The sequence below is a fragment of the Gracilibacillus alcaliphilus genome, from assembly GCF_016909015.1.
Taxonomy (GTDB): domain Bacteria; phylum Bacillota; class Bacilli; order Bacillales; family Amphibacillaceae; genus Gracilibacillus; species Gracilibacillus alcaliphilus.
Map to the genome: position 1 here is coordinate 1 of NZ_JAFBFA010000008.1, position 57,671 is coordinate 57,671.

Consider the following 57,671-nt stretch of genomic DNA (forward strand, 5'->3'; position numbering starts at 1 on the left):
AAAATTAATAAAAAATCAAGTACAGCAATGGGTGGCAGGTTTACCTAACTATATCAAGGGTTACTTGTCTATTTCAGTGTGCGAAAGTTGAGTTAGTATGGTTTGTTATATTTACAATCATATTATTTTCATTTGGTTCCATAGAATGCTGTGTACAAGCCGATAAAAACATAACGATCAAACATGAAATGAATAAAAGTAACGATTTCTTCATACGTTCTCATCTCCTTATTGAAATGAAATATTTAACTGATTTATTCTAGGGTATCTTTGTCTTTTCGATATTCAAGGATATCTCCGGGTTGACATTCTAATACCTCACAAATAGCTTCTAACGTTGATAATCGGATTGCTTTTGCTTTTCCATTTTTCAAAATAGAGATGTTAGCCATAGTGACTCCGACTCTTTCGGATAGTTCTGTTACACTCATTTTTCTCTTTGCTAACATCACATCAATATGGATGATAATGGTCACTTTCTTCACCTCAGATCGTCAAATCATTTTCCGATTTTATTTCTAAAGCATTTTTTAATAACTTTTGAAGAACTTCAGTAAAAACCGCAATAACAATGGCAGTAAACGTAATGGTAAACCCGATAATTGCTAATCCTGGGTGAAAGGCATTTTGTGATATAAGAAACATAATCCCTATCACATATAAAATACTGATGACAACTGCACAGTATTTGATATGTTTTAAACTCTTGACAGATAAGTCGGAAAAGGCATTGTTATGATCTATGTAATGTAAAAGTTTTAGAGCCTGATATAAAGCAATGAAAAATGGACCCGCTGTGATATACATGCCAATTAAAACAGGATATTGCAAATAAGCAAACTCTGGAAACATTTCTGCGGTGTAATTTGCTAACCGTGGCAGCAAAAATACACACAAAATAAGTATTGTTATTCCAATAAGATAAACAGCAACCTTTAAAAAGAGTGTTGTTCTTCGTGTCATACAAAGCACCTCACTTATTTATTGTTAGTATTAGCTTACTATATTGTTTATCGTTTTACAATAAATTTTTATTATAATTTAATTGATTATTATTGTTTTACTAATGTGTTTCATTATTTGGAAAAATAAAAAAGCATCCCACTTGAAACAGAGATACTTTAAAAATATGTCGCTGATCTTTCTTTATAGTACCGTTTACAACCAAGCTCTGCTGATGACACATAAATATGTTAGATACTATTGAATCGGAAAAGCAGTGTCATCTTATTTAATTCCCATTAAATCAAATGGTGCAATCATTCTTGTTTTCTGGATAAACAGCGCAATATCTTCATATGTTGCATCCGTGTCATTTTCAAGCCAATATAAGATGGTGTTAACAATGCCGGAGATAATAAATTGGTCGGTGTACTCTTTATCGATAAAATCCAGTGCATAGCTGAATTCCATTTTTTTTAAACCGTTTTGTAAAAATAAGTGTAGACAGCCATTATTTTTTTGTAGAAGGAGGCATCGCCATTTTTGTCTAATAGTATTTTGAAGTAATCGGCATGTAAATCGATGTATTTTAAGGTTTCTGTTAAAATTAAGCTGAGTCCTGTAGTTTCCCATTTTTGACGGTGGGAATGTACTGTTGGATGTTTGAAAGAATTTCATCAAATTTTAAAGTTAATTGGTCGATAAGTTCTGCCTCCACCTTTTCCAATAAATCATATTTATCCAAAAAATGCAGGTAGAAGGTACCGCGATTTATGTTGGCTTGTTAGGCAATTTCCATAACGGTTACAGCCTCTATTCCTTTTTCATCAACTAACTTCATAAAAGTATCGATAATATTTGATCTTGTTTGATTAGTGATTCCCAATTTCTATGTCACTCTTTGGCATCGTGCCTTTTTATAATGAGTGCAGCATTGCTTAAGCAGTTACGAGCAATTCATCCTATACAATAATCAGCAGTAATATAGTTTGATCCTAATGTAATCGGCTGTCAAAACATTTCTTCCATGCCAGCCAGTATTTCTTCCAATTGATCCACAAGAGGGGAATGACCGCAATTCTTTAACACTCGTAATCTGGCATTTGGCAAGGCTTCCACGGTATCTTTGGTATCCTGTAAGGTAACGATCTGATCTTGCTCTCCCCAATAACTTAACACATGGGTTTGTATTTGTGTTATTTTCCCATTGCCTTGGCTATAACCATTATACTGATCGGAAATATTAAAATGGGCAAGAATCCAATACATATCTTCCAGATTTCTTTGTTTCATGGTTTCTTTAATCAATAACTGTGACATAGAATCAGCGGGCTTTTTATTTGTATAAATACCTGAGTGCCACATGTCATGTAAAGTATTAAAATCGTGATGTCGAATGGCTGTTGCAGGTATTGCTATTTCGGGATCGTATGACATCTCTGTTTTACTTGCATAATAATCTCTGGTATTTCTACCTGAAGCATCTTTCTTTTGTAATGGATCACCTCTATGACTGACCGAGTTCAAGAGAATCAGCCCTTCTACTAAATCGGGGTAATCAATAGCAAATTGCATGCAAACTGGACCTCCGGCAGACCAACCGACAAGGGAGATCTTTTAGATATGCATGGCCTCCATAAATAAACGAATATCATCTGAAAGATCGCGAACAGTTTCAATTGGAGAATGGTAAGTACTGTCGCCAAAACCTCTTAAGTCAAGTGCATACACGGTATACGCAGTTGAATCCGTTCGGTTTAGTAATGTGTAATAATGTGCACTGGAACACATATTACCATGAATCAAGATCACCACTTTTTCTCCATGACCTTTTACTTGATAAGCAATAATCTCGTTATTATTTAGTTTTACTTTGTTCTTCAGCATGTATGGCTACCTCCTAATCCTAAGAGTTTTTACATCTCGTTGCAATCATCTGTCATTCCTATTTTATAACAAAGTGTAAGGTGAGTTTATCGATAAATCAAATATTTACAATGTAATAAGAGAATAAATGGAATAAGGTTGCATCTCTTATTTAAAAAGAAGCAAAAACATCAATTAATTGACATTTCAAATTATTCATTATATATGGAGGTGATTATTATATTTGAAGTTAATCAATCTTGGGGATATCTTCTAAGTAAAATAGGGCAAGAAATGGGGGAAAGTTTTGCACAAAAATTATTAGATTACGAGATTACAGCAAGAGATTTTGGGATATTATCTACTATTTATAATAATGAGCACGTAACGCAAAAAGATATTGGCTTATTATTGACTTTTATTAGAAATGGATTCAATGTGAAAGAACTGCTGGGCGGAATTGCTGCTTGGAACATACTGAAACTTCCTGTAGAAGCCTTATAAATAATGAAAGCAGCGGATCAGATGATAAGATTCGCTGCTTTCCATTTGAGTCATAGAAACAATTGTCATTATTTTTGTACTCAATAAAAGGAAATATACTCATAGTTCATTTCAGCAATCAGCTGTCCGATAGTTTGGAGCCGTTGATTGTCTAATTTTTGCATAAATTCAATATAACACAATTCCCATTCATGCTCTGTTTCCATATCATCAGCCACCATGTCAGCGAACTGACGATTTCCTTCTCGTAAGTTCTCGTAGAATACAATTTTAGCTAAAATAGCTAGTTCAATATTTCCGAAAGTATCAAAAAGTGCATGATATTCACTGCCAAACAGACAGCCTGTATGCAGCAAATCTAAGTAATCAGGCAGTGAATCGACAGATTTTTTGAGGAGTTGTATTTTCTCTTCGATATCGTCACTTTCTAGAAGGCGATCTACTAATTTGCGCATTTGTAAATCACTCATTCGATCATTCTCATGTAACTTGAACTCGAGTGTTTGTTCATTTGCTTGTATGTCTCGGATGATAAGTGTTTCAAAGCTGCCGATTTTTGCAGTGTTGTTCACCCTTTCGATCAACTCAGGCCTGTACAAATCGATATAACTAGTTAGTGCTTGCTCTGTTTGCAGGCTTTCTTGCAATTGATCGATTGCTTTATCCACCCATTTAGTCCTTTGATCAGCAGAACAAGCCATTAATTTTCGATTCAAATGCTTAAATTGAATGTCGGAAATTCGTACATTGTTGGCTGTTTTTCCAGACAGGATGGAAAAAACAGTATTGTTCAACATTAATTCAAATATATTAAACAGGTCAATTTGATAATTACAGCGGTTGATCTTGCCGAAATTTGTTAAAACATACATTAAATCCTGATGGCTAAAAAAGTGACAGAACCTTGTTTCCATTTGTAATCGTTCTACATATTGTTTCATGTAAAAAACACCTTGCAGCTGCATATCGTCAATGGCTAAAGGATAATCAATACTTGCCATCGTATTTTGAGCTTCAAATATAATATTATAATGTTTGATAAACAAAGGCAGTGATTCATCAATCGTCATATTATAGGCATCAACTGGTACATCTAGCTTCATTTTTTTAACTTCTTGATATAAACGTTTAGTGTCTTCCATATAATGACGCAGTAATTCAACACCTTCAGCATGGATACCTTGAATACTTTCTTTATTTAAATACATAATAGCTTTTTCGGGATTGCTAAATTGAAGGGTACAGGCATCGACAGCATACATCAGAGAGGTCATAATCCCTTCCGCTGTGTCCGATGTGACCGATGTACTCTCTCCTTGGGTATGCCGCTGTATTAATTGCTGGAGCACTTGGATAAGTTCTACCTGTATTTGGTAAACTTTTTGCTGGCTAATCAAACCTAGCCTCTGACCTTCTTGCAGAAGCGACAGTGTATATTGACTTCGTTTCAAGTGTGAAGGATCGATCATACGATTAGAAAGCGAACCTTGTTTGTCTAGTTCCATACACTATTCATCCCTTTCCCATAAAGAATTATGTTGCACTATATTGCTTCTGGAAGTCTCCGCAAGTTCTTCCATTTTACTTCTTAATAGTTCTAAAGATCCTGCACAAGGTCCATTATAAAAATCACTCATCTGTTGGATTAGCTTGCTGTCACCAATAGTATCTTCTGTTTCATTTTTTAGATAATAAAATATCTCTTGGAGTTCATTTAAAATCTCTATATAATGATCTTGATCGATATAAGGGGAGGCAGAAAATACTAGGATTAGCTCTTTTAACACACCAGTGCTCAGTTCTATCCTTGCATGATCACGCAATACTTTTTTTCTGAACGCTAACAATGATTTAGCTTCATTGGAGGTTAGGATCAAGCCTTGCTCTTTCGTTGTTTCATTTAAACGAACCAATTCCATCACTATTTCGGAATTATTTGATAGTTGGATAGAATGTAGCACATCGGATAAATTCATCCTATTTCTCCTTTCTGGAATCCGTCATCTGTCGCAGAGATTATGACTTGGAATCAAATAATCATTTTTAGACAAGGTTGTTTCGAATAACTCATCAGACCAATGATTAAACAGAAGTATCATTCCTCCTTTTTGGACTGTTAAGGTGTTTCACATGAAAGAACAAAAGCGCCTGTTTAGCAACGTACGGATCTAGACACAGCTACTCTTGTACGTCTACGTTATCTATATGGGCTTTTCAAACCATAAAAAAATAGGATTCCCCTGCCCATGAGAATCCTATTTTATACTTAAATTTCATAATTGTAAATTATAGCATAAAATAAAAATTTTGTCAAATATTTAGCTCTTTTTATTGTATAATATTTACAAATGAAGGTAGGCTTCTCACATCATAAAAACATATCGGTTGTTAGGAAAGGGGAGGTTCCCTTTAAAGGTCTAATTAGCCTCCTTGGTTCATCAAACGAGATCACTTTTAGTAACCTCGTTTGATCACCATCGAGTTAACGGATTAACACTCACTTGCTTCCGCAATAAGGGAAAATGCTTCTTATTCAGGAAATGCTGGAGGAAGGCTTTACTTTAGATGCAGCGATAAAGAAAGTGGAAAAACGGATGGTTACCTTGAACGAAGCCTTTCGTAAGTTGGCAGATACGGTGCCGGAGAAAGAGGGAGACAGAGGTTAATAAGATATTTATGGCAGAACTGCTTTTGTTATTGCCAAAAAGATAAAACAGCGCATAGGAGATTATGAAGGAGCTGTTGTAGAGGATGTTTAGCATGTTTTTCTACTCGCAATTTAATCTCCTCATAATCGTCACAATAACTATGCTGGGTAAAAAGACTGACAGATGCTGTTTGAGGACCTGTCAGTCTCTCACCTCAGCTGTTAGCCATTTTAATCACGTGTAATGGGTACCCATAATTCTACCTCGGCGTTTGCTGGGTCTCCATTTACAAGTACCTCCAGAATTTCTTTTCCATTATACGATGCAGCCTGTTCTTTATCTGAAAAAAAGCGATCTTCCAGCTGATCAAATAGATGTCTGGATAATCCCTCTTGTGCAGCAAATACGGTATAATCCTGTGACGCTATTTCCAATTGCTCATATCCATCCAGGTTATTATCAGATAGAACACCAGCAAAATATCTAATCCCTTTTTCAATAGGAATAATAACGGCGTAGCCCTTCTTATCTTTGGATAGCGGCATCAGTTCTTTCATCATTCCGATTTGAAATAATTTCTTATAGAAGGCGGTTTTTTCTTGTGAATAACCTGGATCATGCACCCCTTTTCCTTCGATTTCTATACTTCTTCCAATAAATTCACATGCTTGTCTATGCTTTATCTGCATATGTATAACCTCCTTATCTTTTATGCTATAATACTATCAAACATAATATGGCATCTGTCTGTCATATTAAAAATAAAAAGGGCGTGTTTATCGTGAAAATAGATAGACATATGGGAATTGTTGCTTATTTGATAGACCATCGAAAAACGACTGCCAAAGAACTCTCGGAAACATTTCAAGTAAATAGAAGAACGATTATGCGTGACATAGATGATCTGACACTGGCCGGTATTCCTCTGTATTGTAAGAAAGGTAAGAATGGCGGCATTTATTTAATGGATTCCGTCAAAATGAATAAACCCCCTTTAACCAAAACAGAATTAATCTCAATTGAAAACAGTTTAAAGAGCCGACTCCAAGTACTCAATGACGATGCTGCTTTTCACGCCATCCTTAAGCTGAATAGAGTGGAAGGAATATCTGATTTTGACATCGATTTGTCACTTTCAAAAGGCAATACCGAATTAAGAAAACGGGTGTTGGATTTACTTTTGGCTGTGCGAAATACCCAGCTTATTTGTTTTGACTATATCAATTCACAAGGGGAAGAATCACAGAAAACAGTGGAGCCTTACCGCATTGTATTTAAGGATAAAAGCTGGTATATGGATGCTTATTGTTATACAACGGAACGTTTCAATGTCTATAAGCTGGCCAGGATGTCCAGTTTAGCTATAAAAGGAACATTTTCTAAACGAAATTATCAACCTATTATTTATAATGGGGGAGAGTGGATGGAAAAAGATAAAATTTCCGTCGAACTGCTTGTAAACAAGATTGTCGTAGATAAATTTCTGGAGTTGCTAGGAAAAGACAATGTGAAAAAAGTAGATGATTCCTGGTATACGGTTGTTTACCCATTAAAGGATAATGTATTTGGGTATAATAAGCTGCTGAGTTACGGGAAATTTGTAAAAGTAGTTTCTCCAGAAGTTTTTCGTAACCATTTTATGGAGTATATTGATGAAGTCAAGCATTTATATCGTTTAAGCTAACTAGTGTAGTGACTTATACAATAGGAGCCTTTGCGAAATAATCTATCCATCGCTATTGACACACTACACTATCAGAGATTGTTCAAAAAGATCAAAAAAATAATGTATCGAATGTTGAAGTTAACAATAGGGGAACTTTTGCTAGGCTGACTCACATTGTATAGATAACAAAGAAGTTAACTCATCCTATGGTCCGCTACTCACGAATGAAAAGCATATACTCCATTCCTTGGAAAGAGCCTGCTTTGTTTACGTGCAAGCTCGTCTCCTTGAAAAAGAAAACCCACTTTTTCTGCGCCCAAGCCTGTCTGCTTAAAGCGGAGCCACCGTGAACTTTCAACGACGAACAGGATGTGCTAGCTCGAGGTTGTAATGCGATGTTACGAACTTAACCGATGACGGCCTTTTATTTCTCTAACTTCATATAGATACGTTCTTTAAAATTTTTTAAAAAAGAAAATCTTTCTTTCTTCCTTTCCATATCAATAAATCCTAGTTTGGCATACATATGATAGGCTATTTTATTCGTATCGATCACTTCTAAAATAAAACGCTGATAAGAGGTATGGTGTAAAACATGTTGAAATAGAGCTGTAGAAACTCCTTTTCCACGAGCTTGTACAGAGGTGGCAACACATTCAATATATCCTGTATCATCTTCATACGGAAGCCTTTTATTAAAATCATCTTTCATGAAGTGATATCCCAATTTGCCCTTTACAAATCCAAAGTGTTTTTTCAATGTATGTCGATCAATGCTGAGTCCACGTGCTTTATTGTTAGAGCAAGCAAGTATCCCTACGATTTCTCCATTTAGCATAGCAAGATAGAAAACTTCTGGATTTAGCATTTTTTGAAAAGCATCCACTACATTTTCACGGTCATGGGAGAAAAAGCCTAATTCTTCCTTATAACCATCAACAAATACTTCAGCGGCTTTTCTGCTTACATCACTGTCAAAATCCCTCATTTGCTTGACTTCTATTTTATTTTGCATCCTATTCCACTCCTTCTCTTAGAGCAACTCTAAGTCTATAGTTTTCAATCATTGTAATTAGAAACTATTTTAGTTTTAATAGTTTTCGTAAAAAAAGAGGAAGGCCATAAACCTCTTTTTATGCTTCTTTAGAAATCAATCCATATAAGAGGACATCTGCAATTTGTGATAAAGCTTCCGTAATCGAAATGTCGTTTACGATATAAAAATGCTGATCTTGAGCTGTTTCAACTGCTCCTCTTATCATCTTTACAATCAAGCTTGCATTTTTATTGACAATAATACCTTCACGAATACCTTGTGTAATTAAAGCATCCATTTCATCCCAGTCTTTTGTATAGAGTTCAGATAATTTTTCCCATTGTTTTGGATAAGAACGTTTGATTTGTTCTAATGTTGGCCGATCGTAAAGTTCCATATGAGTTGGCAAAGTGATAATCAGTTCTTTTATTTTCTCGATCAATGGCATCTCATCATCGTGTAAAATGCGCTTATGTTTTTCATCGACTTCAGAAAAAGAATCATCGATTAATGCCTCCAAAATATCAGCTTTAGATGAAAAATGTTCATACAGTGTACGTTTACTAATCCCCAGTCTGCGTACAAGATCATCCATTGTAAATTTAATACCATTGTGTTTTAATTCTTCTGCGAACCCTCGAGTGATGCGATGTTTCACAAGTAGCACCTCCTTATAAAACTAAATAAACCATTAAAGTTTTATTGTTTCTGTCATTAGTATACAGGATATGTGATTTTGTTGCAAATCGTTATTTTTAATCTGTTTATAACGTTTAGAAAAACATGCAGCTTATAGATATAACCTATTGCATATTTAATATTGACTAACTGGTCACTCAATAATAGAATGAATCTAAAATCATGCATAGGAGGAGATTTCAATGGATTTGCATTATACAATAGACGGTAATGGACATCCCATTGTTCTTATTCACAGCGGTGGAGCTGACTTGCGAGACTGGACATTTGTTGCGCCTCTTTTAGCAAATCATTACATGGTTGTTCGTTATGATGGACGAGGAGCTGGAAAATCACCAGATCCAACAGGAGATGTAAATTGCGTAGAAGATTTGAGGAAACTTCTTGACCACTTAAATATTGCTAAAGCTACCTTGATCGGACATTCGATGGGTGGTCAGGTGGCTACAGATTTTTCATTGGAGTACCCTGAATACGTCTCAGAATTAATTGTCATCGCTCCAGCATTGACTGGTTTTAACTATTCATCTGATTTTGTAGACTATATGAATAAAGTAAATGCGGCTGCTCCAGATATAGAAAAAATGATTGAAGTTTCACAAAGCGCCCCATCATATCGTGTCGTTCAAGCAAGTCCTCATAAAGAGCTTGCTGATGAAATGCTGCGACACCATATTAAGCGGAGCTTTGATTGGCCAGTTTTTGAAATGATTTGGCCACATCCTCCTGCAATGGAGAGACTGGATGATTTAACTGTTAAAACATTGTTTATCATTGGAACGGAAGAATTACCTGATAACCTGCGTGTTGCTGATTATTTTCGAAAAGAGGCAGGTGTACAAATTATAGAAATTTCCGATGCAGATCATATGGTTACGTTAACACATCCTGAATATTTGTATCATCATATTATAGAATTTTTGGAGGATTGATGTTTACATGCCAAGAACACCACAGGAAAACGAGCGCATTCGGCAGTTAGCTAAAGAAGGTATTTTAGCAGCTGCGATGGATTTATTTATTACACAGGGATATCACTCGACTTCGATCAGCAGTATTGCTAAGCAGGCTGATGTATCAAAGGGGCTTCTTTACAATTACTTTAAAGGGAAAGAAGAACTTCTGGCGACTATGGTGGATAGGAGAGTTGGCGAAATAGTTGACGTGATGAATCAAGCACAGACTTTAGAAACGCCAATAGAGCAGCTTAAACATATTATTGAAGGAGCGATCGATAATGTTTATAAGAATCCAGAAGTATTCCGTTTCTATCTTCACCTGCAAACACAGCCTGAAGCAGATCATGAACTGATCCAATACAGTCGTCTTCTTATAGAAGAGAATGCCAGACAGTTTGAGTTTCAATGTGAGATATTTGAAAAGCTGGGAGTCAAAGAAGCCCGAAAACGGTCGCTGTACTTTTCATCTACACTTCAAGGAATTATGTTGATGATATCTACGTATCCGCAACAGTTTCCCATCGAAGAAATAAAACAACAGATCATGCAAGAGTTTTGTAACTAGCTTTCTTTTAAGTAAGTTTATTATTTATTGAAATAAGGTGGAGGTTAATTGATGAAAATAGCATTATGTATGAGCACATGCCTCATCTTTTTAAATGAGGGGTGGCTCATATTGCCTAAATACCAGTAACATACGGGGCTTTAACACCTGAGGCACTTTGGTTTGCAGGCTCTGGTCTGGCTTTAATTATGCTGTCAAGCCTTACATATATGTTGGTATCAGCTGAAAAGCGAACAAGCTTCTACATGATCGGCCATGGCGCCAACTTGTCTGGTATCATTTTGATTGCCCTGTCAGTGCACCGCATATCTTTTTTTATTTATATTGTTACTTACATAAACGATTTGTTCTTTGGTATTTCATATGAAAAGACAGAAGCAATAGTGTCCAAAAAGGTTATCGGGACAAAGCTTTATTACTTTTGAGAAAGGAGAACAATACATCATACTTCACTCAGACACCCTAGTGACAAGTTTGTTTGTGTGAATCAACTTTTAGCAATCGACAAGAAGTCCATAGCTATTGTATGTGATAAGCTTAAGAAAACAAATGAGGGGAGAATATCAGATGAATAAAGCGAAAAATTATCCGCAACTACCAAACATCGTATCACAGGATGAATGGCTTGTGGATCGTAAAGAATTGCTGGTTAAAGAGAAGGAGTTCACAAAAGCACGGGATGAACTGAATGCGGAACGACGCCGACTTCCTATGGTAGAGATTGAAAAGAACTATGTTTTTGATGGTCCGTATGGTAAACAAAGCCTGTTGGATTTGTTTGAAGGACGTCCGCAGCTTATTGTACAGCATTTTATGTTTGATCCTGATTGGGAAGCAGGCTGTCCAGCTTGTTCGCTCGCGACGGACAACATGGGTCATCTCGCCCATCTTCATGCACGAAACACGTCATTGGCTATGATATCCCGTGCTCCATTTTCTAAGCTTCAACGTTATAAAGAACGTATGGGATGGGATATTCCTTGGTATTCGTCCTTCGATAGTGACTTTAACTATGATTTTCACGTTACATTGGACGAATCCGTTGCCCCGATTGAATATAACTACCAAACCAAGGATGAGCTAACTCAAAAAGGTGTACCTGTTGATTCAGGAGGGTCAATGGAGGTGCCTGGGTTTAGTACCTTTCTTCGAGATGGTGAAAGAATTTTTCACACGTATACGACTTACGCCCGTGGAACTGATTTGCTAATCGGCACCTTTAACTATCTTGACTTAACAGCACTCGGCAGACAAGAGGACTGGGAACAGCCTTCTGGACGCAGTGATGGACAGGGACAGACATGGCTTCGCCGTCATGACGAATATGATGATACCATAGAGTCTGATTCCTGCTGCCATTCAAAACAGGGGGATTTATAAGCAATCGTTTTTATGAAGAAACAGGCACACAAATGGGGTAGAAAGTGTGCCTGTTTTGCGTAAAAGGCAAGGAAAAGCAGGGGAATGCAGCACTTGTTGGTGAAATACAAAACGATATACATACTTATAAATAATATTGTATTCGTAGAATCAGATAGATTGCTTTGAGAGTGTTGGAAGCTGCTGAACAAACTATCGCTGAATTTAATCAATTAGGTGTTCCAATGCATCAGGCACGTGTTTTTCTCCCTTTCCTGATTGAAATTTCATTTTTATCAAACAATATTTTATTTTTAGCTTGACTGTCACGTAACGTGATGCTGTAGGTTAAAAGAAAGTATGAAAAGGTGTGATAAAATGAATATCAAAATGTTACGATCAGATAAGATTTATCAGAAAGTGATCGCTGCGCCACCAAGCGAAAAAAAAGAACTATATCGTCAGGAAATGCTAGGTCCCTATAAAGGAAAGTGGGAGATACAACAAATTCCATTCCGGGCAGATGATGAGCATGGATTTGATGTATTGACGATAAATAATATGGCTCATCTGTCACCAGAAATGATAACGCCTGAAATAGAACCGGAGCTGAAACTGATTTCCTCTGATACATTATGGGATGAGTTAAAGCAGACGATGGAACTCTGCTTCAACCAATTTAGCCAACAGGGAATTACCTTACCTGTATCTGACTATTTATTCACCATTTTATTAGGGAATCCAAATAGTCAAATATTAAACCTGAGTGAAGGATATAGTGGAGAGGGAGGCATTCCCGGTTATATGATTTGCAGTTTAATTCCAAATGATTATACACTGAAGCGGTTAAAACCGGCTTTGGCACACGAATGTAATCATAATGTCCGTTACCAATTTATCGAATGGAATGAGAAAATTAATCTAGGAGAATTGATTGTCAGTGAAGGACTTGCCGAAAATTTTGCGACCTCTTTGTATGGCGAGAATTTAATTGGACCTTGGGTCAGCAAAACAGATGCCAATACATTGAATAATATTATTAAACCGATATTAGGGGAACATTTAGAAATAACCGGATTACAGCAAATCATGGCATATCTTTATGGAGATGAAGTGGCTAAATTACAGGGGTTACCAGTTGTAGGAGGAGTACCGTATAGTGCTGGATATGCGTGTGGTTATCATTTAATCAAGTATTATCTGCAAAAAACAGGAAAATCGATTGTGGAAGCAACGACACTTCCAGCTAATGATATCTTAAGCGAGGTGGAAGAATTTTGGGATGAAGAAACCGTACTACACCGTTAAAGACGTGATTACTATGACAGGAATAACGAAAAGAACCCTGCATTATTATGATGAAATTCATTTGTTAAAGCCGGGAAGCTATTCCAATAAAGGATATCGTCTTTATAATCAAGAGGATGTACAGAAATTGCGGATGATTTTGCTGTTAAAAGAGCTCGATTTATCTTTGAAAGAAATAGCAGTTATTATCCAAATGCCAAAGCAAGAACAAAAGGATGTTTTGAAAGGGCATTATGAGGCAATGCAACTAAAAAAACAAAGATTAGACCGGACACTCACTAATTTAGAAGAGTTTATTGCTGGAAAAGATATCTACAATTTAGATGTGTTTCAGGACGGTGACATATTGCCATTGAAGGAACAGTATCACATGGAAGCGAAATATGTCTATGGAAATACGGAGAAGTTTCAAGAAATGGAGAAAAATATGCAACACATTCCTGACGAAGAAAAGGCTGCAATCTTTGAATCATTTGATCAGAATATGCAGGATGTATTCAAGCAATTTGCCAATCTCTCGAAAGAATCTCCTGCCTCTGAAAACGTACAGCAAGTGGTTCAGGAGTGGAAAAGCAGTTTAGAACAGTTTATGACTTGTGATAACGAAATCCTTCACTGTATTGCTTACACATATAAGAAAGACAAAGCCTTTCAAGCGTATATCAATCAATTTGGAGATGACACGTTAAATGAATTTGTCTATCAAGCTATTATGCAGTATTGCGGGGATGAAAAACAAAAACCAAGTCCATATAGGATTAATTCCCCTAATTGAACTACCCCCACTTAATTTTCCAATGAAAATTTGAAGTGGGAGATTCCTGCGAACACCGTGCATCTACCAGTTTTTTAGCAGGCTAACCCCGTCATCCCGACGGTTCGTGCAGACATATATAGTTATACCCAAACTTCGAAAAAGCAGTTGGGTTTCTTTTTTTATACAAAAGAGTAGCACCTGTTTGATTGGTAACTTGCAAGATTAAAAAATACATAGCAGGGGGGAGTGCTTTACATGTGAGTAGAAGTTAATTTTTTATAGTGTTTCCTGAACCTTATCTAACTAATATCAAATAATAGCGTTTTATTTTTTTAGAAGTTATTGAAATAGGATGTCTTTTACAGTAATAAAGACATTTATTAGAATGTAATTGTAAATGGTATCATTTATAGGTTGGGTATTCGGAAGAATCTGGATTAACATAATTAATATATTGAGAGGGGGTATTACAATCGAATTAACGGAACGTCAAATAAGCCTAATCAAATTGTTAATGCCTGCCTGAACATCATAAATTTCTTAAGTTAAATACGACGAGTATCTCGGAAGATAAGATTGATGAAGGAGTGCAATTCATTCAAGCAGCAATTGAGGCAAGTAAACTATTATAAAAGGTTATTCAAGGAGATGGGACAGAAACAAGTAAAAAAGAGTAAGTGACTTTCTACATGTTGCAGCAGGAAGTCATTTTTTCACAGTATCTGAATCACGACATCTTCTGCCAAAGTTAATCTATCACTGTCACAACAAAATAAGGGATATCTTTTTATGCTGCAAAGAGCATTACAAGTCATTATTGAGTGGAACAAGAGTTTTGAACCTGATAAATATGTGTGCTAATATAAGTTCAAATGTAAGGAGGAATTCTAATGGGTTTATACTCTATTTTTGTAATTGATATTCTTCATTATTAATTTCAACTATACCAAATAATGAAGGGGAATGTATATGTGTATTTTTTGTATTTTTGTAATAGATACAGTTCATTATCAACCAAATGAAAAATAAAAGGTTATGATGAATTGTTGAAATAAATTCATTGTAACCTTATTGGAGAGGTTATAATGAACAAAAAAAATATAAAAGTCAGTCAGAATTTTATTACTTCCAAATATTGTATAGGAAAAATATTAAATCAGATAAGTTTAAACGTTAAAGATCATGTGTTTGAGATAGGAGCAGGTAAGGGCCACTTTACTTTAGAACTGGTAAAAAGATGTAATTACGTAACAGCAATAGAAATGGATCCTAGATTATATGATATAATAAATAATAAGCTTTTAAACTATTCTAATTATCAAATTGTCAATGCTGATATATTGCAGTTTAAGTTTCCTAGCCAAAAACCATATAAAATATACGGTAATATACCTTATAATATAAGTACAAGTATAGTCAGAAAAATTGTATTAGAAAGTACGGCTGCAGTAAGTTATTTAATTGTAGAAGATGGATTTGCTAAAAGATTATTAAATACAAACAGATCACTAGCATTACACTTAATGACAGAGGTGGACATTTCTATTCTAGCAAAAATTCCAAGAGGTCATTTTCATCCGAAACCTAAAGTGGACAGTGTGTTAATCATGTTAAAAAGAAAATCAACAAAAATGTCATCCAAAGAGAGAAAATTATATGAATACTTTGTGATGAAATGGGTTAATAAAGAATATAAAAAATTGTTCACAAAAAATCAATTTAATAAAGCACTAAAACATGCAGGAATAAATGATATAAAAAATGTTGAATTCGACCAATTTTTATCCCTTTTTAATAGCTATAAACTATTTAATTGTTCAAAGTGATATATAAACTTGATGAGAAATAGAGAACTTAGAATAAGGCGCTTATTATTAAGGGAGAATTAATCTTTAATCATTAACAGGATAGCAAACCATTAGCTGCTATCCTGTTGCTTTTTGGTATTAGAAACTATATTTTAACTTAATAGATTCTGTACTTTTTAGAGGTTCAATTAAAATGAACGTCTTTTTGTAATGCTACAGAAAATCTCGACAGGAAACTAAGAGATCAATCTTTTTCCACTGTATTTCTTCATCAATGGTGTTTCCTTCTTCAACAGAAGCGAAACCACATTGTGGAGAGAGGGCGATGTTATCACCCACCACCGCTTTGGCTTCCAAGTATCTTTTCTTAATATCGTCATGTGTTTCCAGCGCTGGGTTTTTGGTGGAGATAAGCCCTGCTACAAATGTCGCATTTGTTTCTTTCAACAATGCCCAAGGCGCAAAGGAACCGGAGCGATCATCATCATATTCAACAAAGAAACCATCATAAGGAATCGTGCTTATGATTTCTGCGACTGAGTCATAAAATTCTGAGAAGAGTGGATTTCCCTTGAAGTTTCCTTTACAGAAGTGATTAGCAATAATCATTCCTTCTGGTTTATGCTCCAATGCCTTTGTAGAAACTCTTCTAAACCATTCGAGAATTTCCTCTTTTTGATAGCCAAGTGCTGTCACTTTTTCGTTGAATCTATCATCAATCATATATGTCCATGAGGTATCATCAATCTGTAGATAACGGCAGCCGTGATCATATAACTCTTGAATTGCTGCTTGAAATGCTGTTCCAGTATCCTCAATAACCAGATCAATATCATTTCCATAATAAGGTGTATCCTTGATACCCAGTTGAAGAAAATGATCAACCAGAATCATATTCGGTCCAGAGATGGCTTTCTTTGCTTCTACTCCATCATATTTCTCAGCAAGACTATGTAAATAATCCCATGCTTCTATTTCTGGATGATGCTTGTTCTTATCATAAGCAATTTTGCCTTAATGCAGCCTAACTCAATGTGTTTAATTACCCCATTCATTTCCTTTTTAAAATGCTTGGTGGTAAAGCCGTCAAATTCCTTCAGCCAGTCAAGATGCCACTATCTTCGTCTGAATTCCCCGTCTGTAACGAATTTAAGACCGTGTGCCACTTGCTTTTCTACCAAATCTGCAATGGCTTGATCTTCCACTTCTCTTAACGCTTTTAAATCGATTTCACCATTAAAATATTTTGCCTGGGCATTTTTGATTTCCTCAGGTCTTAAAAATGAACCGACTATATCATATTTTATATTTAACATTATTACATCACCTCATATCAGAAATGAATTAATTATATGTTAACGGATCAAAGTTTGTGAAATATTTAACATATTGTTCCCTATTAGCACTTTAAAAAGTGTAAAAAATGAAATATTCAACACATCTAACACATGTTCTGAAAGGCGGCATTTTGTCAACAGTTGCCACTTTATAGTTTTTTAGAAACGAGATCTGTATAAGATAAATCAATTGGACAACATTCTAATCTAATTCTCATAATTATAATCCCTAAAAGTTATTTACTCTCCTATTCAAATATACACTTGAATGAATAAGGGAGATAAGATACTATATAATCAAATGCATATTTGAATGAAAATGGAGTGATAAAATTGACTAAAAAAGATATGTGTGAAGTTTATTGTTATGACGAGGAAAAAGTCAATCGCATACAAGAAGAATTACAAAATGAAGATTTATCTCATGTTTCTCAATTATTCAAAGTACTCGCAGATGAAAATAGAACAAAAATATCTTATGCATTATGTCTTGATGAGGAATTATGTGTATGTGATATTGCGAATATCATTGGCTCAACTGTAGCAACTGCTTCCCATCATTTACGTACGCTTCATAAACAAAAAATTGTGAAGTACCGGAAAGAGGGAAAACTTGCTTTTTACTCATTGAATAATGAACATATTAAGCAATTAATTTCGATTACGTTAGTCTATCAGAAAGAAGAGAAAATAAATGTCTGAACTATTTGCGAAAGAAGAAATGAAAGCTTATCGTGTGCAAGGATTCAGTTGTGCAGGCTGTGCAAAAACTTTTGAAAATAACGTCAAGAAATTACAAGGTGTAGAAGACGCCGAAGTTAATTTTGGAGCAGCAAAGGTTTATGTTAAAGGACAAACAACGATTGAAGAACTAGAAAAAGCAGGATCGTTTGAAAATTTAAAGGTTCGAGATGAAAAAGAACAAAAAATAGAGCATAAACCTTTTTGGAAACAAAAAGAAACTATAAAAGTCTATATTTCAGCCATATTACTTTTAGTTAGTTGGTTTGTAGGAAAACAATTAGGAGAGGAACATTTCCTGCCGACTATCGGGTATGCAGCGTCTATTTTAATTGGCGGCTACACGCTCTTTATTAAAGGTCTTAGAAATCTAAGCAAATTACAATTCGATATGAACACACTTATGACTATAGCGATTATTGGTGCAGCTATCATCGGTGAGTGGTTGGAAGGAGCAACAGTTGTTATTCTTTTTGCTATTAGTGAAGCGTTAGAGCGTTACTCTATGGATAAAGCTCGTCAATCGATAGAATCGTTAATGGATATTGCACCAAAAGAAGCATTGATTCGTCGAGGCAATCAAGTAATGAGTATCCATGTAGATGATATTCAAATTGGCGATATTATGCTTGTAAAGCCTGGTCAGAAATTAGCAATGGATGGTACCGTTTTGAAAGGAACATCTACCTTAAATCAAGCTGCCATTACAGGTGAAAGTGTTCCAGTTACGAAAACAGCAGGGGATGAAGTATTTGCTGGAACATTAAATGAAGAAGGCTTGCTTGAGGTAAGCGTAACTAAACGAGTGGAAGATACTACACTTTCAAAAATTATTCATCTTGTTGAAGAAGCACAAGCAGAACGTGCACCTTCTCAAGCGTTCGTCGATAAATTTGCTAAATATTATACACCAGCTATTGTGATTTTAGCTATGTTGATTGCTGTTATGCCACCATTAGTTTTTGCTGGAGATTGGAGTGCGTGGATTTATCAAGGATTAGCTGTACTTGTAGTTGGTTGTCCTTGTGCTCTCGTTGTTTCTACGCCAGTAGCCGTAGTGACTGCCATAGGGAACGCTGCAAAAAATGGGGTTTTAATTAAGGGCGGTGTCTATTTAGAAGAAGCGGGAAATCTTAAGGCTATTGCTTTTGATAAAACAGGAACATTAACAAAAGGTATTCCTACTGTCACAGATGTTGTAACGTATAGTGGGAGTGAAAATGAATTATTAACCATTACAGCAGCAATTGAAAAGGGATCACAGCACCCTCTTGCTTCCGCTATTATCAGAAGGGCGGAAGAAAAAGGATTACATTTCAACGATATATCTATGGACGAATTCCAATCTATTACAGGAAAAGGGGTTAAAGCAAGGATAAAACATGAAATATATTATGTAGGGAGCCCAAGTCTGTTTGAAGAATTGCATAATCAAATAAGAAGTAACCAAAAAGAAAAAATTACCGGTTTACAAACAGCGGGAAAAACAGTCATGGTTTTAGGAACAGAAGCAGAGATTCTTGCATTGATTGCGGTGGCAGATGAAATAAGAGAATCATCCAAAGAAGTTATCAGCCAATTAAATCATCTAGGAATCGAAACAGTTATGTTGACAGGTGATAATCAACGAACTGCAAAGGCGATTGGACAACAAGCTGGGGTTGTAGATATCGAAGCTGATTTACTTCCAGAAGATAAGTTGGCTTTTATTAAAGAACTTCGGGGGAAATATCAACATGCAGCTATGGTTGGGGATGGTGTGAATGACGCTCCAGCACTTGCAGCTTCTACGATTGGGGTAGCCATGGGCGGTGCAGGAACTGATACAGCATTAGAAACAGCAGATATCGCTCTTATGTCAGATGATTTAAAAAAGTTACCATATACCGTTCAATTAAGCCGAAAAGCATTGACGATTATCAAACAGAATATTAGCTTTTCTTTGGGAATTAAAGCTGTTGCTTTACTGTTAGTTGTACCTGGTTGGTTAACATTATGGATAGCAATATTTGCAGATATGGGAGCCACATTACTTGTGACACTAAACAGTTTACGATTATTGAGGGTAAAGAAATGAGACATTCGATGGCATATGACGTAATAATTATTGGCGGCGGGCAAGCTGGTTTAGTATGGAATTTTCGCTAAAACAGAAAAACCTTCCTTTCGTTATCTTTATAAGGCTGTTTGGGATTACTTATGGCTTTAAAAAGGTAATCACAATATTAAAAACGTCATTTGAACGGTATTTACCGACAGATGACGTTTTTTATAGAGTTAATGATGCAGGAATAATTATTTTGATTAAACGTTGAAAAGGGACGTGATTTCTTTCATTGGGGGAATGTGCATGATTTAGTATAATAAATATCGGGGTGCCCCTCTTATTAAACATTACTCGGATCAGACCCTAACCTCTAAAAAATTTCAATAATCCCCTGCTTAAGTTGCTATTTATTTTTGACTTACACACTTGACAACCTTGGTACATATCAAAAACTGTATATCCTAAAGCATCAGCATGAGTAGTGTTCAAGACGTGTAAAATTATGAAACTATTAAAGTTTTAAGATTCTGATCATGAAAAAAGTAGATCAGTATGTGTTTCTTACAAAAAGTAAAGACCTAATAGCATTTAATGATCAAATAAGGATGTAAGTATGGATGTAAACCTTCTTATTGCTTCGATTGCCTTATAAAGGAAAGTTGATCCACCGTTTTAATCAGAATTATATGTATCTTATTCTCAATTTCTTCGCCCATAAACCAATAAAACAATCGAAAAGAACACCCTTATCGCTGTAATAACAGCACCTGTTAGATTTACAGATGCCATGTTAAAGCATGCACGTATCGTTTCTCCGCCTAGGTATGCTCCAACAGCATTCGCTAAATTAAATGCAGAGATATTGACGGCTGCGGCAAGCGTAGAACCTTCTTTGGCGGTTTGGACAATTTTTGTTTGTAATAACGGCACGGTTGCAAAAGCGGTAAAACCGAATAGAAAAACAATGATGGAGGCCAGTGGTTTATCATGAACGGTCCAAGTGAATAATGTCAAAATGATTGTTAACAGTACTAAGGTAATCATTAATGTCGGCATTAGTGAACGATTAGCATGCTTCCCCGCTGCAAGGGTTCCTAAAAAGGACCCGATCCCAAATATAAATAAAAAAGGTCGTAATAGCCTCTACCGGAAATCCAGCAAAAATTTCCGTCTGTGGCACAATATATGTGTAGGAAGCAAATACACCTCCATATCCAAAAATAGTAATGAGTAAAACAAGCATAATTTGTGGATTTTTAAATGCGCCCAATTCTGATTTCAAGGACTGGTTGTCGTTGTTATTCATCCATTTTCTGAAGCATATTTATCCATTTTTTTAAATTCCTCATGAGTAAACCCCCATGCACACATTTCTCTTAAAATATGTTCCAATGATTTTCCATGTGTTGATAAAGAATATTCTACCCTTGGCGGAATTTCCTGATAAACAACTCGGGTGACCAGTCCGTCTTTTTCTAATTCTCTAAGTTGCTGTGTTAGCATTCCCTGCGTTATTTCAGGCATTAAACGTCTTAATTCACCAAAGCGCTTTGTTCCTTTTTCTAAAAGGATAAATAGTATGTGAGGTTTCCATTTTCCACCAATTGCTTGAAGTGCGGAAACAATTCCGTATTTTGATAGATCGTCCAAAAGAATCTTCCTCCTTTATAGTAAATGCTAATAGTCACTATTTCATACTAAGTATGTTAATCATACCAGAGAAAAAGAAGAATGATAATAAATCAGCCTTACAGCAATTTTCTGGATAATTAAAAAAATATAAAAGCTGTACATTAGACAGGACTTCATTTGTACCTTTTACCATACTAAGTATGAAAAATATATCTACTTTTCAAGTTGCATCCTGCCCACCATAATTAGTAATCAGGGGAGGGGACATCAATGACATCAATGTTAAAAAATATAGGGGCACTTGTTGCTGGTGGAGGTCGGGACACCGGGGAGCGGCCTTGGCCTTCGCTTATGTTCATACTGCAGAAGAAGAGCAGGGGCATTGTCAGAAATACGTGCTCTTGGACAGCAAGGAAAAGCAATTCAGGTTGATATCAGTAATCTGGAAGAAATCATTGCAGATAAATAAAACAATTTTTTGTACCAAACATTACAATATAATGCTTATTTGTAAACTGTTTCGTAAATAAAAAATGAATTTGGAGTGAACACAATTGCCTTTTGTAGTCTTTATACTAGGTTTTCTTATTTTTTCACAAACAACATCAGAATTTATGGTAGCGGGAATTATGCCTTCCCTGTCAGAAGAGTTTGGCGTATCTATTGCAGCGATTGGCTACCTTATTTCAGCTTATGCAGTAGGAATGATTGTAGGTGGACCAATCCTAACCATCGCTTTACTAAAGGTTCCACTAAAGAAAGGATTAACGGCTTTAACATTTGTATTTCTGATTGGACAAACCATTGCAGCGATCTCCCCTAATTATGAAGTGATGATAGCAGCACGTGTGATACAGGGGATTGCTTCTTCGGCAACATTTGGAACAGCCATATCACTTGCCTATCAACTCGTTCCCGCTCATTCACGAGCACGTGCGGCTTCCGTTGTATTAGGCGGTTTAATGATCGCAACAGCAGCCGGAGTACCGTTTGCTATGGTGTTTAATTTGTATCTAGGCTGGCGTGCCAGTTTTTGGGCTGTTGTTGTTTTGGTATTTATAGCAGCCATATTGGTGCAATTTCTTATTCCCGCTCTTGAATCACAAGAAAAAGGAACTGTTAGTGTCAAAAAAGAACTTAGTTCCTTTAAAAACTACCGTTTATGGGCTGCCTATACAACAAATGTATTTATTATCGGTGCTACCTTTGCCGCATTTAGCTATTTTACACCGATCCTGACTACTGTTACAGGATTTAGCCCAGGGGTTGTTCCATTTATTTTGGGAATCTATGGTGTAGCAACTGTTATTGGTAATATTGCGGTCGGCAGGTTAGCAGACTTGCATATGATGCCTACCATGATGGTTGGGCTTTTTATCCTGACAGCTGCCTTAATTCTATTTGGCTTCTTTGCCGCAATTCCAGTCATCGCTGTTGTCGCAGTTATTATCATTGGTTTAGTTGGCGTGTCCTTGAATCCAGCGATGGCGAAACGTGTGCTTACCGTTTCTAATACAGGAACACTCGTAGCCACGGTAAATAACTCGATGATTAATCTCGGTCTGATGATTGGTTCGTCTGTTGGTGGTATAACGATTGACGCTGGCTTTGGACTTACTTCTCCTTTATGGGTCGGGGTTGTTCTGGCAGTTATCGGTTTGATTACTTTACTTCCGGTTATTCGAGGGGAAATCCCTGCTGCCCATGGTTCATAGGGGAAAAGTAGAAGCTTTTGAAAGTGTGTGTTTAAAATTAATATGTTTAACAGACATTATTATCTATGACAATACGAGTTGTTCTGTTTCTATTATTGGATCTTTATCCCATATATTTTGATTAAATGCTTTCTTTCTCAATCACACAAGGAATCTAGAATCGGTTTTAAACTGCAGCTGTAGTCACTTCATTCCTATTCTATTTTTGAGGAGTTTTGATTATAAATGATTTGATTGATCATTTCGTTGTCTACAGTTGGCTACAATTAAATAAAAGGGGATGTTGCATAATGGAAACTACATGGTGCGACAGTTCCTCTTTTTAGGTGCATGACTTATTCTTTTCAAATGGTTGAAAAGAGGTGACGTCAAGTAATCCATTTCTGTTGACCCCACTATGGCTACTTGATCTCTTCAAGTTCCAAAGAGTGGGCTTTTGATCAAATGCTGAGATTATATCTTAGCTGTTTAGGCTTTAAGGAGTGGGCTTTTGCAAAGATGCCAGCTTTATCTTATCTTTTCAAGCCCCCATAAGCCGCCTTTTATCCAGACAGCAAGGCTATCCCATCCTTACTTATTCTTGTTAAATGAGTATGGCTATTCTCATGTGTGAACATACCAACATTTTATGGCAGGAGCTGTTAGCGTTTTTTTGAAAATAAAAGAAAACTCATTATATTCCATTCTTCTCGCCATGATGTAACCGTTAACTACATTGAAAAATGGACAAAAATCGCCACAAGCATAAAGTGCTTTTCTTGGTTTTTCTTAGCAATTATTTTACAATGATAAGAGGCTGGCAATCAGGAGAAGTGCGTGTTCAAAAAAATCCGTTGAAAAAGAGCAAGAAAAGCAAGTTCACTCCATTATTCACGGCATCATTTTCATGAGATTTTTTGAACATCCTCTAGAAGCATAATTTTTGGCCTTATTTGATAGAATAAATGAAGACACAAAAATAATTGATTAAAAGGAGCCAAGTGACTGTGGATACACTAGAAAAAGTAATACCTAAAAATGGGTTTGATTTACACCTTCTACATACGAAGAAGTTTAAGACAATCCATCTGTCCATGAAGTTTACGACTAAGTTAACACGTGAGAATGTAACGAAACGGGCATTACTCCCATATGTATTACAACAGGGAACTGCAAATCTGCCAACGGCAACGAAACTCCGCCAGCGACTGGATGAATTGTATGGAACGGTGTTAGCGGTTGACACCAGTAAGAAAGGGGAGCATCATATTCTTACGGTTCGATTAGAACTGGCAAATGAACAGTATATTGCTGGTGAACAGAACCTCTTAGATAAAGGAATTCACTTCTTAAAAGAGTTATTATACCAGCCTAAATTAGAAGGTCAAGGGTTTGATCCGAAAATTGTCGAACGGGAGAAAGCCACACTTCAAAGTAAAATCGAGGCATTAAAAGAAGATAAGATGACCTTGGCTAATACTCGTATGATTGAAGAAATGTGTAAGGATGAAGCTTACCATTTACGTGTTACCGGCTATGAAGAGGACTTGTCTGCTATTTCTCCTGAAGACCTGTATCAATATTTTCAAGAAATACTGACAGAAGATCATTTAGATATGTTTGTCTTAGGAGATATTGAAGAATTGGCTGTAGAGGGGAAAGTGGAGGAATTGGTCATCCCTCGTCAGCAGGCTGCTATTACAAATACGACCTTAAACACAGTAGAGGAACAGCAAACCATTGTGGAATATGATGATATTAGTCAAGCTAAATTACATTTCGGCTATCGTACCAATATCACTTATAATGATGCAGAGTATCCGGCATTACACGTTTTTAATGGTTTATTTGGAGGTTTTCCAAGTTCTAAATTGTTTTTAAACGTCCGGGAAAAGAACAGTCTGGCTTATTATGCAGCGTCTCGAATTGAAAGCCATAAAGGTTTGATGTTTGTGTTTAGCGGTATTGCTCCAGGGCAATACCAACGGGCGAAAGACATTATCCTAGAACAAATGGAAGATATGCGGCAAGGGAATTTCACCGATGATGCACTGCATGAAACAATTGAAATGACCATTAATCAACTTCGTGAGACATTGGATAGTCCGCAAGGGATGATTGAACTGCACTATCAGCGGGTATTGGCGCAATCGACATTGTCTCCAGAACAATTACTAGAAAACGTACAACATGTCACTCGAGAACAGGTAATAGAAGTTGCCAATCAAGTACAACTGGACACCACCTATCTACTGACTAGTAAGGAGGCAAAAGCTGATGAAGCATAAGCATTATCAACAGATTGAAGAACATATTTATTCGGAGACCTTAGATAATGGGTTGCGTGTATATGTCCTGCCTAAGCAAGAAATGGCCAAAACCTATGCGATATTTACGACAAACTATGGGTCAATTGACCAGAGTTTTGTTCCATTAGGCAAAAGCGAGACAGAAACCGTGCCAGACGGTATCGCCCATTTTCTAGAACATAAATTATTTGAAAAAGAAGACAGGGATGTATTTCAAGATTTCTCAAAGGCGGGCGCTTCTGCAAATGCCTTTACGTCCTTTACAAAGACGGCCTATTTATTTTCAGCAACTTCCAAAATCAACGAAAATTTGACTACATTAATTGACTTTGTGCAGGATCCTTATTTCTCAGAAGCATCTGTGGAAAAAGAAAAAGGTATCATTACTCAGGAAATTAAAATGTATGATGATCAGCCGGATTGGCGTGCTTTTTTTGGAACGATCAAAAGCTTGTATCATCATCACCCGGTACAAATTGACATCGCAGGAACCGTGGAGTCGATCCAAGAGATTACCAAAGATGATCTCTATACGTGTTATCACACCTTTTATCATCCTAGTAATATGGTGTTGTTTATTGCAGGAAATGTGGATGCGGACGAAATCATGGCCTTAATTAAGGAAAACCAAGCTGGTAAAGAATTTGCGCCGCCAAGTGACATCGAGCGAAACTTCCCTGAGGAGCCGCAAACTGTGGCAGATAAAGAAGTTACAGTGAAGATGCCGGTATCTGTTCCTAAGGCATTGGTTGGAATCAAAGAACTGGAAATTCCTGAGGAGCCAGAGCAATTTATGCGGAAAGAATGGCTGACAGACATTATCCTTGATCACTTATTTTCGCGCAGCGGGGTTGCCTATGAACGTTTATATGAGACAGGGCTTATTGATCAATCCTTTAGCAGCGAAAATCATTTAGACCGTAATTTTGGTTTTTGTATTGTAGGAGGTAACACGAAAGAGCCAGAGAAATTGGCATCATTGATTAAGCAGGAATTACTAGACCTGTCTGCAGACTCTTTAACTGCTGAACATTTCGAACGAATTAAACGCAAAAAAATAGGCCAGTTGCTGCGTGCTATGAATTCGTTGGAGTTTATAGCTAATCAATATAGCCATTACCAATTATTAAATATTGATTTCTTTGATAGCATTACGTGGCTGGAAGAATTAACTTATGATGATGTCACTGCATTTCTGGACAGTTGGATTACAGAAGACCAATTATCTGTCTGTATGGTAAAAGGGGAAGAAACGGAACGATAATGGAGAAGAAGATTTTAATTACAGGAGCGAGCGGAGAAATTGGTCAGGCGATAGCCAAAGACTTGGCGAAAGCCGGCCACTCCTTGGTTTTACATTATCATAAGAATCAAACAGACATGGATCGGCTAACCAAACAAATTCCTGCAGATCAATGCTTGCAGGTTATACAGGCCGATTTGTCTACACCGGAAGGTTTGCAGCAGTTTTTATCAGTCTGTCCTCCTGATATCGATTACTATATTCATACCAGCGGCCAATCGGTTGTGGGTCTGTTTCAGGATATGCCAGATCAACAAATGGATGAGTTATTACATCTTCATATCAAGGCTCCATGGAGAATCACCCAGCACTTGATTCCCAGTATGATCCGGCAGCAGTCTGGCCGTATTGTCGTCATTTCTTCGATTTGGGGTGAGGTAGGAGCGAGTTGTGAGGTAGCGTATTCTACGGTCAAGGGGGCGCAGAATACCTTTGTGAAGGCATTAGCAAAGGAGTTAGGCCCAAGTCAAATCTATGTGAATGGCGTCAGTCCTGGTTTAATTGATACCAAGATGAATCAACACCTTGATCAACAAGAGAGAGACGCATTAATTGAAGAGATCGCCTTGCAACGTATTGGTTTGCCAGAAGATGTAGCAAGAGCGGTATGTTTTCTGTGTGAAGAACAGACACGTTATATCCAAGGAGAATTAATCAAGGTCGACGGTGGCTGGTAGAGAAATCGATTTTCCATTTGCATGCATAATTTATCGTAAATACCTCAAACTAAAGATGTATGTTGATAAGAGGAGGTATAATCATGTCTGTAATGGATAATTTCGAATCATGGAAAGATTTTTTAGGTGATCGTCTGCACGAGGCAAAAGATCAAGGGATGAGTAATAAAGCCATTTCTGAACTTGCTTTCGACATTGGTAATTACTTATCGACCGAAGTTCAAGCAGAAAATGAACAAGAACAGATCTTGCGCGACTTATGGAATGCAGCAGACGAGAAAGAACAGCACGCGATAGCTAATATCATGGTAAAGCTTGTACAAGACCAAGGAAAATAATCTAACACTTTGCCTGATAGAATGTCAGTGCACATACAGACCTGGCTGCAAGGGACTTTCCAGACAGCACCGGCAGGATATAAAGGCTTGGCAGTCTGCCAAGTCTGAGCGGCCTGCAGGTGAGAATTCTTCATATCCCGCTGAAACGCAGCAAGACTTACCAAGGTGTTAACGTCCGTTACCCTTTCCTGGTTTTGTACTGTAAGTTCAAGGCAAGGGAGCCAACGGACGGTTCACACTTGTGAAATATTCATTTCAAAAAAACACTTGAAATCTCTGACCTTATAAAACGCATTTTTAGTGTGAGTTATAAGGTTATTTGCTATTCTTGTCAAAATTCCTCGTATTTACACTTTTCAATCGAAATAATTTAAGATATGATATAGGGTATATATAATTGTAAAAAATGAAACGATTATGATAAAATAAACGTCTTAAATAGTATAGATTATAGAGTGATGGATGGTGTTTTTTTTATGGCGATTGGAGAAAGACTGAAACAAGAACGAGAACAGAAGAAAATGTCACTAGAAGAAGTACAGAAAGCGACGAAAATACAAGTACGCTATCTAAAAGCGATTGAAGAAGAGAAGTTTGAAGTAATGCCAGGTTCTTTCTACGTGCGGGCATTTATTAAAGAATATGCAACGGTTCTTGGGCTGAATCCAGATGAATTAATGGAAGAATATCGTAATGATTTACCATTCGATCAGAATGAGGAACAGGTTCAGTTATCACGTGTTAATACAAGTAAAAATACTACATCGACCAAAACACCAGTTGTTTTTTCCTTTATGCCGACGGTTATTGTTGTTTTATTGATTATTGGTATAGTTGTCCTCGTTTGGCTGTTTAAACAAGGCTTTTTCTCTGGGGATGATTCTAATACAAATCCAGTCGATAACAATAATTCAGCTGGAGAATCTGTGGTGATGAACCCTTCTCAAGATGAAAATGGGGATGGTGAAGGTCAAGAAGAAGCTCCTGCAGATGATGAAGGTAATGAAGAGGAAGAGGAGACAGCAGAAGAGGAAGAACAAGAACCTAGTACAGAGATATCTCTAGATAACTATGAAAACAATCAAGCTACCTACCAGTTAACAACAAATGAGGAACAGGTTGAATTAACCATTCAATCTTCTAACCAAAACTGGCTTCAAGTGGAAGATGCAGAAGGTGGAAACAGCTTCTATGCTGATGTGCTTACTGAGGGAACAAGTCCGTTCGAATTGGATATTTCCGATCTGAATGAACTGTACCTTCGTTTCGGTGAGCCGCAAAACATTACCATTGAAATTAATGGGCAGGAGATTCAATTGCCTGATGATATTCAAGCTTCACAAATTCAGGAGGCTTGGATCAGTATTGAAAAAGAATAACGATACGATCACATGTTATGAGCTGACTGTTTAGTCAGCTCGTTACATGCTTAAAGGAGTGATAGCTGCATGATGAATATACCTAACCGCATTACGATTTCTCGAATCATGTTGATTCCAATATTTATTTTTGTTCTATCCTATCCCTTTGATTGGGGAGTTTGGCATGTACAAGGACAAGACATTCCGGTTACACATGTTGTTGCTTTACTTATTTTTGCGGTAGCTTCTGCAACAGATTGGTTAGATGGTTATTATGCCAGAAAATATCATTTAATAACTAATTTGGGCAAATTTTTAGATCCAATGGCCGATAAATTATTGGTATCAGCTGCATTTATCTTATTAATTGCACTTGATATGGCACCTGCATGGGTGATTATCATTATTATCAGCCGTGAATTTGCAGTAACCGGATTACGTCTGGTGGCAGCCGGAGAAGGTACCGTATTAGCTGCTGGCAAATTAGGCAAGCTAAAAACCGTTTTACAAATCGTGGCAATTATTGTTTTGTTTTTACATAATGTGCCTTTCGGAAGTGTTCCAATGGATCAAATCTTGTTGTATGCAGCATTAATCATGACCGTGGTTTCCGGTATAGAATATTTTGTAAAAAATTGGCATGTGATGGGGGAGTCTAAGTAATGACAGAAATCAAAGCAGAATTAGTATCAGTAGGAACAGAACTTTTGTTGGGACAAATCGTTAACACCAATGCTGCCTGGATTTCACAACACTTAGCGGATAAAGGGATTTCTGTCTATTATCATTCGGTTGTCGGTGATAATTTTGACCGTTTAGCCGGTGTTTTTCAGCAGGCTGGCCGGAGATCAGATATTGTCTTGATTACAGGTGGTTTAGGGCCGACAGATGATGATTTAACGAGAGAAGCCTTTCAGCATATTTCAGGTTTGGAGATTGTGGAAGATCAGCAAACGATTGAGAAAATCGAATCCTTTTTTACCAAAAACAAGCGTGACATGACGCCAAATAATCGAAAACAGGCTCATATACTAAAAGGAGCTAAGGTAATTGATAACTCTGTAGGTATAGCGCCAGGCATTATTGTAGAACATGAGGGCACCATTTGGATATTTATGCCTGGGGTGCCTCGTGAAATGAAGGCGATCATGCTGGAAGGCATTCTTCCTTATTTGGCCGATCGTTTTGATCTGAATACGGTTATCCGTTCTCGTATGCTGCGATTTATTGGTATCGGTGAGTCACAGCTGGAACATGAACTGCGTGATATCATTGCCGCACAATCCAATCCTACGATTGCCCCTTTAGCTTCTGAGGGAGAGGTAGCCTTGCGCTTGACGGCTAAGGCAGCACAAGTAGAAGAAGCAGATCAGATGATCGATAAGACAGAAGCCATCATTGCTGAGAAAGTAGGTCAATTTTTATATGGTTATGATGAAGAAACAATTGATCTCAAAGTGTTCCAGCAATTGCAGGCCAAACAATCAACATTAGCCAGTGCCGAAAGTCTTACCGGTGGTGCCTTTGGTGCGGCAGTGGTGGGTAACCCAGGAGCATCTTCTATTTTTAATGGAGCAGCTGTTGTTTACCACTCACAAGCTAAGCAATCGGTGTTAGACATTCCAGAAGCACTGATTGAGAAATATGGAACAGTTAGTAAAGAATGCGCTGAAGCAATGGCACAAGCGGTGCGCAGTACGTTCCAATCAACATTTGGCATCAGTTTTACTGGTGTGGCAGGACCAGACTCGATCGAAGGAAAACGAGCTGGTACTGTCTATATATCTATCGCTGATGAATCCGGCTGTCAAACAAGAGATTTTCAATTTCATGGAGATCGGCAAACCGTTCGCGGCCGGGCAGTGAAAAAAGGTTTCGAGTTATTACATGCATATTTAAAAAAAGGTCGGGAATAAGTGAAAAGCATTTTTCTCAGTAATAATTTAAAGGGAAAAATGCTTTTCTTTGTAGGTATTATCCTTTTCATCAAGGAAAACGAATAAAAAAAGGGAACATTTATTCGATTTATTACTTGTGAAACGAAGCAAAAGATTGTAAGATAGTATTAGCAAGTATTGAAGGAGGAATCATTTTGAGTGATAGAAAACAGGCCTTAGATATGGCGTTAAAACAAATTGAAAAACAATTCGGCAAGGGATCCATCATGAAGCTGGGGGAACGGGCGGAACAGAAAGTGGCAACCGTCTCTAGCGGTTCGATAGCATTGGACGTAGCACTAGGTGTGGGCGGTTATCCACGTGGGCGTGTTATCGAAATATACGGACCGGAGTCTTCTGGTAAGACGACTGTGTCATTACATGCAATTGCAGAAGCACAGAAAAACGGGGGACAGGCAGCTTTTATTGATGCAGAGCATGCGCTGGATCCGGTATATGCCAGAAAGTTAGGTGTAGACGTAGATGAGCTGTTGCTTTCACAGCCGGATACTGGTGAGCAGGCGTTAGAAATTGCTGAAGCACTCGTGCGAAGCGGGGCGGTCGATATGCTCGTTATTGACTCGGTAGCTGCACTTGTGCCAAAGGCAGAGATTGAAGGAGATATGGGGGATTCTCATGTCGGTTTACAAGCACGTTTAATGTCACAAGCATTGCGAAAACTATCTGGTGCGATTAATAAATCAAAAACAACGGCTATCTTTATTAACCAAATCCGTGAAAAAGTGGGCGTTATGTTCGGTAATCCTGAGACCACACCAGGCGGCCGGGCGTTAAAATTTTACTCATCTGTCCGTTTAGAGGTGAGACGTGCTGAAACACTGAAAATCGGCAATGATATGGTAGGGAATAAGACACGTATTAAAGTTGTAAAGAATAAAGTCGCTCCTCCTTTTAAACAAGCAGAAGTGGACATTATGTATGGAGAAGGTATCTCGCGTGAAGGGGAGATCCTTGATATGGGTTCTGATCTGGACATCGTGTTAAAGAGTGGGGCGTGGTATTCCTACAATGAAGAGCGTCTTGGACAAGGCCGGGAAAATGCCAAACAGTTCCTGAAAGAAAACCCAATTGTTGCTGAAGAAATCTATCGTGCCATCAGAGAGCACTATAACATTCAGGATGACAATCATACAGCAGCAGAATCAGAAGAAGAATTACAAGACAGTTTGCTAGATGACTAAATGTATCGATAATAATCCATGGTCTTTGACACGGCCATGGATTATTCATTAGATAACTCTACATTCCTTGACATCCGTCTCATAGACGATTAAAATTAACATGTATAATTTCAAAATTAGTTATACATGTAATTATTTTAAAGTCTATGATTGTGTATACCGACTTAAAAAAGTAGTACAAGTTTATAGCAAGAGGAGGTGAACGAATGGATACAATCGCAGTTATCATCTCCATTTTGCTTGCATTTGTCGCTTTTGTTGTTGGTTATCTGATTCGGAAATCAATTGCTGAGAAAAAGATTTCGAGTGCAGAAGCATTAGCTCAACAGATAGTGGAAGAAGGCCGTAAGAACGCCGATGTGGCCAAGAAAGAAGCTTTACTAGAAGCCAAAGACGAGAACTACCAGATTCGTCAGCGTGCGGAAGAAGAGCTGAGAGAGCGTCGTGCCGAAATCCAGAAGCTTGAAAGTCGACTCATGCAGAAGGAAGAGAACCTGAATCGTAAAGACCAAACGTTAGATAAGCGTGAATTGATGTTAGAAAAGAAAGAAAGTTCGTTAGCAGACAAACAACAACAAATTGAAGAAATGGAAAGCAAAGTTGGAGCAATGTTAGGCGAGCAACAAGCAGAGTTAGAACGGATATCTGGCTACACAACAGACCAAGCAAAACAAATTATTTTACAACGTGTAGAAGAAGAGGTAACCCATGAATCCGCATTGCTCATTAAAGAAGCGGAAAATCGCGCCAAAGAGGAAGCAGATAAGAAAGCTAAAAATATTCTGTCTCTTGCTTTACAGCGATGTGCCGCAGATCATGTAGCTGAAACTACTGTTTCCGTTGTCAATCTACCAAACGATGAGATGAAAGGTAGAATCATCGGTCGTGAGGGTCGAAATATTCGAACACTTGAAACACTAACGGGAATTGATTTAATTATCGATGATACCCCAGAGGCTGTTATCTTATCTGGTTTTGACCCAATCCGTCGCGAAATTGCCCGATTAGCACTGGAGAAATTAGTGCAGGACGGACGAATTCACCCGGCAAGGATCGAAGAAATGGTAGATAAGTCAAGACGAGAAGTGGATGAACATATTCGAGATTACGGAGAGCAAACAACTTTCGAAGTAGGTGTTCATGGTCTACACCCGGATCTGGTTAAGATTTTAGGTCGTTTGAAATATCGTACAAGCTATGGTCAGAATGTGTTAAAGCATTCTACAGAAGTCGCTTACCTATCCGGTTTATTAGCTGCTGAGCTCGGTGAAGATCAAAACCTTGCTAGACGTGCAGGTCTCTTACATGATATTGGTAAAGCTATTGATCATGAAGTAGAAGGCAGCCATGTGGAGATCGGTAAGGAATTAGCAACCAAGTACAAGGAAAATCCTGTCGTGATTAATGCGATTGCGTCTCACCATGGAGATGAAGAGGCAACATCTGTTATTTCCGTTATTGTTGCTGCAGCTGATGCACTGTCCGCAGCGCGTCCTGGGGCAAGAAGTGAAACGTTAGAGAATTATATTAAGCGTTTAGAGAAATTAGAAGAGATTGCCGAATCGTTCAAAGGTGTGGAGAAATCATTCGCTATTCAGGCTGGTCGAGAAGTAAGGATTATTGTCAAACCAGATGAAATTGATGACGCAGAAGCTACCAAGGTAGCTAGAGATATTCGCAAGCGTATTGAAGAGGATTTGGATTATCCAGGACATATTAAAATTACTGTAATAAGAGAAACACGTTCTGTTGAATACGCAAAATAGAGAGGCTTTGATAGTCTCTCTATTTTTTGTGCGTTTTTCCTGCAAAAACATGTTTTGACATTTTTCTAATCCTATGTAAAACTATGATTAATTGAAAAGGAAAGGTAGAAACAGATATGAAAATTTTATTTATTGGTGATGTTGTAGGATCACCAGGCCGAGATATGGTGGCCGAATACCTGCCAAAATTAAAGGCAGCCCATCAGCCACATGTGACGATAGTGAACGGTGAGAATGCCGCTTCAGGTAAAGGGATAACCGAAAAAATATATAAAAACTTTTTGGAATGGGGCGTTCAAGCATTAACGATGGGAAACCATACATGGGATAAGCGTGATATCTTCCAATTTATTGATCAGGCCACTTATATGGCACGACCAGCTAACTTGCCTCCTGGCACACCAGGTAATGATATCGTTTATATCAAATCTAATGGTAAGGAGATAGCCGTTATTAACTTATTAGCCAGGACATTTATGCAGCCGGCAGACGATCCTTTTCGCAAAATAGATGATTTAGTAGCTGAGGCTAAGAAACGGACCAATATCATTTTTGTTGATTTTCATGGCGAAGCTACTAGTGAAAAACAGGCATTTGGCTGGTATAATGATGGGAAAGTAAGTGCTGTCGTAGGAACGCACACACATGTCCAAACAGCAGATGAACGAATTTTGCCTAAGGGTACTGCCTATATTACCGATGTCGGAATGACAGGGCCATATGATGAGATCCTTGGAACAGATAAAGAAGCAGTTATTAAGAAGTTTCTGACAGGCTTGCCAGTTCGCTTTGAGATTCCGAAGACAGGCAGAGCACAGCTGAGTGCCGTATTAATTGATATCGACGCCACTACTGGTAAGGCGAATGAAATGAAAAGAATTCAGATCAATGAGGATCATCCATTTTTCTCCTGATGGAGGTTGTTCAAGAAACTCGATAAAAATGACGTATCGATTTTTTGAACGCACACTAATCGTTTTACTCCCCCAAATAATTTGAATTTTTCTTGTGATTCCTTCATAATTAAAGTAATATCTTTCATTATTGTGAATATAGTAAAAGGGGAATGACATTAGCATTTGAAGGAGGTAGCAGAAATGGATGTATTAAAAGTTTCAGCAAAATCAAACCCTAATTCTGTAGCGGGCGCACTTGCAAATGTATTACGTGAACGAGGTTCGGCAGAGATTCAGGCTATAGGTGCTGGTGCACTTAACCAAGCAGTGAAGGCAGTGGCCATTGCGCGCGGGTTCGTTGCTCCAAGCGGAGTTGATCTTGTTTGTATTCCGGCTTTTACTGACATTATGATTGATAGTGAAGAACGTACAGCGATTAAGTTGATTGTAGAACCTAGATAAATGGAACGTAAGTTAGCCTGTTTGTTTTGGACAAACAGGCTTTTTTCACAATTAGAAAGCCTTAGTTTTTACTTATACTATAATCCATAAACTTTTATACTTTCCTGGTGTAAAAAAGAATTCTATCCAACAGATTTGTTTTTGCTGTGAAACGAACCATCAGAAAGTCTTTCACACATGCTTCCATCTGTTGATAGAAGGAATGCCAAAAATTTGATCATTTTCAATCGATTATGAGGAGGAAACTCTTGTTGATAGCAAGCTCATTTTCTGACAGTGAAAGGAGTTTGGTTAAATGATTGACTGTCATTGCGATGCGCTTTATAAAATGTGGAAATATCAGCTTGATTTTGAGCAAGATGATCAGCTAGATGTCAGTTACTCGAAATGGATACAGAGCCCTGTTCAGGTTCAGTGTTTTGCTATCTTTATCCCCCCTGATGTGCCAATGGAAGCCAAATTTGCTGCTGCACTGCAAATGGTTGACATCTTCTTTGAGAAGATTATCAAACCGTACCATAATGTCCATTTTATTCAAACCAGACAAGATCTCTTGCAGTTAAAGGATACCCAAAAAGGGGCTGTCTTGACGCTGGAAGGCTTAGACTGCATTGGTGCCGATTTGTATAAGCTGAGGATCTTATTGCATTTAGGGGTAAAGATGGTCGGGCTGTCATGGAACCATGCCAATATTGCAGTAGACGGTATAGAAGAGGAAAGAAAGGCTGGTTTAAGTCGTTTTGGTAAGGAAGTTATTGTACTGCTAAATACAGCTAAGGTTTGGACGGATCTCTCTCATATTTCGACAACCGGTTTTTATCAAGCACTCGAATTAGCAGACCATGTAATTGTTTCGCATGCCAACAGTTATTCGATTTGCCCCCATCAGAGAAACCTAACGGATCAGCAAGTAGAAGCGGTGGCGGCAAAAGGCGGACTCATTGGGGTAACCTTTGTTAAAGAGTTTGTAACAGAGCAAGAGAAAGCGACTATCCAACATTTGTTTGCCCATATTCGTTATTTATTGCAGATAGCTGGGGAAGAAGCTCTTGTATTTGGCTCAGATTTCGACGGTACTGATCAATTTATCGAACATGTTACTTCTATTGAGGACTATAACTATGTCCTGGCGTATTTGTCTGCCCATTTATCGCAAAAGCAATTAAATCAAATCAGCTGGCAAAATTTTGTGCGTGTTTTTCCATGTGAACAATAAATCGTTTTGTATTTATGTGTTATATCTACTATAATAGATGAAGTGGTTATTATGAGCTCAATGATAGCTTCAAGGCTACAGTATAAAGTAAGAAAGGAGTTTTTACTGCAATGAATGAAAAACAACGATTAGAGAGTCAGCAAATTAATCAAAAGAGTTCAGCGGACGTAAAATCCGATGGGAACGATAACTTAAATCGACTAAAAGAAATGTCCAGTGATGAATTAATCTCGAGATATTTTCAGACAACATATGAACCGCCAAATATGCGAAAAGCGAAAAAACGTCTTAAAAAAGATGTAGATATCCATTATGATTTCGATATTCCGGAAGAAATGAAGCAATTTGGTGTAGGTAAGAAATTTATGATTCGTACATATGGCTGTCAAATGAATGAGCATGATACAGAAGTGATGGCAGGGATCCTCTCACAAATGGGGTATCAGTCCACTGAGGAAACACAAGAGGCTGATATTATTCTGTTGAATACTTGTGCGATTCGTGAAAATGCAGAAAACAAAGTGTTTGGTGAAATTGGACATTTGAAGCCATTGAAGATGGAAAATCCAGAGCTGATTATCGGGGTATGCGGCTGTATGTCTCAAGAAGAAGCGGTTGTCAATCGAATCTTGAAGAAACACCCATTTATTGACTTGATTTTTGGTACCCATAATATCCACCGCCTGCCTCAATTAGTAAGTGAAGCTGCCTTCAGTAAAGAGATGGTTGTCGAGGTATGGTCCAAAGAAGGCGATATCATGGAGAATCTGCCTAAAGTGCGTAACGGCAGAATCAAGGCTTGGGTAAATATTATGTATGGCTGTGACAAGTTCTGTACGTACTGTATTGTCCCATATACAAGAGGGAAGGAACGCAGCCGTCTGCCTGAAGATGTGATTCAAGAAGTACGTCATTTGGCAGCACAAGGTTATCAAGAGATTACCTTGTTGGGGCAGAATGTCAATGCTTATGGTAAAGATTTAGAATTTGAGTACGGTTTGGGCGATCTAATGGAGGAAATCAGCAAAATTGATATTCCGCGAGTGCGTTTCACGACTTCTCACCCGCGCGATTTTGATGACCGCCTGATTGAGGTACTGGCAAAAGGCGGCAACCTGCTAGATCATATTCATTTACCGGTACAATCAGGAAGTTCAGACGTATTACGTGTTATGGCCCGTCGCTATACGCGTGAAGACTATCTAGAACTTGTGCGTAAGATTCGTGAAGCCATGCCAAATGCTACCTTAACAACAGATATTATTGTTGGCTTCCCGAATGAAACAGATGAGCAGTTTGAAGAAACCATGACACTAGTAGAAGAGGTCGGCTTCGAGAGTGCTTATACGTTTATTTACTCACCAAGAGAAGGTACACCAGCTGCCCGTTGGGAAGATAATATCCCGATGGAAGTGAAGAAAGAACGTCTGCAGCGTTTAAACGCCTTAATCAATAAACAATCTGCAGAAGCCATGAAGAAATATCAAGGACAAACCGTTAAGGTGTTGGTAGAAGGGGAAAGTAAGAAAGACCCGGATGTCCTTTCTGGTTATACAGAACAAAATAAACTGGTTAATTTCAAAGCGCCAAAATCAGTTATTGGAAAAATTGTAGATGTAAAAATCAATCATGCAAAAACATGGACACTTGATGGAGAATTAGTCGAGTCAACAGTTGAGGTGAACTAAATGGCAAAGTATACAAGAGCAGAAGTAATGGAGCATGCCCATAGTCTGGCAAAAAAGATGGCAAATATGGAAGAAATCGACCGTTTTAAACAACTAGAAGCGAAATTAAATGAGAATAATAAGGTTCAAAGTTCTATCAAAAAGATCAAGGCACTGCAGAAACAAGCCGTTAATTTTCAAGCATATGGCAAAGAAGAGGCCTTAAAACGAGTAGAGCAGGAGATTGACCGTTTGCAAGCGGAGATTGATGAAGTCCCGGTTGTACAAGAATTTAAAGAATCACAAGTGGTCATTAATGATCTGCTCCAACTTGTTACCAATACAATTGCCAGAGAAATCACTAATGAAGTGATCCGTTCCACTGGCGGTGATTTACTTGCTGGCGAAACAGGCTCCCAGCGCAAACATGGCAGTCATTGTTCTTAATGGTTAATAGGAATGACAAAGGCGAGTTAGGCTCCCGCGCGGAGTTTACTTGCCTTTTCTTAGTATGAGTCTTTACTGGTGACAGTCTCATACTTAAGTTGAAGGTATAGTGTAGGTCGCTTCAGAAACAGCCTCTGCTCCTCATAGTCTTGAGTTTCTCTTCTTAATCTCCATTGATTATCCTCCCTTCTTTTATTTGTTTCGCATGTGAGTGTTTTTTTGCTGAAGATATGCAAAATGAAGATTTCCTATGAAATAAATTTTTATCTTGGCACACCTTTTATAGGCAGGTGCATAGGATATATCAGGTACTAGGGCCAGCATTTGCAGATGAGGCACTCTAGGCGAATTACTTGCATAAGATGTAAGGGAAATTATGAGGGAGGATTTTGTATATGTCTTTTTTGGATCAGCAATACCGTGAAATTATTACGAAAGCGGTCATTGGCAAAGGCAGAAAATTTCGACAAGAAACAGATATTATTACACCAGCACATCGTCCGTCTAGCATTTTAGGCTGTTGGATCATTAATCATCACTACCATGCAAAATTGACAAAAGAGGATACCGTCGAGATTCGCGGCAGTTATGACGCCAATATTTGGTATGCTTATAATGATAATACCAAAACAGAAGTCATTACAGAGCGCATGGAATATTGTGATACAGTAACGTTAACGATTAGGGATAAACAACACTTTGGTGAAGAATGTGATGTAATTGCTAAGGTAATTCAACAGCCGAATTGTTTAGAATGCAGAATTGATAAGAAAGGCAATAAAATAAAAGTAGACGTAGAAAGAGAGTTTCTAGTAGAAGTTATCGGCGAAACAAAAGTCTGTGTCAAAGTAGACCCGAAATGTAAGGAGCGTGAAACAGAAGATTGGGACTTAGCTATTTCTGATGAAGAATTAGAAGAACTTGATCCTGATTTCTTGGATGATAAAGAAGAAGAATAACTATGACAGTGTGGGACGTTCTCACACTGTTATTTTTTGCACTAGTAGAGGTTGTTCAAAAAGCCCAATAAAAATGATACAGTGAATGTCGGAGTTAGCGGCAGAGGAACTTCAGTATCAAAAAATAAAAAGTGGATTATTTATCGCTAAAGACTCTCTATGATATAATAAAAAAAGACTTGAGAAAATGTTGGGGGATAAAAATAAATGGCTTATACACCGATGATACAGCAATATTTAAAAATAAAAGCAGATTACCAGGATTGCTTTTTATTTTTTCGCCTAGGCGATTTCTATGAAATGTTTTTTGAAGACGCCAAAAAGGCGGCACTAGAATTAGAGATCACCTTGACAAGCCGTGATGGAGGCGGTGATGATAGAATTCCAATGTGTGGTGTTCCTTTTCATTCTGCAGAAAATTACATAAAAGCCTTAATAGAAAAAGGATTTAAGGTAGCTATTTGTGAACAGGTAGAAGACCCGAAGACAGCAAAGGGTGTGGTAAAACGAGAAGTTGTTCAAGTAATAACACCTGGAACAGTGATGGAAGGGGCTATGCTGGAAGATAAAGAGAATAATTATTTGGCAATGGTGCATCAGATAGACCATCATTGTTTTGCGCTTGCTTATACGGACATGTCAACAGGTGAAACTTTTGTAATGGAAGTTACCAAAGGATGGAGTGCCCTGCTAAGCGAATTGTATAATCGCCCAATTAAAGAGGTAGTGGTTAAGGATGATTTAGCAGAACAATATATCACCGAATTAACAGAGAAAATGCAGGTAACCGTTTCTTTTGCTATCGATATCCGAGAGGTGGATGCAATCGATCAACTGATAACAGAAGTGACGGAAGCAGAATTAAGATATACCTGTCAATTGTTATATCAATATGTCTTCCATACACAGAAGCGTGCTATCGCTCATTTGCAACAAGCGAAGGTAATTGAATTAAAAGAACATATGACCTTGGATATGTACTCACAACGTAATTTAGAGATTACTAGTTCGCTCATGCGTAAAGAGAAATTTGGCAGTCTCTTATGGGTGATGGATCGGACGGTAACAGCCATGGGCGCACGGAAATTAAAAAAATGGCTGGAACGCCCATTACTCACTCGTTCGCTTGTGGAAGAACGCTTGGATCTGGTTACAGGTTTTAATGATCAATTCTTTGAGCGGGAAGAAATCCGGGAATCCTTGCAATCTATTTATGATATGGAACGCTTATCAGGACGAGTATCCTTTGGTAATGTCAATGCCCGAGACTTGATTCAATTAAAACGTTCCTTGACCAAGGTACCGGTGATTAAAGAACAGTTAACAGCATTTGATCACCCTGCCATTAAGCAGCTGGCTCAATCGATTGATCCGCTTCCTGACCTCTTTCAATTGTTAGAAGATAGTATTGCCGAAGAACCACCGATCTCGATCACTGAAGGCAATATATTGAAAGATGGTTATCACGAGGAACTTGATCGTTATCGTGATGCGTCAAGAAATGGAAAACAATGGATTGCTGAACTGGAACAGAGAGAAAAGGCAGAAACCAATATTAAATCATTAAAGATTGGATATAATCGAGTGTTTGGTTATTATATTGAGGTAACCAGAGCCAATTTATCATTGATACCGGAAGGAAGATATCAGCGCAAACAAACATTAACCAATGCTGAACGGTTTATTACGGAAGAATTAAAAGAAAAAGAAACACTTATTTTAGAAGCTGAAGAAAAGAGTGTGGAGTTAGAATATCAATTATTTTTAGAAATAAGAGAAAAAATAAAATCCTTTATACCTGCGTTACAACAACTGGCTGATACCATTAGTGAGATAGATGTCTATCAAAGCTATGCGACGGTAAGTGAGGAAAATCATTATGTACGGCCTGTTTTTTCTGATGATCGATCCATTACTATCGAAGAAAGCAGGCACCCGGTTGTTGAAAAGGTGATGAAGAACGAGCAATTTGTGCCAAATGGTTTTGAACTTACTACAGATAAACAGTTGTTATTAATTACTGGTCCGAACATGTCTGGGAAGAGCACCTATATGCGTCAGCTTGCATTAACTGTTATTATGGCGCAAGTTGGCTGCTTTGTACCAGCCAAATCAGCACAACTGGCTATCGTTGATCAGATCTTTACTAGAATCGGAGCGGCTGATGATCTTGTGTCTGGCCAAAGTACCTTTATGGTCGAAATGCTGGAAGCAAATCATGCCATTCAGCATGCGACACCTGACAGTTTGATCCTTTTGGACGAGATTGGCAGAGGGACAAGCACCTATGATGGTATGGCATTGGCACAAGCTATTATTGAATATATTCATGACCATATTAAAGCAAAAACCTTGTTTTCTACGCACTATCATGAATTAACTAGCCTCGAGGAGAATCTGCCGGCACTAAAAAATATTCATGTACGGGCAGAAGAAATTGACGGTAAGGTCGTCTTTCTTCATCAAATTCATCCTGGGGCAGCCGATGAGAGCTATGGTATCCATGTAGCCCAGTTAGCAGGCCTGCCGGGTCCGCTGATTGAACGGGCAAGTGTGATCTTGAACCAATTGGAAAATGTGGATGCACCAGCCGTACAAACGGACAAGCAAGAGACAGCAATGGAACAGATGGCCTTTTTTGAAATGGTGCCAAAATCAGAAGCTAAGCGAAAGACAACCCATTCAGATGATGAGATTCGAAAAACCTTATCAAGTCTTAATATTTTAGAAATGACACCGATGGATGCCATCAATCAGTTGTATCAGCTTCAAAAACAGGCTAAGGGTAAAGAGGGGTGATTTAATATGCAGATACGTGAACTGCCCGATTATTTAGCCAATAAAATAGCAGCTGGTGAAGTAGTGGAACGTCCAGCTTCTGTTGTGAAGGAACTTGTTGAAAATAGTGTCGATGCCAGGAGCAGCTGGATTAAAATCGATATTACAGAAGCGGGACTGCAAGAGATTAAGGTAACAGATAATGGCGTCGGTATCCCGCACGACCAATGTAAACGGGCATTTTTGCGGCATGCAACTAGTAAAATCAATAATGAAAATGATTTATTTCACATTAAAACCTTAGGCTTTAGAGGCGAGGCATTGGCAAGTATTGCGGCTGTCAGCAGACTGACATTAAAAACCTCTACTGGTGATGAGGCAGGTACAATTTTAACCATAGAGGGCGGTAATGTTAAGGAAGAGGCCAGAGGTGATGCCAGACAAGGTACTGAAATTACGGTGCAAGACATTTTTTTTAATACACCGGCACGTTTGAAATATTTAAAAACAGTTCATACTGAATTAGGCCATATCACAGATATTATGAATCGAATTGCTTTTTCTCATCCTGATATTCGATTTGAACTGACCCATAATGGTAAACGAATTTTTCAAACGACAGGCAAAGGAGATTTACGACAAATAGCCTCCTCGGTATATGGTCTGCAAGTAGCCAAACAAATGCTTCCGGTAGAAACAGAAACATTGGATTACAGCATCAAAGGCTTTATCGCTAAACCAGAGGTTAATCGTGCCTCCCGTCAATATATAACAACAATCGTCAATGGCCGTTTTATCAAAAGTTTCCGTGTAGCCAAAGCAATCACGGATGGATTCCATACCTTTCTACCAATTGGCAGACAGCCAGTGGTGATTTTAATGATTGAAATGGATCCCTACTTAATTGATGTGAATGTGCATCCGACCAAGCTGGAAGTGCGATTCAGTAAAGAGAAAGAATTATGTGAAGCTATATCAGATATGATTAAGCAGGCCTTGCATCAGCAAACGTTAATACCAGACGCACCGCATCATAAACCGAAAGAAAAAATAATTTCCGATCAAGCACAGTTTGATTTTGATCAAGCTGAGAAACCGAAAAGTCGCCAGGAACAGCCGCTGGAGACAGTTGTACACCAAGCAAATCAGGTAAAAGAGCCGCTTAAAGAAAGTTTTGAGCCAGAGGTGGAGGACCTGACTCCTATTGCAGAAACATTAGATCAGCCTCCGAAAGATAGGGAACCGCCTAAGAAACAAGAGCAGCCTGCCTATCGTGTGCCGGTTATGTATCCTATCGGTCAGCACCATGGCACTTATATTATCGCTCAGAATGAAACTGGTCTGTATATCATTGATCAACATGCCGCACAGGAACGGATTAAATATGAATTTTTCCGCAGCAAAATTGGGGAAGTGGACAATCAGCTTCAGGACTTGATGGTGCCTCTGACCTTTGAGTTTACCCAGCAAGAGGCACTCTATGTAGAACAATACAAGCAAGCCTTGGAAGAGGTTGGATTGTTTTTTGAGTCGTTTGGCCAACAGACATATATGGTGCGTTCTCATCCGCAATGGTTTCCAACTGGTGAGGAGGAAGAGATCATTCGCGAGATGGTGGATCAATTAATGGAAGACAGACAGGTGAATATTCACGAATTGAGGGAAGAGGCCGCGATTCTGATGTCTTGCAAAAAGTCGATTAAGGCTAACCATTATTTAAATTTGCAAGATATGCAGCAATTGCTAGATGATTTGCGAAAATGTGAAGAGCCCTTTACCTGCCCGCACGGCCGCCCGGTGATTATCCAATTCAGCAAATATGAAATGGAAAAAATGTTTAAACGGGTGATGTAAATAGGTGAATATCACAGGTTACTCTTGTATACTAGAAGAGGATATGCAAAAAGATATAAAAACGGAAGGCAGTCCGCATTATATGGAATAAGCCATTTCCGCAGAAGGTTTGTGATAGGTTGAAAGAGAAGTTATTAGTAATTGTTGGACCGACAGCCGTAGGGAAAACAGCTCTCTCGATTGAAATAGCCAAAAAATTTCATGGGGAGATTATCAGCGGAGACTCCATGCAAGTGTACCAAGGAATGAATATTGGAACAGCCAAGATAACAGAGCAAGAAAAAGAAGGCATTCCCCATCATATGCTGGATATATTAGATCCTGCTCAACCTTTTTCTGTTGCTGATTTTCAAACGCTTGTGCAACAGTATATTCAGGAAATTGCAATAAGAGGGCGTCAGCCGATCATTGCAGGTGGGACAGGTCTTTATATTCAATCGGTATTATATGATTATCAATTTGCCGACAGTCGCCGTTCTGCTGCTTATCAGCAAAAGATTGAACAAGAATTAGAGCAAAATGGCCTTGAGTATGTTTATAATCGCCTAAAAAGGGTAGATCCTGTACAAGCGGAAAAAATCCACCCTAATAATATCAGGCGACTGGTTCGGGCATTAGAGGTCTATGACCGAACAGGGCTGACAATGACAGAGTATCAAGCCAGGCAAAGTGCAGAAGCCCGCTATGATTTTCATATTATTGGACTGCAGATGGAGCGTGAATTACTATATCAGCGAATTAATCAGCGAGTAGATCTGATGATCGAGAATGGATTAATCGAAGAAGTGGCACAGCTTTTGCAGAAGGGGTATGAAGGGACGCAAGCTATGCGGGGGATCGGCTACAAGGAAATCATTCCTTATGTAAAGGGGGAACAGTCCTTGGAAGAAGCGGTAGATACATTAAAAAGAAACTCCAGACGCTTCGCCAAACGTCAATATACTTGGTTTAATAACAAAATGCCTGTTCATTGGTATGAGATCACACCAGAGACAAGTACAGTCGTTTTCCAAAATATTTTGACGGATTTAGAAGGATTCTATTCATTCACATAGAATATAAAAATATAGAGAATATATAGGAGGTACTACCATGTCCCAAACTGTCAATATTCAAGATCAATATCTCAATCAGCTGCGCAAAGAGCGAATTTTCACTACGGTATTCCTAACGAATGGCTTTCAACTTCGAGGAACTGTTAAGGCGTTTGATAACTTTACGGTGCTTCTCGAAACAGAAGGTAAACAACAATTAATTTTTAAACATGCTATTTCCACTTTTGTTCCTTCTAAAAATGTAAATCTTGACAAAGAATAGAAAGAGAAAGTAGCGCTATTGGAAAGTAGCGCTATTTCTATGGAAAAAATATTGATAAAGCAGGTGATGATGATCGAGCAGGTATTATTAATGGCTGTACTACATGACAAAATGGAAGAAGAGATATTTTATTATTCAGTGGAAGAGCTGAAATCATTGGCTAAAACGGCGCAAGGAACAGTGGTAGATACCATCATTCAGAAACGTCCAAGCCCTCATCGCAAATATTATATTGGTGAAGGAAAACTGAGAGAAGTAGAGGAATGGCTGGAGGAACGTGAGATTGATGTTGTGATTGCTAATGAGGAATTGACTGGTGCTCAAGCGCGAAATTTGCAGGAACAGTTAGGTGTCAAGGTTATTGATCGCAGTCAATTAATTCTCGATATATTCGCTAGCCGGGCAAGAACGAAGGAAGGCAAGCTGCAAGTAGAACTGGCCCAATATGATTACATGCTGCCTCGCTTGCATGGTCAAGGTACTGCATTATCGAGATTAGGCGGAGGAATTGGCACACGCGGGCCAGGTGAGACGAAACTAGAGACAGATCAGCGTCATATCCGCAATCGTATGGATGAAATTAAACGGCGGTTGAAGCAAGTTGTTAATCAACGTGAGCAGTATCGTGAGAACAGACGGCGCAACCATCTTTTTCAAGTAGCTGTTGTTGGCTATACAAATGCCGGCAAATCCACATTATTTAATCAATTAACCAAAAGCAATTCCTATGAAGAGGATCAGTTATTTGCGACACTTGACCCTTTATCAAGAAAAATGGCACTGCCATCTCATATGCAAGTTCTGCTGACAGACACGGTAGGTTTTATTCAAGATCTGCCAACGGCCCTAGTGGCAGCTTTTCGTTCGACGCTGGAAGAGGTAAAAGAAGCTGACTTGATTTTGCATGTGATGGATGTCCATGCACCCAACCGCGAAGAACAGGCACGGACTGTTTCACGTTTATTAACAGAATTAGGTGCAGATAATGTTCCTGCATTGACTATTTATAATAAAAAGGATTTGATCGATGCAGATTCCTTTGTTCCGTCTGCTTTTCCTTATTTACTAGTGAGCGCCTTTGCAGATCAAGATATTCGTTTGATCAAACAGCAAGTAGAAGAGTTAGTCAAAGAAATCTGGATGGATTATGAGGGGTTCCTGCCAGAACACGAGGCAAACAAACTCGCCCGTATTCGTCAGCACACCATTATAACAGAGCAACAATATGATGAAACGTCGTTAGGATACCATCTCAAAGGGTTTGTGGATCCCGATCATGCCATTATGAGAGAAATAAAGGAGATACAATCAGAATGATAATCGAGCAAGAAATAAGACTACAGATAGATAAAATCGAAGCACTTATCAAACCAGTGATAGAGAACGTTCAGCAAATCGAATTCCAAAATCAAGCCAAAGTGTTAGAAGCATTCAGGAAACATCAAGTAAGTGATAGTGATTTTAATCCAACGACAGGCTATGGCTATGATGATTATGGCAGAGATAAATTAGAAGCTGTCTATGCAAGTGTATTTGGCACAGAGGACGCACTAGTGCGTCCTCAATTGACTTCTGGTACACATGCGATCAGTACGGCTTTATTTGCCGTACTGCGGCCTGGAGATGAATTAATCTACATTACAGGCGCACCATACGACACACTTCATCAAGTAATTGGCACAGAAAAGCATGTACCTGGCTCTTTGACAGATTTCGGTATTTCCTATCGGGATATTCCATTAAAAGCAGACGAAATCGATATGGAAGCAGTTGAAGAGGCAGTGACGGAACAAACGAAGGTGATCGCCATACAGCGGTCAAAAGGGTATGATAGTCGACCTTCTATTCCAATGGCGGAATTGGCTGATGTAATAAAAAAAGTTCGGGCTATTAAACAAGATGTGATCATCTTCGTTGATAATTGTTATGGGGAATTTGTCGAACTTCAAGAACCGACTAATCTTGGAGCAGACCTTATTGCCGGTTCCTTAATCAAGAACCCTGGCGGTGGGATTGCGCGAATGGGCGGTTATATTGCCGGTAAGCAGGATTATATTGAAATGGCAGCTAATCGTTTAACCGCTCCAGGCATCGGTAAAGAGATTGGGGCCAGTATCGGTATGCTGCAAGAAATGTATCAAGGATTATTCCTTGCACCACATGTGGTAAGTGAAGCATTATGCGGAGCCGTCTTTACTTCTGCTTTTTTAGCGAATCAAGGGTTTCAGACGATACCTGCCTATGATGCCAAACGGACAGATTTAATTCAATCGGTAACGTTCGCAACGGACGAACAAATGATCGCCTTCTGTCAAGCTATTCAAAAATATTCACCAATTAATTCACATGTCACGCCATATCCAGCTCCAATGCCGGGTTATCAGGATTCAGTGATTATGGCAGCAGGTACTTTTATTCAAGGCGCTAGTTTGGAATTGACAGCAGATGGGCCGATCAGACCACCTTATACCGCCTTTGTTCAAGGAGGTCTGACATATAACCATGTGAAGATGGCTGTTATACAGGCTGCAAAAGAACTGGGTAGAGAAAAATAGAGCGGAAAAATCATGTCAACTTTCCTAACATCTATTGACATCAAACTTACTTCGTGTATAATAGATACTATAGAAAGCAGAAGAAAGGGGTGACCTGAATGAGTGATTTGGATAGACGCAGCATGCCCTTGTTTTCTATCGGAATTGTTAAATCACTTACAGGCTTAACGGCCAGACAAATTCGATATTATGAGCAGCACGAATTAATTCATCCATCTCGTACAGAAGGGAATCAACGGTTATTTTCATTTAATGACGTAGATAATCTGTTAGAGATTAAGGAGTTAATTGACAAAGGTTTGAACTTAGCCGGAATAAAACAGGTATTGCAACTTCAAGGCATTTCGAAGAAAGAGGAAAAAAAGAAATCCTCCGAAATTTCTGAGAAAGCCTTACGCAAGATGTTGCAAAAAGAATTATTGGATTCCGGTAAACATGGTAAGGCCTCATTAAGACAGGGAGAATTATCACGATTCTTCCATTAAAAAATAAAGGAGAGATTTCATTACATGGGATTTACTAGAGAAGACATTAAGAAAAGAATCGAAGAAGAAAACGTAAAATTTATTCGCTTACAGTTCACCGATTTACTGGGGACAATTAAAAATGTCGAGATTCCCTTAAGCCAATTGGATAAAGCGTTGGATAATCAAATGGTATTTGATGGTTCTTCTATCGAAGGATTTGTGCGTATTGAAGAATCAGATATGAAGCTATATCCAGACCTAGATACATTTGTTGTCTTCCCTTGGACTTCTGAGAAAGGAAAAGTAGCCCGTTTTATTTGTGATATCTATAATACGGACGGCACACCGTTCGAAGGCTGTCCGCGTTATAATTTAAAGCGTAACTTGAAAAAGGCAGAAGAACTTGGCTTTACGGCTTTTAATATTGGAACAGAGCCCGAATTCTTTTTGTTCAAGCTCGATGAGAATGGTGAACCGTCATTAGAATTGAATGACAAAGGTGGTTACTTTGACCTTGCACCAACCGACTTAGGCGAAAATTGCCGTCGTGACATTGTGCTTGAATTAGAAGAAATGGGCTTTGAGATTGAAGCTTCTCACCACGAGGTGGCACCAGGTCAACATGAGATTGATTTTAAATACTCAAACGCTGTAAAACATGCTGATGATATTCAAACATTCAAATTAGTAGTAAAAACAATTGCCCGTAAGCATGGTTTACATGCAACATTTATGCCAAAACCATTATTCGGTGTGAATGGTTCAGGTATGCACTGTAATATGTCATTATTCAAAGGTAGCACTAATGCATTTTTAGATGAAAATGGCCCATTACAATTAAGTGAAACAGCCTATCAGTTTATTGCAGGTACGATTAAACATGCCCTTTCTTTTACGGCTGTAACGAACCCAACGGTTAATTCGTATAAACGACTTGTCCCTGGCTATGAAGCGCCATGTTATGTAGCTTGGTCAGGTGCCAACCGAAGTCCATTAATCCGTGTACCATCTTCTCGTGGTTTAAGTACACGTGTAGAGGTGCGCAGTGTGGACCCGGCTGCAAATCCATATTTAGCATTAGCAGTATTATTAGCTTCTGGTCTTGACGGAATTAAAAACGGTCTAGAAGCCCCTGAAGCCGTAGACCGCAACATTTACATTATGGACAAAGAAGAGCGTGAAGCAAACGGAATCGAAGACTTGCCAGCAACACTTGCCGATGCATTGAAAGAACTGCAAAAAGACGATGTGATCATCGAAGCCCTAGGTGAACACTTATTCGAACATTTCATCGAATCAAAAGAAATTGAGTGGGATATGTTTAGAACACAAGTTCACCCTTGGGAGAGAGAACAGTATATGTCTGCGTTTTAAAAAGAGGAAACCCTTGGCACTGTTGGTGTCGAGGGTTTTGATTTTGTAGTTGAGATGTAGACAAGGGCTTGAGCGTCACGAGTAAGCACGAACATGTCACGAAAAAGTGAAAAGGCAGAACACACTATACAAAAGAAAATTTAAAAAAGCTTTCAAATCAATGTTAGTATATCACTATTATACAATTACTATTAACTACATTCCTTACACAAGTTCACCGCTCATAGTATAAATCTGCAAGTCATAGTTTATTTATCAACCGCTTCCAATTTAATAGTATGAATCCAACCAATACCATACATATAATCACAATCATAAGATGAAAGCTGTAAGGACCATCATCAATAGTTACAAATAGTTGCCACAGCAAGTTATGTCCTGTGTGTAATCCGACTGGCAGCCAAATGGAGTCTCTTGCAATCCGGCAGGCTGCTAATGTAAATCCGTAACTTGCAGCAAAGACTACGAACATTAGTTGTTCCCCTAACCCTGCTGCAGGGCTTTGTGAAAAGATATGGATCGATCCAAATGTTATGGAACTGAGTAACAATACCATCCAGGGGGAGACTTTGTACGATAATGTATCCATAAGGTGACCCCGGAATAGTAATTCTTCAGGAAATGCCTGAACAAGCAAAATACTGAGGGATGAAATGATCAGAGAAGGTAAATATAACTCTGTTTGAATACTGTTCCAGTTTTGCCATTCAGCTACCCCTAGAGTTACTGAAATGATGTTTGAAACGAATACAATGAATAATGCTAGTACAATACCAGCAATAATTTCTAGTATTGCTGTCCACCTTAAGTGTAGCCGCACACCTGACCAAGGCTGCTGTCCACGGCTCCTTAAAAAATAAACAACAACTAACACAGTGATGGTTACTCCGATTCCAGCAGCTAATTGTTCCACAGTACCAAATGAACTGTCATCCCCAAAAAGAATGACTGCAGGTGTCGTTCCAACATACAAGGAAAAGAAAAAAACAACTACGGTCAGCAACATTGCCCAAATGGGTTTCTTCATCCATTCATATTTCAATGAATCTGTTTCATTTACTCCATAAGAAGACCTCTTCATGTTATACCACCTTTCTTATCAAGTATTATGCCTGAGGTATACCATGAAAAGTAGTTACATTTGTCATGAATCATATTCCATCATAACTGGATTCGTTGATGTTAATCTGCCTTACTTGTGGTATATCATGATGCTATTTTCAAAAGCTCCATTTGAAAATACTATCCAAAGAAATGAAGAGGGGAGCTTTAAGCATATTTTTAGTGCGTTTTTTTAGAGGCACCCAAAGCTTTAGATCAGTATGGAAAATCTATGGTCATTTTATGCAAACTGCAGCATGAAAAGTTGTGAAACAAGAAGAAGAGGGAGCCAACCCATTGCTGGATTTCCCCCTCCTTTGATTCTGCAAACGAGCTCCATCTCTGTACATATCTATTACTGCCAGTTCCCTTTGAAAAATTGTAATGTAATAATCATCATTCAGCTTATTGTTCGAATGCTGGCTTGATAACTATACTTTTGTCCCAGCTTCGTTTTTATTCATTTAAATCGGCTAGCACCTTGCTTTTAATCTGATACAGTTTAGCTATTTTATCATAATGTTCAGCCATTTCATGAAATTCAGTATCCTCCGGGTATGGAGTTGGATCATTAGTGATATCAAATAGATTATGATTAATGACCTGTAAAATAGTCAGCAAATCATGCTTGGTATATTCGACATTATTTTTCAACTTATTCTCGGTGGTTTGCTGGTCGTCAAAAGGGACGTAGTAATGCATGTATCCATAACCTTTATTGTTAACAGCGGAAAGCTCTTTTTTTGCTGCGACCATTATTTCATTATCCAAGCTTTCGCCTTCTTTTTTATTTTGATTCCATTCCAACCTGTTCACCCAAATACCTTTTAAAAATTCTAATTCCTCGTTTGTGAAAGCCATATTCAATCTCTCCTTTGGTTTTTATTATGGGTCGTATTTAGACATTTTAAGTATGTTTAGGCTTGCTTTTTTTCAATCATAGGTCTGTCCATTCATTTCTTTCCTTACACTAGCAAGAATGCGAGTCGTGAAATTTATATAGCTTTTCATACCTTCATGAACAATGCTATCAGAGACAGAGAACTATAAAACTATACTAACATTAAATGATGGTATATCAATAGTTAAAAGCTTGAGAGTTTTATCATCGGGTGTTTTGGAACAACCACGATAAAAAATTTTTACAAAATTCTTCCCTGAAGCAAAAAGTACGCATTTAATTACTGACGATATATGGTTGAGAAAATTTAATCTCTCTTAGTAAGGAACATAATGGACGCCAATGAAGAGTTATATAAGTTAGACAATCACGATTTCCACATGCTGAGTGGACCACCTAATTGTAATGAGTGTACGACTGTCCATCTCGAGACACAATTAAAATATCTCGCCTCAAAATGAATAAATCAGCTAATAACTCAGTTAGCTAGTCCAATCGAATGAGCTGGTTTTTTAATATATATAATCAGGGGGTGAGAGTATGCATCAAGCTATTATTAGATTGGTGGTATTAGCGATCTTGTTGATTAATCAAATTTTAATAACATATGGAAAAAATCCACTTCCATTTAGTGAGGAAGAAATTTATACGGGTGTCTCAAGTATCGCTACTATTCTCGTTGCCGTATATACCTGGTGGAAAGATAATCCTGTAACGAAAAAGGCACAGGAGAAAAAAGACCGTTCCAAAGAAACAGATCTTTGATCGTTTTAAGCAGCAAATTGTGATCCCTTATCCCTGATATGTTTAGCACAAGCAGAGGTGAACGACTTGCATTCTATCATAAAATTCGATCGTATCAACAAGACAGTTCTAGCAGACTGCCTTGTTCCTGCCTCATTATTTTTGCAATTCGATAGGAATCTCTGCTTGTTCTTCATATGCTATATCATCCCAACCATATATATAAACAACAAGTTGGTGTTTTTTTGGTGTTTATAGGGGTTGGTACTTTCATTATGACAGCTACTGAGAACCGCAACTACAGATTTTTCTCCAGAGACTCCCACACCTATGAAAACCATATCTTCGTCAACTGACTCATCATTAATAAGTATATCTCGTCATGCTTATATCCTGCAGTAAATATGGACTAAGATTGCATGTTTATATATCCCTTCAATTCCTGTTCAGGTTCGACGTGGATAGAAATATGAGCTTGTTCAAAGGATTGAGTAATCTGTTTTTCGATTCGGTCACACAGATCGTGGATAATGTCAATCGTCTCACTTGAACGGACGACCATATGAAATTCAATATATTCTGTTGCGCCAGCACGCCTTGTCTTTAAATCATGAATTTCTAAGTATTCTTCCTTATATTGTTCGATTATTTGCATGATTTGCTCTTCTTCTGTTTTACTAAGCTTGGCATCCAAAAGAGGAGGAAAGGCTTCCTTCATTAACTTAACTGCCTCGAACATAATATAAATTGCCAAGATAATACCGATCAAAGGGTCTAAGAAATACCATTCAGTTAGGTAAACCAATAACAAGCCTCCCGCAACACCCAGTGATGTATAGACATCTGTAAGCAGGTGGAAGGCGTTCGATTTCATAGCTATTGAACGAACACGTTCAGCTTCTTTCTTCACGATTCTTGATACGACAAAGTTCAGAATCGCCCCTACAACCATCACAGCTACAGCCAAGAAGGGCAGTTTAATAGGTTCAGGTGAGATTAATTTGTGGATACATTCATAGATAATCCAGACCCCTGCTACAAAAATAAGTAATGTCTCTATGGTTCCAGAAATATTTTCAACTTTTCCATGACCATAAGGATGTTCTTTGTCAGCGGGCTTACTGGAAATTCGGACAGATACAAAGGCGATTAAGGAGGCCAATAAATCCAGTGAAGAATGAATGGCTTCTGAAATAACAGCAATAGAGCCTGTGAAGAGGCCTACAATAAATTTCAAGATAACTACGAAAGAATTGCTTAATACAGAAAGAAAAGCAATATGTGAAGTTTTTTTCATCATTGATTTCCCCATCTCTTTTTTTACTAGGGTATTAGTATAACAAATGGCTCTGGAGTGGGTCTACAGCAATCTTTTGGGAGGTTTAAAACAATATATCAGACTTGAAAAAAAGTTGGCTAAGGTGAAAGTTTGCACTCGGCAAATGATATTGCGAGAATTGGATAGTTATGCTAATTTAAATAGGTTACTACCTAACAAAGAAAGGAGTGGGTGAAGATAGATGTTTCGTTATTATTATTTTCTGGGATTGGTATTTTAATCGGTGTTTTATCTAGTATGTTTGGGTTTGGCGGTGGATTTATTGTCGTTCCTATTTTATTCCTTTTCTTGCCCGATTCCATACCCGGTGATTACTTAATGCATACCGCTATTGGAACGTCACTGGCGGTTATGATCATTAACTCATTTAACTCTACATTAAACCATGCTAAACAAGGGAATGTATTGTGGCCTGTTTTTAAGAAGTTTGTAGGATACATAGCGATCGGATCATTGATTGGCGGGATTTTAGCCTATTTTGTAGATAGCAATTTGTTACGCATAGCTTTCATTAGTATGCTTTCTTATGTGATTATATCCAGCTTATTCAAGAAAACTTTTACCAAAACTGTAGATGAAGCTTCATTTCAGCTTCCTTCTATATCGTCAAGTATAGCTGTCGGGAGCAGTATTGGTTTTATTTCGACCATGATGGGTATCGGAGGTAGTGTGATGACGATCCCATATTTGCGAGGACGCAATATGTCTATGCTGCATGCTGTAGCACTTGCGACCCCTTTGGGACTTCCCATCGCAACTGTTGGTGCGGTCACCTATCTTATAACAGGGCTGCAAGTCGAAGCAATGCCGGCTTCAACGATCGGGTTTATTTATATTCCAGCTTTTTTTGGGTTTATTATCGGTGGCTTTATCGGGGTTCCCTTTGGACGCAAGTGGGCAGAGAAAATACCTGATCAGATATATTCCAAAATGTATTTAATCTTATTGTTTATTGTCGTAGTCATGATGATTCTCGGGTAAGATGCCATCTTTTTATAGCAATGAGATATCTTAGAAATAAAAACAAGCAGCTGTTCGTTGATTTGTCTTAGGGGGAGTCGTAAAAAGTTTACATTCTTTTAGAGATAAAAAATAATTGCCACAACAAAATATACGAGTATACCTAATAAGAAAGGAATAAGAATTTTTTTCACGGCGAGAAACCACCTATACTAGTGGAATGAATGTTGAGATAAAGTTCATATTAAATAAATAAGTGAAAATTTCCAACAACAATTTACAATTAGGATAATTGATATTGATTGAAATGTAAAGAATTTGGATATTGTCTGTTTTGAGCCTTAATATCTGGCTCATACTTTCAAGCAACTCCATTATGTTATACTATACGGGCTGGCTCTCATCATTTAACACCCCTGGCGAGTTGAAAGATACCAATGCAAGGAAGTTTCACTTTACAAAGAGAAAGGATTTTCAGAATGAATGATAAAAGAGAACACTGGGGTACGAAAATAGGCTTTATTTTATCTTCTGCAGGAGCTGCCGTAGGTTTGGGGGCAATTTGGAAGTTTCCGTATATGACAGGGATGAATGGCGGAGGTGCCTTTTTCTTTCTATTTATCCTCTTTACGGTCTTAATTGGTTTACCTCTGTTAATTGCAGAATTTATTATTGGCCGTGGTGCGCAAAAAGAAGCCGTCAGTGCTTATCAGAAATTAGCACCTAAGAGTTTGTGGTCTTATATTGGACATTGGGGTGTGGTTGGAGCGTTTATCTTAATGTCTTTTTACAGTGTTGTAGGAGGATGGGTACTGATATATAGTATAATGTCAGTGCCAGGATTAGTTATTACCGATAATGCCGACTATGGCCAGCTGTTTGCGGAAATTACCAGCAGTCCTTTACTGACAGTTGCCGGTTTAGCACTGTTCGTTTCGCTTAATGCACTTGTTATTTCAGCAGGAGTAAAAAATGGAATAGAACGTTATAGCAAGGTATTAATGCCTTTATTATTTATCTTTTTAATAGTTATTGTATGTCGATCACTTACTTTTGAAGGGGCAATGGAAGGCCTGCGCTTCTTTTTACAGCCGGATTTCTCCAAGCTGAATGGGGATAACACACTCAATGCATTAGGTCATGCCTTCTTTTCCTTAGCGGTAGGTATTTCGGTTATGGTAACTTACAGCTCCTATCTACAAAAGGACGCTAGCCTAGGAAAGTCGGCGATTTCTGTATCCCTGATGAATATTTTTGTCTCATTTTTGGCAGGGCTGGCGATATTTCCGGTCGTGTTCGCATTTGATTTGGAGCCGACAGAAGGACCAAGTTTGCTGTTTATTGTATTACCAGAGGCGTTTGCACAAATGCCATTCGGTGAAGTTTTCTTAAGTTTATTTTTGTTTTTATTTTTATTTGCTGTATTGACCTCATCATTCAGCATGTTGGAAATTGTCACATCTGCTGTGACAGAAAAAGTGCGTTATTCACGCAAAACTGTAGCTTGGTTGGCGGGACTGATTGTTTTTATTGCAGGGATTCCAGCAGCATTGTCTTCCAATGTTTTAGCTGATTTCACACTATTCCGCCGAACTGTTTTTGATGTCAGTGATTTTTTGGTAAGTAATATTATGCTTCCAATGGGCTGTTTATTTATCGCTCTGTTTGTAGGATTTAGGATGAATCGCGACTTAGTATATCAAGAATTTCATTTAGGCAGTAAAGTAAGTGATATCGTTTATAAGTTCTGGTTTCAGATCATACGCTGGCTGGCACCGCTTATTATCATCCTTGTCTTTTTATACTCTTTAGGTATTTTGTATGATTAAGACGAATCACCTCTCTGCTGATAATGGAAGGCAGGAGGTGATTTGTTTATGACGGTTTGTCAAATTAAGTGCAACAGTTCCTCCTGAAACGCTTCGTGTGTCGTTTTCCAATTCAAGCATTTTCTTGGTCGATTGTTAATAAAAGATAGAGCTTGTTCTAATTCATCATTAGAAACGTTGGCTAAATCCGTTTTCTTCGGGAAGCACTCTCTTAAAAGGCCATTCGCATTTTCATTACTGCCACGTTGCCTGGAGGAATAAGGATCCGCAAAATACACTTGGATGCCGGTATCTTGTTCAATGATCCGATAACAAGCGAATTCTTTGCTATGTCTACGGTGGCT

The 57,671-nt window shown here is 38.1% G+C and carries 55 protein-coding genes and 2 pseudogenes (1 of these 57 running past the window's edge); 40 read left to right on the forward strand and 17 right to left on the reverse strand.

The genetic code is table 11. The features are described 5' to 3' along the window. Positions 1–254: 254 nt before the first annotated feature. From JOD18_RS08020 to phaZ, 4 genes and pseudogenes are all read right to left on the reverse strand, one after another. The gene (locus JOD18_RS08020) at positions 255–476 is read right to left on the reverse strand and encodes a helix-turn-helix domain-containing protein (RefSeq protein ID WP_204668437.1); all 222 of its coding nucleotides are present in this window, start codon (positions 474–476) and stop codon (positions 255–257) included. 10 nt (positions 477–486) lie between these two features. Continuing rightward, the gene (locus JOD18_RS08025; protein WP_204668438.1) at positions 487–963 is read right to left on the reverse strand and encodes a DUF2975 domain-containing protein; all 477 of its coding nucleotides are present in this window, start codon (positions 961–963) and stop codon (positions 487–489) included. Between the two features lie 264 nt (positions 964–1,227). After that, the gene (locus tag JOD18_RS08030; protein ID WP_204668439.1) at positions 1,228–1,620 is read right to left on the reverse strand and encodes a TetR/AcrR family transcriptional regulator C-terminal domain-containing protein; all 393 of its coding nucleotides are present in this window, start codon (positions 1,618–1,620) and stop codon (positions 1,228–1,230) included. Between the two features lie 333 nt (positions 1,621–1,953). Next, positions 1,954–2,829 (reverse strand): annotated as a pseudogene (phaZ, locus tag JOD18_RS08035) (intracellular short-chain-length polyhydroxyalkanoate depolymerase). Between the two features lie 138 nt (positions 2,830–2,967). Here phaZ and JOD18_RS08045 point away from each other — a divergent pair. After that, positions 2,968–3,312 carry a hypothetical protein gene (locus JOD18_RS08045; RefSeq protein WP_204668442.1) on the forward strand — a complete coding sequence of 115 codons (345 nt, stop codon included), beginning with the start codon at positions 2,968–2,970 and terminating at the stop codon, positions 3,310–3,312. 80 nt (positions 3,313–3,392) lie between these two features. Here JOD18_RS08045 and JOD18_RS08050 read toward each other — a convergent pair whose 3' ends face one another. After that, on the reverse strand, positions 3,393–4,817 hold the full coding sequence (locus JOD18_RS08050) for a DUF6179 domain-containing protein (protein WP_204668443.1): 1,425 nt from the start codon (positions 4,815–4,817) through the stop codon (positions 3,393–3,395). Positions 4,818–4,820: 3 nt separating this feature from the next. Continuing rightward, the gene (locus tag JOD18_RS08055; RefSeq protein ID WP_204668444.1) at positions 4,821–5,288 is read right to left on the reverse strand and encodes a DUF6323 family protein; all 468 of its coding nucleotides are present in this window, start codon (positions 5,286–5,288) and stop codon (positions 4,821–4,823) included. A 546-nt stretch (positions 5,289–5,834) separates the two neighbouring features. On the opposite strand from JOD18_RS08055, the gene JOD18_RS08060 reads away from it, so the two are divergent. Beyond that, the gene (locus tag JOD18_RS08060) at positions 5,835–5,978 is read left to right on the forward strand and encodes a MerR family transcriptional regulator (protein WP_204668445.1); all 144 of its coding nucleotides are present in this window, start codon (positions 5,835–5,837) and stop codon (positions 5,976–5,978) included. A 212-nt stretch (positions 5,979–6,190) separates the two neighbouring features. On the opposite strand, the gene JOD18_RS08065 is transcribed toward JOD18_RS08060, so the two are convergent. Next, the gene (locus JOD18_RS08065; protein WP_239587997.1) at positions 6,191–6,649 is read right to left on the reverse strand and encodes an effector binding domain-containing protein; all 459 of its coding nucleotides are present in this window, start codon (positions 6,647–6,649) and stop codon (positions 6,191–6,193) included. Between the two features lie 92 nt (positions 6,650–6,741). Between JOD18_RS08065 and JOD18_RS08070 the strand changes: the two genes are divergently transcribed. Beyond that, a complete protein-coding gene (locus JOD18_RS08070; protein WP_204668446.1) occupies positions 6,742–7,644 on the forward strand; it encodes a WYL domain-containing protein in 903 nt (300 codons plus the stop codon). Between the two features lie 406 nt (positions 7,645–8,050). On the opposite strand, the gene JOD18_RS08075 is transcribed toward JOD18_RS08070, so the two are convergent. Together JOD18_RS08075 and JOD18_RS08080 are read right to left on the reverse strand one after the other, a co-directional pair. Further along, positions 8,051–8,641, reverse strand: coding sequence for a GNAT family N-acetyltransferase (locus tag JOD18_RS08075; protein ID WP_204668447.1), 591 nt, complete (start codon positions 8,639–8,641; stop codon positions 8,051–8,053). Between the two features lie 118 nt (positions 8,642–8,759). Then, on the reverse strand, positions 8,760–9,320 hold the full coding sequence (locus JOD18_RS08080; RefSeq protein ID WP_204668448.1) for a TetR family transcriptional regulator: 561 nt from the start codon (positions 9,318–9,320) through the stop codon (positions 8,760–8,762). Between the two features lie 223 nt (positions 9,321–9,543). Here JOD18_RS08080 and JOD18_RS08085 point away from each other — a divergent pair, with 223 nt between their 5' ends. The 7 genes from JOD18_RS08085 (at position 9,544) to erm (ending at position 16,135) form a co-directional block, all read left to right on the forward strand. Further along, positions 9,544–10,293, forward strand: coding sequence for an alpha/beta fold hydrolase (locus JOD18_RS08085; protein ID WP_204668449.1), 750 nt, complete (start codon positions 9,544–9,546; stop codon positions 10,291–10,293). Between the two features lie 7 nt (positions 10,294–10,300). Continuing rightward, the gene (locus JOD18_RS08090) at positions 10,301–10,885 is read left to right on the forward strand and encodes a TetR/AcrR family transcriptional regulator (protein WP_204668450.1); all 585 of its coding nucleotides are present in this window, start codon (positions 10,301–10,303) and stop codon (positions 10,883–10,885) included. A 567-nt stretch (positions 10,886–11,452) separates the two neighbouring features. Next, positions 11,453–12,265 (forward strand): DUF899 domain-containing protein, encoded by an 813-nt coding sequence (locus tag JOD18_RS08095; RefSeq protein WP_204668451.1) that lies wholly within the window; start codon positions 11,453–11,455, stop codon positions 12,263–12,265. Between the two features lie 357 nt (positions 12,266–12,622). After that, complete coding sequence (locus JOD18_RS08100; RefSeq protein WP_204668452.1) at positions 12,623–13,552, forward strand: DUF2268 domain-containing putative Zn-dependent protease; 930 nt, start codon at positions 12,623–12,625, stop codon at positions 13,550–13,552. Further along, entirely contained in the window at positions 13,527–14,327 is an 801-nt protein-coding gene (locus JOD18_RS08105) for a MerR family transcriptional regulator (protein ID WP_204668453.1), read from the forward strand. The genes JOD18_RS08100 and JOD18_RS08105 overlap by 26 nt, the downstream gene beginning before the upstream one ends. Before the next feature lie 951 nt (positions 14,328–15,278). Further along, the gene (locus JOD18_RS24970; protein WP_143740015.1) at positions 15,279–15,338 is read left to right on the forward strand and encodes an erythromycin resistance leader peptide; all 60 of its coding nucleotides are present in this window, start codon (positions 15,279–15,281) and stop codon (positions 15,336–15,338) included. Positions 15,339–15,394: 56 nt separating this feature from the next. Beyond that, positions 15,395–16,135 (forward strand): 23S ribosomal RNA methyltransferase Erm, encoded by a 741-nt coding sequence (erm, locus tag JOD18_RS08115; RefSeq protein WP_204668454.1) that lies wholly within the window; start codon positions 15,395–15,397, stop codon positions 16,133–16,135. A 195-nt stretch (positions 16,136–16,330) separates the two neighbouring features. Here erm and JOD18_RS08120 read toward each other — a convergent pair whose 3' ends face one another. Next, positions 16,331–17,011 carry a uroporphyrinogen decarboxylase/cobalamine-independent methonine synthase family protein gene (locus tag JOD18_RS08120; RefSeq protein WP_204668455.1) on the reverse strand — a complete coding sequence of 227 codons (681 nt, stop codon included), beginning with the start codon at positions 17,009–17,011 and terminating at the stop codon, positions 16,331–16,333. Positions 17,012–17,232: 221 nt separating this feature from the next. After that, the gene (locus tag JOD18_RS08125; RefSeq protein WP_204668456.1) at positions 17,233–17,433 is read right to left on the reverse strand and encodes a hypothetical protein; all 201 of its coding nucleotides are present in this window, start codon (positions 17,431–17,433) and stop codon (positions 17,233–17,235) included. Between the two features lie 354 nt (positions 17,434–17,787). Here JOD18_RS08125 and JOD18_RS08130 point away from each other — a divergent pair, with 354 nt between their 5' ends. After that, the gene (locus JOD18_RS08130) at positions 17,788–18,156 is read left to right on the forward strand and encodes an ArsR/SmtB family transcription factor (RefSeq protein ID WP_204668457.1); all 369 of its coding nucleotides are present in this window, start codon (positions 17,788–17,790) and stop codon (positions 18,154–18,156) included. Continuing rightward, entirely contained in the window at positions 18,149–20,272 is a 2,124-nt protein-coding gene (locus JOD18_RS08135; protein ID WP_204668458.1) for a heavy metal translocating P-type ATPase, read from the forward strand. The genes JOD18_RS08130 and JOD18_RS08135 overlap by 8 nt, the downstream gene beginning before the upstream one ends. A 669-nt stretch (positions 20,273–20,941) precedes the next feature. On the opposite strand, the gene JOD18_RS08140 is transcribed toward JOD18_RS08135, so the two are convergent. After that, complete coding sequence (locus JOD18_RS08140) at positions 20,942–21,298, reverse strand: MFS transporter (protein WP_204668459.1); 357 nt, start codon at positions 21,296–21,298, stop codon at positions 20,942–20,944. A 246-nt stretch (positions 21,299–21,544) separates the two neighbouring features. Continuing rightward, a complete protein-coding gene (locus JOD18_RS08145) occupies positions 21,545–21,892 on the reverse strand; it encodes a winged helix-turn-helix transcriptional regulator (protein ID WP_204668460.1) in 348 nt (115 codons plus the stop codon). A gap of 292 nt (positions 21,893–22,184) precedes the next feature. On the opposite strand from JOD18_RS08145, the gene JOD18_RS08150 reads away from it, so the two are divergent. From JOD18_RS08150 to glnA, 25 genes are all read left to right on the forward strand, one after another. Continuing rightward, positions 22,185–22,343 (forward strand): hypothetical protein, encoded by a 159-nt coding sequence (locus JOD18_RS08150; RefSeq protein WP_204668461.1) that lies wholly within the window; start codon positions 22,185–22,187, stop codon positions 22,341–22,343. 85 nt (positions 22,344–22,428) lie between these two features. After that, positions 22,429–23,589 (forward strand): MFS transporter, encoded by a 1,161-nt coding sequence (locus tag JOD18_RS08155; protein ID WP_204668462.1) that lies wholly within the window; start codon positions 22,429–22,431, stop codon positions 23,587–23,589. A gap of 986 nt (positions 23,590–24,575) precedes the next feature. After that, a complete protein-coding gene (yfmF, locus tag JOD18_RS08160) occupies positions 24,576–25,856 on the forward strand; it encodes an EF-P 5-aminopentanol modification-associated protein YfmF (RefSeq protein ID WP_338029508.1) in 1,281 nt (426 codons plus the stop codon). After that, positions 25,846–27,141, forward strand: a complete 1,296-nt coding sequence (gene yfmH, locus JOD18_RS08165) for an EF-P 5-aminopentanol modification-associated protein YfmH (RefSeq protein ID WP_204668463.1) — start codon at positions 25,846–25,848, stop codon at positions 27,139–27,141. Before yfmF ends, yfmH begins: the two co-directional genes overlap by 11 nt. Next, positions 27,141–27,857 carry an elongation factor P 5-aminopentanone reductase gene (ymfI, locus tag JOD18_RS08170; RefSeq protein ID WP_204668464.1) on the forward strand — a complete coding sequence of 239 codons (717 nt, stop codon included), beginning with the start codon at positions 27,141–27,143 and terminating at the stop codon, positions 27,855–27,857. The genes yfmH and ymfI overlap by 1 nt, the downstream gene beginning before the upstream one ends. Positions 27,858–27,940: 83 nt before the next feature. Beyond that, positions 27,941–28,195 carry a DUF3243 domain-containing protein gene (locus JOD18_RS08175; RefSeq protein WP_204668465.1) on the forward strand — a complete coding sequence of 85 codons (255 nt, stop codon included), beginning with the start codon at positions 27,941–27,943 and terminating at the stop codon, positions 28,193–28,195. A gap of 476 nt (positions 28,196–28,671) precedes the next feature. Continuing rightward, entirely contained in the window at positions 28,672–29,574 is a 903-nt protein-coding gene (locus JOD18_RS08180) for a helix-turn-helix domain-containing protein (protein ID WP_204668466.1), read from the forward strand. Between the two features lie 72 nt (positions 29,575–29,646). Then, on the forward strand, positions 29,647–30,219 hold the full coding sequence (pgsA, locus tag JOD18_RS08185; protein ID WP_204668556.1) for a CDP-diacylglycerol--glycerol-3-phosphate 3-phosphatidyltransferase: 573 nt from the start codon (positions 29,647–29,649) through the stop codon (positions 30,217–30,219). Further along, positions 30,219–31,472 carry a competence/damage-inducible protein A gene (locus JOD18_RS08190; protein ID WP_204668467.1) on the forward strand — a complete coding sequence of 418 codons (1,254 nt, stop codon included), beginning with the start codon at positions 30,219–30,221 and terminating at the stop codon, positions 31,470–31,472. The genes pgsA and JOD18_RS08190 overlap by 1 nt, the downstream gene beginning before the upstream one ends. Positions 31,473–31,648: 176 nt before the next feature. Further along, entirely contained in the window at positions 31,649–32,695 is a 1,047-nt protein-coding gene (recA, locus tag JOD18_RS08195; protein ID WP_204668468.1) for a recombinase RecA, read from the forward strand. Between the two features lie 206 nt (positions 32,696–32,901). Continuing rightward, positions 32,902–34,461 carry a ribonuclease Y gene (gene rny, locus JOD18_RS08200; protein WP_204668469.1) on the forward strand — a complete coding sequence of 520 codons (1,560 nt, stop codon included), beginning with the start codon at positions 32,902–32,904 and terminating at the stop codon, positions 34,459–34,461. 116 nt (positions 34,462–34,577) lie between these two features. Continuing rightward, positions 34,578–35,375, forward strand: a complete 798-nt coding sequence (locus JOD18_RS08205; protein WP_204668470.1) for a TIGR00282 family metallophosphoesterase — start codon at positions 34,578–34,580, stop codon at positions 35,373–35,375. A gap of 183 nt (positions 35,376–35,558) precedes the next feature. After that, positions 35,559–35,819 (forward strand): stage V sporulation protein S, encoded by a 261-nt coding sequence (locus JOD18_RS08210; RefSeq protein ID WP_204668471.1) that lies wholly within the window; start codon positions 35,559–35,561, stop codon positions 35,817–35,819. Between the two features lie 295 nt (positions 35,820–36,114). Beyond that, positions 36,115–37,035 (forward strand): dipeptidase, encoded by a 921-nt coding sequence (locus JOD18_RS08215; protein ID WP_204668472.1) that lies wholly within the window; start codon positions 36,115–36,117, stop codon positions 37,033–37,035. Between the two features lie 110 nt (positions 37,036–37,145). Then, positions 37,146–38,723, forward strand: coding sequence for a tRNA (N6-isopentenyl adenosine(37)-C2)-methylthiotransferase MiaB (gene miaB, locus JOD18_RS08220; protein WP_204668473.1), 1,578 nt, complete (start codon positions 37,146–37,148; stop codon positions 38,721–38,723). Continuing rightward, positions 38,724–39,149, forward strand: coding sequence for a YlbF/YmcA family competence regulator (locus JOD18_RS08225; protein ID WP_204668474.1), 426 nt, complete (start codon positions 38,724–38,726; stop codon positions 39,147–39,149). 395 nt (positions 39,150–39,544) lie between these two features. Continuing rightward, complete coding sequence (locus JOD18_RS08230; RefSeq protein ID WP_204668475.1) at positions 39,545–40,108, forward strand: outer spore coat protein CotE; 564 nt, start codon at positions 39,545–39,547, stop codon at positions 40,106–40,108. A gap of 207 nt (positions 40,109–40,315) precedes the next feature. Continuing rightward, positions 40,316–42,907 (forward strand): DNA mismatch repair protein MutS, encoded by a 2,592-nt coding sequence (gene mutS / locus JOD18_RS08235; RefSeq protein WP_204668476.1) that lies wholly within the window; start codon positions 40,316–40,318, stop codon positions 42,905–42,907. Between the two features lie 6 nt (positions 42,908–42,913). After that, the gene (gene mutL, locus JOD18_RS08240; RefSeq protein ID WP_204668477.1) at positions 42,914–44,740 is read left to right on the forward strand and encodes a DNA mismatch repair endonuclease MutL; all 1,827 of its coding nucleotides are present in this window, start codon (positions 42,914–42,916) and stop codon (positions 44,738–44,740) included. Between the two features lie 119 nt (positions 44,741–44,859). Then, positions 44,860–45,795: a tRNA (adenosine(37)-N6)-dimethylallyltransferase MiaA gene (miaA, locus tag JOD18_RS08245; protein WP_204668478.1), complete on the forward strand. Its 936-nt coding sequence runs from the start codon at positions 44,860–44,862 to the stop codon at positions 45,793–45,795. A 37-nt stretch (positions 45,796–45,832) separates the two neighbouring features. Continuing rightward, positions 45,833–46,057, forward strand: coding sequence for an RNA chaperone Hfq (hfq, locus tag JOD18_RS08250; protein ID WP_204668479.1), 225 nt, complete (start codon positions 45,833–45,835; stop codon positions 46,055–46,057). Between the two features lie 39 nt (positions 46,058–46,096). Continuing rightward, complete coding sequence (gene hflX / locus JOD18_RS08255) at positions 46,097–47,374, forward strand: GTPase HflX (RefSeq protein WP_239587998.1); 1,278 nt, start codon at positions 46,097–46,099, stop codon at positions 47,372–47,374. Then, complete coding sequence (locus JOD18_RS08260; protein ID WP_204668480.1) at positions 47,371–48,612, forward strand: methionine gamma-lyase family protein; 1,242 nt, start codon at positions 47,371–47,373, stop codon at positions 48,610–48,612. The genes hflX and JOD18_RS08260 overlap by 4 nt, the downstream gene beginning before the upstream one ends. A 98-nt stretch (positions 48,613–48,710) precedes the next feature. Then, positions 48,711–49,097, forward strand: a complete 387-nt coding sequence (locus JOD18_RS08265) for a MerR family transcriptional regulator (RefSeq protein ID WP_204668481.1) — start codon at positions 48,711–48,713, stop codon at positions 49,095–49,097. 24 nt (positions 49,098–49,121) lie between these two features. Continuing rightward, complete coding sequence (gene glnA, locus JOD18_RS08270; RefSeq protein ID WP_204668482.1) at positions 49,122–50,453, forward strand: type I glutamate--ammonia ligase; 1,332 nt, start codon at positions 49,122–49,124, stop codon at positions 50,451–50,453. A 241-nt stretch (positions 50,454–50,694) separates the two neighbouring features. On the opposite strand, the gene JOD18_RS08275 is transcribed toward glnA, so the two are convergent. Both JOD18_RS08275 and JOD18_RS08280 read right to left on the reverse strand, forming a co-directional pair. Continuing rightward, a complete protein-coding gene (locus tag JOD18_RS08275) occupies positions 50,695–51,534 on the reverse strand; it encodes a CPBP family intramembrane glutamic endopeptidase (RefSeq protein WP_204668483.1) in 840 nt (279 codons plus the stop codon). A 476-nt stretch (positions 51,535–52,010) separates the two neighbouring features. After that, the gene (locus tag JOD18_RS08280) at positions 52,011–52,415 is read right to left on the reverse strand and encodes a hypothetical protein (protein WP_204668484.1); all 405 of its coding nucleotides are present in this window, start codon (positions 52,413–52,415) and stop codon (positions 52,011–52,013) included. 580 nt (positions 52,416–52,995) lie between these two features. Between JOD18_RS08280 and JOD18_RS08285 the strand changes: the two genes are divergently transcribed. Continuing rightward, positions 52,996–53,220 (forward strand): phage holin, encoded by a 225-nt coding sequence (locus tag JOD18_RS08285; RefSeq protein ID WP_204668485.1) that lies wholly within the window; start codon positions 52,996–52,998, stop codon positions 53,218–53,220. A 388-nt stretch (positions 53,221–53,608) separates the two neighbouring features. Here JOD18_RS08285 and JOD18_RS08290 read toward each other — a convergent pair whose 3' ends face one another. Then, on the reverse strand, positions 53,609–54,496 hold the full coding sequence (locus JOD18_RS08290) for a cation diffusion facilitator family transporter (protein WP_204668558.1): 888 nt from the start codon (positions 54,494–54,496) through the stop codon (positions 53,609–53,611). Between the two features lie 213 nt (positions 54,497–54,709). Here JOD18_RS08290 and JOD18_RS08295 point away from each other — a divergent pair, with 213 nt between their 5' ends. Beyond that, a complete protein-coding gene (locus JOD18_RS08295) occupies positions 54,710–55,519 on the forward strand; it encodes a TSUP family transporter (RefSeq protein ID WP_204668486.1) in 810 nt (269 codons plus the stop codon). Positions 55,520–55,977: 458 nt separating this feature from the next. Further along, positions 55,978–57,327, forward strand: a complete 1,350-nt coding sequence (locus tag JOD18_RS08300; protein ID WP_204668487.1) for a sodium-dependent transporter — start codon at positions 55,978–55,980, stop codon at positions 57,325–57,327. A 59-nt stretch (positions 57,328–57,386) separates the two neighbouring features. Here the strand turns inward: JOD18_RS08300 and JOD18_RS08305 are convergent. Next, positions 57,387–57,671: pseudogene (locus JOD18_RS08305) on the reverse strand (IS30 family transposase); its annotated part runs 68 nt beyond the window's last position; the annotation flags it as partial.

Coding starts and splice junctions, on each gene's coding strand:
- JOD18_RS08135 (WP_204668458.1), top strand. CDS start 18,149: ATGTCTGAACTATTTGCGAAAGAAGAAATGAAAGCTTATCGTGTGCAA.
- JOD18_RS08265 (WP_204668481.1), top strand. CDS start 48,711: ATGAGTGATTTGGATAGACGCAGCATGCCCTTGTTTTCTATCGGAATT.
- JOD18_RS08090 (WP_204668450.1), top strand. CDS start 10,301: ATGCCAAGAACACCACAGGAAAACGAGCGCATTCGGCAGTTAGCTAAA.
- JOD18_RS08060 (WP_204668445.1), top strand. CDS start 5,835: ATGCTTCTTATTCAGGAAATGCTGGAGGAAGGCTTTACTTTAGATGCA.
- rny (WP_204668469.1), top strand. CDS start 32,902: ATGGATACAATCGCAGTTATCATCTCCATTTTGCTTGCATTTGTCGCT.
- JOD18_RS08175 (WP_204668465.1), top strand. CDS start 27,941: ATGTCTGTAATGGATAATTTCGAATCATGGAAAGATTTTTTAGGTGAT.
- hfq (WP_204668479.1), top strand. CDS start 45,833: ATGTCCCAAACTGTCAATATTCAAGATCAATATCTCAATCAGCTGCGC.
- JOD18_RS08075 (WP_204668447.1), bottom strand. CDS start 8,641: ATGCAAAATAAAATAGAAGTCAAGCAAATGAGGGATTTTGACAGTGAT.
- miaB (WP_204668473.1), top strand. CDS start 37,146: ATGAATGAAAAACAACGATTAGAGAGTCAGCAAATTAATCAAAAGAGT.
- pgsA (WP_204668556.1), top strand. CDS start 29,647: ATGAATATACCTAACCGCATTACGATTTCTCGAATCATGTTGATTCCA.
- JOD18_RS08260 (WP_204668480.1), top strand. CDS start 47,371: ATGATAATCGAGCAAGAAATAAGACTACAGATAGATAAAATCGAAGCA.
- JOD18_RS08230 (WP_204668475.1), top strand. CDS start 39,545: ATGTCTTTTTTGGATCAGCAATACCGTGAAATTATTACGAAAGCGGTC.
- JOD18_RS08140 (WP_204668459.1), bottom strand. CDS start 21,298: ATGCCGACATTAATGATTACCTTAGTACTGTTAACAATCATTTTGACA.
- JOD18_RS08210 (WP_204668471.1), top strand. CDS start 35,559: ATGGATGTATTAAAAGTTTCAGCAAAATCAAACCCTAATTCTGTAGCG.
- JOD18_RS08120 (WP_204668455.1), bottom strand. CDS start 17,011: ATGATTCTGGTTGATCATTTTCTTCAACTGGGTATCAAGGATACACCT.
- JOD18_RS08030 (WP_204668439.1), bottom strand. CDS start 1,620: ATGAAATTCTTTCAAACATCCAACAGTACATTCCCACCGTCAAAAATG.
- erm (WP_204668454.1), top strand. CDS start 15,395: ATGAACAAAAAAAATATAAAAGTCAGTCAGAATTTTATTACTTCCAAA.
- JOD18_RS08300 (WP_204668487.1), top strand. CDS start 55,978: ATGAATGATAAAAGAGAACACTGGGGTACGAAAATAGGCTTTATTTTA.
- yfmH (WP_204668463.1), top strand. CDS start 25,846: ATGAAGCATAAGCATTATCAACAGATTGAAGAACATATTTATTCGGAG.
- JOD18_RS08105 (WP_204668453.1), top strand. CDS start 13,527: ATGAAGAAACCGTACTACACCGTTAAAGACGTGATTACTATGACAGGA.
- JOD18_RS08055 (WP_204668444.1), bottom strand. CDS start 5,288: ATGAATTTATCCGATGTGCTACATTCTATCCAACTATCAAATAATTCC.
- JOD18_RS08290 (WP_204668558.1), bottom strand. CDS start 54,496: ATGAAAAAAACTTCACATATTGCTTTTCTTTCTGTATTAAGCAATTCT.
- JOD18_RS08095 (WP_204668451.1), top strand. CDS start 11,453: ATGAATAAAGCGAAAAATTATCCGCAACTACCAAACATCGTATCACAG.
- hflX (WP_239587998.1), top strand. CDS start 46,097: ATGGAAAAAATATTGATAAAGCAGGTGATGATGATCGAGCAGGTATTA.
- JOD18_RS08065 (WP_239587997.1), bottom strand. CDS start 6,649: ATGCAGATAAAGCATAGACAAGCATGTGAATTTATTGGAAGAAGTATA.
- JOD18_RS08085 (WP_204668449.1), top strand. CDS start 9,544: ATGGATTTGCATTATACAATAGACGGTAATGGACATCCCATTGTTCTT.
- glnA (WP_204668482.1), top strand. CDS start 49,122: ATGGGATTTACTAGAGAAGACATTAAGAAAAGAATCGAAGAAGAAAAC.
- ymfI (WP_204668464.1), top strand. CDS start 27,141: ATGGAGAAGAAGATTTTAATTACAGGAGCGAGCGGAGAAATTGGTCAG.
- JOD18_RS08190 (WP_204668467.1), top strand. CDS start 30,219: ATGACAGAAATCAAAGCAGAATTAGTATCAGTAGGAACAGAACTTTTG.
- JOD18_RS08225 (WP_204668474.1), top strand. CDS start 38,724: ATGGCAAAGTATACAAGAGCAGAAGTAATGGAGCATGCCCATAGTCTG.
- JOD18_RS08050 (WP_204668443.1), bottom strand. CDS start 4,817: ATGGAACTAGACAAACAAGGTTCGCTTTCTAATCGTATGATCGATCCT.
- JOD18_RS08100 (WP_204668452.1), top strand. CDS start 12,623: ATGAATATCAAAATGTTACGATCAGATAAGATTTATCAGAAAGTGATC.
- JOD18_RS08285 (WP_204668485.1), top strand. CDS start 52,996: ATGCATCAAGCTATTATTAGATTGGTGGTATTAGCGATCTTGTTGATT.
- JOD18_RS08025 (WP_204668438.1), bottom strand. CDS start 963: ATGACACGAAGAACAACACTCTTTTTAAAGGTTGCTGTTTATCTTATT.
- JOD18_RS08215 (WP_204668472.1), top strand. CDS start 36,115: ATGATTGACTGTCATTGCGATGCGCTTTATAAAATGTGGAAATATCAG.
- JOD18_RS08180 (WP_204668466.1), top strand. CDS start 28,672: ATGGCGATTGGAGAAAGACTGAAACAAGAACGAGAACAGAAGAAAATG.
- mutL (WP_204668477.1), top strand. CDS start 42,914: ATGCAGATACGTGAACTGCCCGATTATTTAGCCAATAAAATAGCAGCT.
- JOD18_RS08280 (WP_204668484.1), bottom strand. CDS start 52,415: ATGGCTTTCACAAACGAGGAATTAGAATTTTTAAAAGGTATTTGGGTG.
- JOD18_RS08125 (WP_204668456.1), bottom strand. CDS start 17,433: ATGTTAAATATAAAATATGATATAGTCGGTTCATTTTTAAGACCTGAG.
- mutS (WP_204668476.1), top strand. CDS start 40,316: ATGGCTTATACACCGATGATACAGCAATATTTAAAAATAAAAGCAGAT.
- JOD18_RS08275 (WP_204668483.1), bottom strand. CDS start 51,534: ATGAAGAGGTCTTCTTATGGAGTAAATGAAACAGATTCATTGAAATAT.
- JOD18_RS08205 (WP_204668470.1), top strand. CDS start 34,578: ATGAAAATTTTATTTATTGGTGATGTTGTAGGATCACCAGGCCGAGAT.